The sequence below is a fragment of the Candidatus Marinarcus aquaticus genome, assembly GCF_004116335.1.
GTDB lineage: Bacteria > Campylobacterota > Campylobacteria > Campylobacterales > Arcobacteraceae > Marinarcus > Marinarcus aquaticus.
This window is the reverse complement of sequence record NZ_PDKN01000007.1, coordinates 1-57,671: the sequence shown is the minus strand read 5'-3', so window position 1 is coordinate 57,671 and position 57,671 is coordinate 1. Positions and strand designations below refer to the sequence as shown.

The following is a 57,671-nucleotide window of genomic DNA, read 5'->3' as shown; positions in this document are numbered from 1 at the left end:
TCTTAATTACTGGTTTTGTGATGATGTTTTAGGAGCGTGGTATGAGTTTACAAGATTTAAAAGAGAGAAACGTCGGAACACAAGAGTATATGCTTGTGCAAGAGGATGATTATCCTAAAACAGGATGGGAAGAGTTTAAACAAGTGATGAAACGATCAATCAAAGGGGAACTCTTTGGCGGATTGAAAATCACACTTAAGATCATGAAAGAGGCACTGTTTAACAACAACATGCATACGGTTCAATACCCTACAGAAAAACTGCCTATTTCACCACGATACAGAGCGGTACATAAACTGCTTGCACTCTTAGAGTCAGGAGAAAACCGATGCATTGGGTGTGGATTGTGTGAAAAAATTTGTATTTCTAAATGTATTCGAATGGACACGCGCATTGATGAAAACTCACGAAAAGAGGTCTTAGAGTACTCGATTAACTTGGGACGATGTATCTTCTGTGGATATTGTGCAGAAGTGTGTCCAGAGTTAGCCATTGTTCATGGAGGACGGTATGAGAATGCCAGTGAACAACGAGCACACTTTGGACTCAAAGAGGATTTCTTAACGCCATTGGATGAGTTAAAAAATCAACAAGAATATGATGGATTTGGTGCCATTTCGCCTAACGCAGATGAGCGAATGAAAAAAACACCATTGGCATACTAAAAGGAGAAGCATGTTTGAAATCGTAGCGTTTTATCTGTTTGCATTTTTAACCATAGGAATGCTTGGAATAACCGTATTTACCAATAATGCACTCTATGCATTGAGCTCACTGGCAGCGGGTATGATTTTTATCTCTGCATTCTTTTTTTTATTGGATGCGGATTTTTTAGGAGTTGTACAAATTGTTGTTTATACAGGAGCAGTGATGGCACTGTATGCATTTGGTATGATGTTTTTTGACTCCATGTCAGAAGTGAAAGAGAAAATTGCCAATCCACGATTGAAATTTGTTTTATCAGGAATGATTGCACTGTTGGTGGTGATTATTTTTGTGGCACCACTTATTGGTGCAGATGCACAAAAAGGTCTCTATCCTGTGCATCCTGAGTATGGAAATGTGCAAGATGTTGGGGTGGTTCTGTTTACAAAATACCTCATACCATTTGAAGTTGCAGCAGTGATGTTACTGGTTTCAATGATTGGTGGGATTATTTTAGCAAGTAAAAAAATGGATACAAATTTAAGTGAATTAAGTGAAGAGGAAATTGATGCACTACAAGAAGAGAATACGGCAAAGGGGAGCAAATGACACTCAATGATTATTTAATACTCTCGGCTATTATTTTTGCCATTGGTTTGGTAGGGGTGATTCGAAGGAAAAACCTGTTGATGCTGTTTTTCTCAACAGAAATCATGCTTAATGCAGTGAATATTGGTTTGGTGGCTGTTTCAAAGTTTCACCAAGACTTAACGGGGCAAATGTTTGCATTTTTTATCATTGCCATTGCGGCGAGTGAAGTGGCTGTAGGGTTGGGATTACTTATTTTATGGTACAAACGACGAGGTGATATCAACCTTGATACACTGCAAAGCATGAAGGGGTAAAAATGGAAAAATATTTATATATAGCTCTTTTTGCTCCGCTTGTGGGTTCTTTAGTTGCAGCACTGTTTGCAAACCAAACAAAAACATTGTTCACAGGAGTGTTTGCTTCTGCGATGTTGGGTGCGTCAATGATTGCTTCATTAAACTTGCTTTTCCATATTTTTACCACGGAAACCATTCTTCATGTGCGAATGCTCGATTGGATTGTGATAGGAAACCTTGATATCCCCTTTGGATTTGTGGTGGATCAAGTCAGTGTTACCATGATGGTGGTTGTAACAATTGTTTCAACCATGGTACACATTCACTCTATTGGATACATGGATCACGATAAGAGTTTTAATAGATTTTTTGCATGGCTTTCAGCCTTCGTTTTTTCCATGATGATTCTTGTTATGTCCGATAACTTTGCAGGATTGTTTATTGGATGGGAAGGTGTTGGTCTTTGTTCTTGGGGATTGATTGGTTTTTGGTATCACAAAGCCGATATTGCACGAAGCAAAGATATCTATAATACCCCATACTCAACACTTTCTCCTTATTCATCAGTCTCTCCTTCGTATGCAGCGAATGAAGCTTTTATCATGAACAGAGTCGCTGACCTTGGAATGTTGGTGGGGATTTTCTTTATTTACTGGAACATAGGTTCTCTTCAATATGATGTGGTTTTTGAACAAATTGGAACGCTTTCTCATGGGCTTATTATTGCGATTGCTGTGTTTTTATTCATTGGAGCAATGGGGAAATCAGCACAGTTCCCGTTTAATCAATGGTTGGCCAACGCGATGGAAGGACCTACTCCAGTTTCAGCACTTATACACGCAGCAACGATGGTAACTGCTGGGGTCTATTTGGTCATTCGTGCCAATGAGATTTTCACCGTTGTTCCTGAAGTTGGGTACTTTATTGCGGCATTGGGGGCATTTGTAGCAATTTTTGCAGCTTCACAAGCCTTGGTTGCAACCAATATTAAAAAAATCATTGCCTTCTCTACCCTTTCACAGTTAGGATACATGTTTGTAGCTGCTGGTTTGGGTGCATATTGGGTGGCACTGTTTCACCTTGCAACGCACGCTTTCTTTAAATCAGTACTTTTCTTAGGTGCAGGGAATGTGATGCATGCCATGAACGATGAAATCAACATTAAAAACATGGGTGGATTGCACAAACACATGAAAGCAACCTCGATTATTATGACGATTGCTTCAGTTGCATTGGCAGGTATCTTCCCATTGTCGGGGTTCTTCTCAAAAGATTTAATCCTAGAAGTGGCCTTTGGACACCATGCTTATATCATGTGGGCAGTGCTTTGGATAACGGCTGGATTAACTGCGTTCTATTCATTTAGACTTGTGATGTATGTATTCCACGGAGAAGAGAAATATCATGATAAAGGGTATCACCCACATGAGACTTATCCATTTGTGATTGCAGCAATGACACCATTAGCCGTCTTAGCCATCATTGCAGGGTGGTTTAAAGCGCCGTTTGTAGAGATGGTGACTAAAAAACTGCCGGAGTTAGAGATTCACGTGAGTGATACGACACTTTATACGCTTATTGCTGTTACGACAGTCATGGCATTGGGTGGTATTTTATTTGCGGTGTTTAAATTCAAAAAAGATGGCGGGTATTATGGGGAAGCCATGAAGAACAGATTTTGTTATAAACTGTTGGCCAACCAATACTACATCCCACACTTTTTAGAAAACGTGATTAATAAACCCTATTTAGCAATGAGTAAATTCTCATGGAAAGAGATTGACCTTAAAGTCATCGATACCATGGTTGATGCGATTGCGAAAATGGTACAGAAAACAGGAGAGGCAAGCAGACCAATTCAAACAGGTAACCTGTCTAAAGCATTAACGAACATGGCATTGGGTGCAACGGCACTGATTGTTATTGCCGTTATATTTGGTTTTGCGAAGTAAGGGGAGTAGTTAATGGAACACATTTTATCAATTTTAATATTTTTTCCAGCCGTTGCAGCACTCATAGGATTTATGGTCTCTAAAGAGTCTATTCGTGCTTATGCCATTGCTGTTACTGCCATAGAGTTTATGCTCAGTATGATTTTATGGTATATGTTTGATGCGCAAAATGCAGGAATGCAGTTTATGCAGATGATTGAACTTATTCCATCGTATGGAATCAACTACTTAGTTGCAGTTGACGGAATATCTCTGTTCTTAGTTATTTTAACCACCTTTATGACAATGATTTCACTCATTGGATTAACAGAAAAAAGAGACCTGAAAAATTTAGTGATTTCAGTTCTGTTTTTAGAGATGACAATGGTGGCAGTGTTTTTGTGTTTAGATGCGATTGTTTTCTATTTGTTCTGGGAATTATCACTGGTACCAATGTTATATATCATCGGAGCATGGGGTGGAAAACTTCGAATCTATGCTTCGATTAAGTTCTTCTTATATACTTTCACAGGGTCATTGGTGATGCTTGTGGGGATGTTGTATTTAGGCTTTGTCTACTATCAAACCACAGGAAACTGGAGTTTCAGTATCTTAGATTGGAACATGCTTCTGTTACCATTTGATATGCAGATGTGGCTCTTTGTGGCATTTTTCTTAGGGTTTGCCATCAAAGTGCCAATGGTTCCATTTCATACCTGGTTGCCGTATGCACACGGTCAAGCACCAACCATTGGTTCGGTTATCTTAGCCGCAGTCTTACTTAAAATGGGTACGTACGGATTTGTACGATTTTCACTGCCATTGTTCCCAGATGCAAGTGCTTTCTTCACCATTCCAATTGCGATTTTAGCACTGATTGCTATAGTCTACACTGCAATGGTGGCGTATGCGCAAGAGGACATGAAACAAGTGATTGCATACTCTTCTGTTTCACACATGGGAGTGATTATCTTAGGGATTTTTGCTCTGAATGTGGAAGGAATAGGCGGCGCTATTTTCCTTATGATTTCTCACGGGATTGTATCAGGAGCGCTGTTTATGCTGGTGGGTGTTATATATGACAGACGACACACCAAGATGATAGCTGAGTTTGGTGGTTTGGCTTCTGTGATGCCACGATACGCCACGATTTTTGGAATCATGCTGATGGCTTCAGTGGGATTGCCTTTAACCATAGGCTTTGTAGGGGAATTCTTATCACTACTGGGGTTCTTTAAAGTTTCACCTATCATTACTTTGATTGCAGGATTAACAATTATCTTAGGAGCCGTTTATATGCTTGTATTGTATAAACGAAGTTTCTTTGGACCAATTACCAATGAAGAGAACAAAAAACTCACAGATGCCAAAGGGCGAGAGTTGGTGGCTTTAGTACCATTAGTCGCCTTGGTTATTATTCTAGGGATTTACCCAAAACCAATTTTAGACCCAGTGAATAAGTCGGTCACACAACTGGTGGAAGTGATGAAAATAAAAGCGATTAAACCCGTAACAAAAACGAAACTGATTTCAGCGAACAGCATTGGGGAGGTGAAATAATGATACCGCCAATTGATATAGACTTCGTAAGTCTGAACTTTGTAACGATTGTTCCAATGCTCATTGCTATTGTTGGGGCATTGACTATTTTGTGTATTGATTTGTTTGCTAAAAATTTGGATAAATCCTTTTATATTATTTTAGCTGTTCTGTTTTTAGTGGTGGACTTAGGTTCATTGTATGGATACAACGGAGCCGTTCGTGGTTTCTTTGATTTGATGCTCGTTGATGGAATTTCTGTGTTAGCACAATTCATCATCCTTATTGGTACGGCAATGTTTATGTTGCTCTCATTGAACAAACTTCGATTCCATGAAAACAACTATGCTGAGTATTATGCGTTGTATTTGTTTATGGTGGCAGGGTTTCAATTCATGGTCAGCTCTGATTCATTGATTTTGATTTTCGTAGGGCTTGAAACCGCTTCTATGGCTCTTTATACGATGATTGCAATGCACAACAAAGATCGAGCTTTAGAAGCAGCAATTAAGTACTTCACAATGGGTGCTTTAGCAACGGCATTTTTTGCCTTTGGTGCGATGATTTTCTATGCACTCACAGGCAGCGTGGAGTTGGGTGTGATTTCACAAGTATTGGTGGAGTCAAACTTTGATAACTACCCCGTGGTGCTTTTAGGTGTGGCTTTTATGCTGGGTGCTATTGGGTTTAAACTCTCTCTTGTGCCATTTCACACGTGGGTTGCAGATGTCTATGAAGGCTCAAGTGCTTCACTGGCTGGGTTTATCTCCGTCGTTCCAAAAATTGCAGCGTTTATTGTGGCGTTGAGATTCTTTGAAATATTTATTGCCGCAGATGATAAAGTGGTGGAAGGGATTTTATATGCCATCGTGGTATTAACCATGACCATTCCAAATATCATTGCACTGTTACAAACAGATATCAAAAGAATGTTGGCCTTCTCTTCAATCTCTCATGCAGGGTTTGTGATGGCCGCCATTATTTTAGGTACCACACAATCAACCAATGCTATATTCTTATATTGGTCACTTTTCTTAGTGACGAACTTGGGTGGGTTTGCGATGCTGTGGCTTAATGAAGATAAGTCTAAAAACTTCTGCAGTGATCATCACTTGGCAAAATATGCAGGGATGATTAAAACCTCTCCTATTGCTGCAACGATGATGGGACTTTTTATGCTTTCACTCGCAGGAATACCTCCCTTTGCACTTTTCTGGGGAAAAATGTATTTAATTGGAAGTGCGGTTAGTGCAGGGTTTATTGTCTTAGCCTTGATCATGGTGTTAAACTCTGCCATTGCAGCGTACTACTACTTAAAACCAATTGTGTATATGTTCTTAAAAGAGCCTGTAGAAAACAGCGAAGTGCAGTACTTAAGCAATGCCAGTACCCCTTTGAAAACCATTGTGGGAATTTGTGCGGTTGTAACGATTATCTCGACTATGATGGTTGAACCACTGTTAGAAATTATTTCTTACTACGTGCAAATCTCAGGATACTAACAACCACCTCAGTAGAGGTGGTAAAGGTATCTTAAAATATTATTTCATTTAAAATATAATTTTTTTCGGTACAATACTCGTTATGAAAAATCAAGAATCACTATTCAGTTCGAACATTAAAAAAAGCTATATGGCTTACGTTGTTGGTTTTATACTGATTGCGGGCATGTTTATCGTTATTAATAAACAGTATGAAGTCTCATCAAAACCCAAAGAGGTTAAAAAAGTAAAAGTCAAACCTGTTGAGATAAAAAATTTAACCGTCTCACAAAAAAAACAGCGTTTCTTAGAACAAGTGGTGCCTCCACTTCAAGAGGTCTATGAGGAAGAGTGGCATTTGTTTTATTCTACTCAAGAGTTGATCAAAAAAAATCCAGATGATGAAGAGCTTTTATCCCTTCAAGAACAGTACAATGCTCAAGATAATGACGAGCTTCTAATGGCATTGAAACCGCACCCACGTTCTGTTACACTCGCACAAGCTGCTATGGAGAGTGCATGGGGACAATCGCGCTTTTTTAAAGAGGCCAATAACCTTTTTGGCGTGTGGTCATTTAATAAAGATGAACCACGGATTGCAGCAGGAGAGCAACGTGGGGAGAAAACCATTTGGCTTAAAAAGTATGACACCATCAAAGATGCGATTAAAGATTACTATTTAATGATATCTCGAAGTTGGGCGTTTAAAGAGTTTCGAGAATTAAACTATCAAACAGAGTTCCAAAACCCTTATTTGCTTGTAGAGAAACTGCACCGTTACTCTGAGAAAAAAGAGTTGTATGGAAAAGAGTTGGCTTCGATGATCAATTACAATAAGTTTGTACACTTTGATGAAGTCCATTATGACCGACCTAAAAAGATTAAAAAAGCCGTAGTGGTTAAAAAAGAACAAGAAGCAGATTTAGATAAAAAAGTACATGAACAAGAGAAATTGCAAAATATTCCTGTTGAAGATACCAATGAAGTAAACAAAGAGATATAAACGATACAATCGAGTTATAAAACAGAAGGAAAGAATTTGAAGACAATCAGTGTAGCACACTCACCCGATGCCGATGACATTTTTATGTATTATGCCATTAAATTTGGCTGGGTTACTCCAAAAGATGCGGTATTTCAAAATATTGCAGACGATATTGAAACCCTCAATCAAGCAACACTTAAAGGGGAGTATGACATTTGTGCCATCTCTTTTGCTCTGTATCCTTTTGTAAAAGAGGATTATGCCCTTTTAAAAACAGCTGTGAGTTTTGGAAATGGGTATGGACCTAAATTGATTAAGAAAAAGGGAAGCAAACTCAAACGAAACTTCAAAGTGGCATTAAGTGGAGAGTTTACCACCAACGCACTGTTGTTTAAAATAGCCTATCCTGATGCACGAATTACATACATGAACTTCTTAGAGATTGAAGATGCGGTTTTAAATGGGGATGTTGATGCAGGTGTACTGATTCATGAATCGATTCTGACGTATAATGAAGCATTGGAAGTGGAAAAAGAGATTTGGGATATTTGGCAAGAGCTTGCTGGAACAGAGTTACCACTGCCATTGGGTGGGATGTGTCTGCGACGTTCATTACCACTGCATGCAGCCATTGATTATGAACAAACTTTGATCAAAGCCGTGAAAGTTGCCAACAGCAATAAACATCTGCTTTCAAAAATGCTCATTGATCAAGGGTTGATTCGTGTGGATGCACCTACGCTGGATAAATACCTTGATTTGTATGCCAATGATGACTCGATTGAGTTAAGTGAACTGCAATACGATGCACTTGATAAACTCTATGAGTTGGGATATAAACATGGTTTTTATGAAACTTTGATCAAATCGCGGGATTTTTTAATCCCTACACAGTATGAAGAGTTTCGAGCACAATAGTGGAAAACTTCACTAAAACGATTGACTTCTCTCGATACAGCTCCATACACATTGGACCAACGCAAGAGGTGTTGGTTATCAATGAAATTGGGGATTACAGTCAACACCAAATCATCGGACGAGCCAATAATCTTCTGATTTCCTCAAAACCCCATAACTTTGCAGTTTTAGGTGATGCGTTTGATTATATCAAGCAAGAGAACGACAAACTCTATGTAGGATGCGCCACAAGCAGTGGAAAACTTTTGACTTATACTAAAAAGCATGACATCGCGCATTTAGAGTTTTTAGCCAAATTGCCAGGCAATTTAGGTGGTTTAGTAAAAATGAATGCAGGACTTAAAAGTTTTGAAGTTTTTAACTACATTCATAGTATTAAAACCAAAGAGGGGTATATAAAAAAAGAGGATATTGAGTACTCCTACAGACACACTAAAATAGAGTCCATCGTATATGAAGTGGTCTTTAATATTGAAAAAGGCTTCAGCAAACAACGGCTTGATGAGTTTATTAAAATGAGAGATAATCAACCACATACCCCAAGTGCAGGAAGCTGTTTTAAAAACCCGCAAGGCGATTTCGCTGGACGACTCATTGAAGCTGTGGGTTTAAAAGGGTTTGAAAAAGGGGATATGAGTTTTTCAAATCAACATGCAAACTTTTTAGTCAACAATGGCAAAGGAACTTTTGAAGAGGCTCTGTTTTTAATCCAATTGGCACAACAAAGAGTCAAAGAGCAGTTTGATATTGAACTTGAAACCGAGATTACCATTTTTTAAAATTTAAACATTCATAAGTTGATTGTTTTAAAAGATACCCTTAAGTGCTTTTAATTAAATTATGATAGAATGCAAACTCGAATTTTTTTAGAGGTTAGGTAATTTGAAGAATTTAGTCATCGTAGAGTCACCCGCAAAAGCAAAAACTATTTCAAAATTTTTAGGTAAAGATTTCGTTGTAATGGCGTCCATGGGACACGTTCGTGATCTTCCAAAATCAAAGCTGGGATTTGATCCTGCAGACAATTTTAAACCTCAATACCTTATTTCTACAGATAAACGAAAAGTCATTGCCGACCTTAAAAAACAAATATCTAAAGATACAACCATCTACCTCGCAGCCGATGAGGACAGAGAGGGAGAGGCCATCGCCTGGCACTTGATCCCTGCACTTAAAATTGAAAAAAATCCTCTTAAACGAATTGTGTTTCACGAAATTACAAAAGATGCCATTTTAGATGCGTTGAAACACCCAAGAGAAGTCAACCAAAATCTCGTTGACGCACAACAAGCACGACGTATTTTAGATCGAGCAGTGGGGTATGAACTCTCACCACTTTTATGGAAAAAGGTGAGATACGGTTTGAGTGCTGGACGAGTTCAAAGTGTGGCTGTACGAATCATAGTTGATCGAGAGAATGAAATCAGAGCCTTTGTTCCTGAAGAGTTTTGGAAAATCAAAAGTGATTTTAAAAACCCAGATTTTAAAGCCGAACTTGCAAAAGTGGATGGAAAAACTGTAAAAGTTTCTAATGAACAAGAAGCACGTGCCATTGAAGCCTCAGTTCATCAAGGTTCATTTGTTTTAGATAACATTGAAGAAAAAGAGAGCACACGAAACCCTGCGGCACCCTTTACCACGTCAACTTTACAACAAGAAGCAAGTCGAAAACTTGGGTATTCAGTAAAACAAACCATGATTATTGCGCAACAGCTTTATGAAGGAAATGTGGGGAATATTCCAAATCACACGGGTGGTTTGATTACGTATATGAGAACCGACTCATTGAACCTCTCTACAGTGGCAACCAGTGCTGCTAAAGAGGTGATTGAAACGCAGTATGGAAAAGAGTACAGCTTAAGCAAACCAAGAGTCTATAAAAGCAAAGCCAAAGGGGCACAAGAAGCGCACGAAGCGATTCGTCCCGTTAACATGGCTTTAAAACCATCAGAGATTAAAGCGTATGTGGATAACGCACAATTTCGACTCTATTCACTGATTTGGAAACGAACCATTGCCACACAAATGGCCACAGCAAAGATTGCCAATACTACCTATAAAATTGTTGCAGGAAAAGACAAAGAGTTGGAGTTTCAAGCAAAAGGGCAACGAATTGTATTTGCTGGGTTCATGAAAGCCTATACAGAGGGAAGCGACAATCCTGAAAGTGCATTGGACAGCAGTGAGAAAATCTTGCCAACCATTAAACAAGGTACGACTTTAGAGTTAGAAAACTTAGAGTGTGAGCAAAACTTCACCAAGCCTCCTTCACGATACACAGAAGCCAGTTTGGTTAAAAAGCTCGAATCTGAAGGAATAGGGCGACCATCAACGTATGCACCAACCATTTCAACGATTCAACAACGTGAATATGTAGTAAAAACAGAAGATAAAAAACTCGCACCCACACCCACAGGTGAGATTGTCAACAGCTTTTTAATGGATCATTTCCCTGAAATTGTGGATTTGGGATTTACTGCGAAAGTGGAAGAAGAGTTTGACGACATTGCTGAAGGAAAAATTGCTTGGGAACAAGTGATGCAAGCCTTTTATGGTGGATTTAAAAAGAGTATTGATGAGAAAGAGGAGAGCATTGACAGAAATGATTATGCTCAAATCAGAGAGATTGGGATTGACCCAAAATCAGGAAAACCTGTCAGTGCCAGAGTAGGTCGATTTGGTCCATTTGTACAAATTGGTACCAAAGATGATGAAGAGAAACCAAAATTTGTGGCCATTCCAGACCATCTGAACATGGACACCATTACATTGGATGAAGCGTTGTATCTCTTTACGCTTCCACGAGTGGTGGGACAAAATGAAGAGGGTGAAGATATTGTTGCCAATATTGGACGATTTGGTCCCTATTTACAAATCAAAACAAAATTCTATTCACTTAAAACAGATGACCCGTATACCATTGAGTTACCACGTGCGTTGGAGTTGATTAAAGAGCTCGATGAAGCCAAAGCCAAATCCACCATTAAAGTGTTTGAAAAAGAGAAAATTCAAGTGCTTATTGGACAGTATGGTCCTTACATCAAACAAGGAAGAAAAAACTATAAGATTCCTAAAGGGTTAGAAGCCGAAGAGTTAACTTTAGAGCAGTGTTTAGACATCATTGAAAAAGACCCTAAGAGTAAGGGTGCTAAAAAGACAACTAAAACAACTAAGAAAACAGCGACCACAAAAAAGAGCACCGCAAAAACTACCAAAAAAAGCAGCTCTGCAAAGAAATAATCATGAAAATAGCCGTCATGTCAGATAGCCACTTAAAAAGTGGCTTGATGAGAGAAGCTTTACAGCACCTCAAAGCACAAGGCGCACAATACCTCATACATGCAGGTGATTTATGCACCAAAGAGAATTTAGAAATACTCAAAGAAGCGAACTTGCCCTATGTGAGTGTGTATGGTAACAATGATGCTTCTTTGATAGAGTATGGACATGAGTTTAATATTTATAAAGAGCCTTACTTATTTAAAATAAAGGAAGTCAAATTCAAGTTGATGCACTTGCCTTTTTACATGGCTGGAGATGACCCGGATGTGGTTATTTTTGGTCACACCCATATCTTTGAACACGACTATAAAAACGAGACGCTCTTTTTAAATCCAGGTGAGATTTGTGCACGAGAGAAACCGTTAAGTGAGTGTGTGTTGCTGGAAATTAATGAAAATGAGTATATAATTAATTACTATTATAAAGATATAAATACAACCCATTTTGAAAAAAAAGAGATTTTATATGAGCGAAAATAAGAAAATATATTTTTGTGCCATCTGTAATATTGAGAGCGGTACATGTAATGAAGATTGTAAGTTTTGTACACAAAGTGTACGATACAAAGCGGACATTCAACGATACAAACGAAAAGAGATTGAGCAAATTGTTCAAGAAGCGAAACGTGCTAAAAAGAATAAAGCCGTTGGTTTTTGTTTGGTCACAGCAGGTAAAGGCTTAGATGACAAACGATTGGCGTTTGTGTGTGAAGCGGCACGAGCAGTTAAAAAAGAGAACCTAGGTTTAAAACTGATTGCTTGTAATGGAACAGCAACTTTGGAGCAACTCAAGGAGCTTAAAGCTGCTGGCGTGGATAATTATAACCACAATTTAGAGACTTCACGCAACTTTTATAAAAACATTTGTACCACACATGAGTGGGATGAGCGATACCAAACATTATTAAACGCAAAAGAGGCTGGGTTGAAGCTTGTTTGTGGCGGTATCTTTGGTTTGGGTGAAACACAAGAAGACCGTGTTTCAATGCTTGAAGCCATTGCTTCACTTGACCCCATGACCGTACCTTTGAACTTTTTTCACCCCAATGAGGCACTGCCAATTGTAAAAAACTCTGTATCTAAAGAAGAGGCATTTAAGTTGATTGAATTGGCTAAGCAGATGCTTCCCAATGCACACAAAATTATGATTGCAGGTGGAAGAGAAGTGATGTTTGGGGAAGAGCAGTATGATGTCTTTAAGCATGGTGCTAACTCAATTGTCATTGGAGATTATCTCACAACAGCAGGTAAAACGCCTGAAGATGAAATTCAAGCTGTGATAGATGCAGGGTATGAGATTGCATCTGAGTGCGATAAAAAATAGTTAAAGGAATATCATGGGAAGTGAAATCACACTTATTATCAGTATCTCGCTGATTATTTTTGCTTCTCCTTTAATTTCTCAAAAACTTCGTGTGCCAACGGTGTGTATAGAGATCGTATTGGGGGCAATTTGTGCCTATTTCCTTCTGATTCCAAAGAATCACATCTTTGAACTTGTTGCTGAACTGGGATTCTTATATTTGATGTTTCTTGCAGGCTTAGAGGTGGATTTAAAGAAGCTTATCAACATTTCACCGACCATACTTCGACGAAGTTTGGCCTATGTGGCAATCATGTATTTCTTATCTCTTATAGGGACACTCTATTTTGGTTTAGGAAAAATTTTTATTGTAATTTTACCGCTTATCTCCATTGGTCTTTTAGCAACACTCAAAAAAGAGTATGGAGACCAAGAGTGGGTTAACTTAGGTATCACCGTAGGGCTTATTGGTGAGATTATTTCGATTATTGCTTTAACCACCGTGAGTGCAGGTTTGCAGTTTGGTTTTGGATGGGATTTCTTTAAGACGCTGTTTTTATTCACCTTCTTTATGTTAGGACTTCTTATTGTCTATAAAGTGTTTCATAATCTTGTATGGTGGTATCCAGAGATTAAAACCGTGCTTATGCCAAAAGATGATAACCAAGAGCAAGATATCCGTCTTTCAATGGCGATCTTCTTTTTAATGATTGCTATTATGATTTTCTTGAAACTGGAAGTGGCTTTTGGGGCGTTTATTGCAGGAAGTTTTATTGTGACCTATTTTGAGCATAACAAAGCTTTACCCACAAAGTTAGAGCATTTTGGTTTTGGATGGTTGGTGCCACTGTTTTTTATTTATGTGGGGTCATCGTTTGATATTGACTCTATTTTTCATGATGGGTTGCTTGTTAAAGCATTATTGATAACATTGACCATGTTATTGATTCGATTGATTGCTTCAACGGTATTTTTAAGTAAAGTGGGAAAAGAGAATATGGTGATGTTGGCACTTTCTCACTCCATGCCACTCACACTTTTGATTGCGGTTGCAACCTTAGCGTATCAAAACCAATCAATCACGCAGTTTTATTACTACGCGTTTATCTTGGCTTCGATTCTAGAGGTGTTGTTCTCAATGGTCGTAATACGACTACTTCAACCCCGATTCTTCAAAAACAACCGTAACTAAGTCTTTGTCGTAAGTGACTCTGTAGTCTTTTGGACTTGCAGGCACTTCAAGTACCACTCTGAAGAAGCTCTCTTCTTTGTGGTTTCCAATGATTAGTTTGTTAAAAAATTGAGAGTTTAAATCTTTTCGGATGGTATAAAAAGAGGTATTTGCTCTGAAATCTAAGATGATTTTATTTTCATTGTTTAAATCAAACTTTTGGAACACTTCATATTTAGATTTGATTTGAAGTGTTCGTCCCTCAAACTCCACTTCTACCCCAGGAAGAAGCGAGATCAACGCTTGTTTTGTGAAGGTTTTGTCTCGTTTAGGAACATACACCACTTTATCTGTGTCTACTTTTTTAACCTCTTTTTTAACCTCAGGTTTTGGAGCCTCTTTTTTTACTTCCTCTTTTTTAGCAACCTCTTCTTTAGGTTCAGACATCTGCTCATATTGAGAAGGATCGTCATTCTTTTGAAATTCAGCAGGATAGTCCTCTTCAATCTCCATCATTCGAGCAACCTCTTCTTGATACATGTTCGTTGGTTCAAAAGGATTTTCTCGTGCTGTGAGATTATTTGTACCTACAATAAGTAGTGTTACGATTAAAGAAAAAAGTTTCATTCTTCAGGCTCCAAGTTTTTGAGTTCAAAATACTCTTTTTGCAGTCGTGCATTTTCGAACTGCAATCGAGTAATTTCGTTTTTTAAGTATGCTTTTTTATTCTTTAAAGAATCATAAACTTCGTATGAATTCGTTCCAAAGAGTAAATTCGCGACATGCAAACCAAGAAATATAGTAACTACGACGCTTAGGACGACTGTTACTATAAATTTTTTTCTGCTCATTATTTGTTAAACGGTTGTTTCCCTAAATATTCAGCATAACCAATCTCTGCACCAATCTCTAAAAGACGGTTGTATTTAGCGATTCTATCACTTCGTGCAGTACTTCCTGTTTTGATTTGCCCGCAGTTAAGTGCCACAGCAAAGTCTGCAATAAAAGCATCTTCACTCTCACCACTTCGGTGACTCATCACACAGTTGTAGTTATTTCTTTGTGCCAATCGAATCGTTTGCATTGTTTCACTTACGGATCCAATTTGGTTAGGCTTAATCAAAATGGCGTTTCCAATCCCTTTAGCAATCCCTTCTGCTAAGATATTTGCGTTTGTTACAAACAGGTCATCTCCAACAAGTTGAACATTTTTACCCAGTTTTTCTGTTAAGATTTTCCATCCGTCCCAGTCATCTTCGCTTAATCCATCTTCGATTGAAACGATTGGGTATTTAGAACATAAATCAACATAATACTCAACCATTTGGGCACTTGTTAACTCTCTGTTTTCACTTTTAAGAACGTATTTTCCAGCTTCGTTGATTAACTCACTTGCAGCAACGTCTAAAGCAATGGCAATTTGTTCACCCACTTTGTATCCTGCTGTTTCAATTGCAGTAATGATAACTTGAATTGGCTCTTCGTTTGATTTTAAGTTTGGAGCAAATCCTCCCTCATCACCAACGGCTGTACTTTCACCCATACCATCAATCACTTTTTTTAAGTGTTGGTAGATTTCAGAAACGGCTCGTAAACCTTCATTGAAATCTTCAAATCCAACTGGCATGATCATATATTCTTGGAAATCCACTGAGTTGTTTGCATGCTCACCACCATTGATGATGTTAAACATTGGAACAGGCATAGTCATTGCATTTGCTCCACCTAAGTATCGGTATAATGGAATGTTCAGTGATGCTGCAGCCGCACGTGCAGTTGCCATAGATACACCTAAAACAGCATTTGCTCCAAGGTTTGAGTAGTTGTTTGTTCCATCGATGTCTTTCATGGTTGCATCGATTTCAGCTTGATTGTATGGGCTTAGTCCCAACAGTTCATCAGCGATTTTTGTATTTACATTCTCAACGGCTTGCAAAACACCTTTTCCTAAAAATCGGTCATCACCGTCTCGTAACTCCAAAGCTTCTCGTTTACCTGTACTTGCTCCACTTGGAACAATCGCGCTTTGTTTTGTTCCATCGCTTAATACTACGGTTGCTCTAACGGTTGGGTTACCTCGAGAGTCTAATACTTCATCTGCGTAAATATTGTCAATAAATACCACTGTGTCTCCTATAAAATTTTAATAGTAATTGTGAGTAATTTACTATATTTTTAGCCAATTATACTGAAATTTTTATTCGTAATTGCTTTGATAGAAAAAATATTAAAAATTGAGATTCAAAAAGAGGAAAAAGAGGAGTAAGAAGAGGATTATTCCTCTTCTGTTTCAGGTTCACCTTGAATAATGGCATCATTCATACCCAACGCTTCTAAGATTTTATTTTCAATCTCTAAAGCAATTTCGGGGTTGTCTTTTAAGAATACTTTAGAGTTTTCTCGACCTTGACCTACTTTTTGGTCGTTATAACTAAACCATGCTCCGGCTTTATCAATGATATCCAGTTTAACACCATAATCGATGATTTCACCAGTTTTAGAGATACCCTCTCCAAACATAATGTCAAACTCCGCTTGTTTAAATGGTGGAGCTACTTTGTTTTTAACCACTTTTACTTTTGTTCGGTTCCCAATAGAGTTCTCACCCTGTTTGAGTGTGGCTATTCTTCTGATATCCAGTCGTACAGATGAGTAGAATTTCAATGCATTTCCACCGGTTGTGGTTTCTGGACTTCCATATCCTGTCATACCAATTTTCATACGAATTTGGTTAATAAAGATAACCGTACATTGCATTTTGTTTAAAAGACCGGTGATTTTTCGTAAAGCTTTTGACATAAGTCGTGCTTGAACACCCACTTGTTGGTCATCCATGTCTCCATCAATCTCTACTTTTGGCGTTAAGGCTGCTACTGAGTCCACTACGATTAAATCCACCGCACCACTTCGAATAACGGTCTCTAAAATTTCAAGTGCTTGCTCACCATAATCAGGTTGTGAAACAAGTAAGTTATCAATATCAACCCCTAGGTTTCGTGCATAAATGGTATCCAATGCGTGCTCCGCATCAATAAACGCACATACGCCACCTGCTTTTTGGCACTCAGCAATGGCATGCAGTGTCAGTGTGGTTTTCCCTGAACTCTCAGGTCCATAAATTTCAATAACTCTTCCTTTTGGAAGTCCACCCACACCAAGAGCAACATCTAGTCCCAATGAGCCTGTGCTGATTGACTCAACTGGAACAACCTCTTTGTCTCCCAGTCGGATTAAGGTTCCTTTACCGAACGCCTTGTCGATTTGTTTGATTGCTAATTCTAAAGATTTTTTTTGATTATCATCCATTTTTCAGTCCTAATGCTTTTTTTATGTTCGAATTGTATCAAACTTTTTATGAGTTGTAGAAAATTATTGCAAATTGTAAGATTTATTGCTCTTCTTCAGATTTTTTCTTGATCTCTTCTATGGTTTCAATGGTTTTAATGTGAGAGTTGACCCGCTTTTTCATGGTATGTGTTTTGATGTGTTTGGCTAAGATTTTGGTGTACTTTTTATAATTTCTTGAACCCACTTCAAAGGTAGCTAACTTTTTTTGAATTTTTAGGATATCATCAGGTATTGCGCTGTTTGCCATATTTAAACCTATATTTTAGTTTTCTTTATGTATTATGATAACAAATATTTATTAAAAAAGATACACGATGCATGAGTTGCAAATACAAAATAGAAAAATTGGTTTACAACATCCCCCTTTAGTTATTGCAGAAATAGGTATCAATCACAATGGAAGTTTGAAAACGGCTTTTGAAATGGTTGATGCAGCGCATAAAGCGGGCGCTGAAGTCATCAAACATCAAACTCATGTGGTTGAAGATGAGATGAGTAAAGCAGCTAAAGAGGTCATTCCTGGCAATGCCGATATCTCTATATATGATATTATGGCTTCATGTGCTTTAAGTGAAGATGATGAAATCAAGCTCAAAGAGTATGTTGAATCCAAAGGCATGATATTTTTAAGCACACCCTTTTCAAGGGCAGCAGCCAATAGATTAGAGAAAATGGGTGTGAGTGCGTATAAAATTGGCTCAGGAGAGTGCAATAATTATCCTTTAATTGAACACATTGCTGCGTTTAAAAAGCCAATGATTGTAAGTACGGGAATGAACAATATTGAACAGGTTCGAAAAACCGTTGAAATTCTTGAACGATATGAAGTGCCTTATGCCCTTTTACACACCACCAATCTTTATCCTACGCCTGCTCATTTGGTTCGATTAGGGGCCATGCAAGCTTTGCAAGAAGCTTTTCCCAATGCCATTATTGGACTTTCAGATCATACTGTAAATAACAATGCCTGCTTAGCGGCTACGGCATTGGGTGCTTGCATTTTAGAGAGACACTTTACTGATTTAATGCAACGAAAAGGGCCTGATATTATTAATTCTATGGACCCTATTGCCCTTAAAGAGCTTATTGCAGCTAGCGCAGAGATTGCACAAATGCGAGGCGGAGTAAAAGAGGCTGCCAAAGAGGAGCAAATCACCATCGACTTTGCGTTTGCAACCGTTGTTACCATAAAACCTTTGAAAAAAGGGGAAGTGCTTACCAAAGAGAATATTTGGGTAAAACGGCCAGGAACAGGAGAAATCAAAGCAGAACACTACAATGACCTATTAGGGAAATGCGTCAATAAAGATATTGAGTGTGATGAACACCTCTCTTGGAGTGATATTGATGAATAAAAAAAGAATAGTGTTTCTAACTGGAACACGTGCAGATTTTGGAAAGATGAAGTCGTTGATTAAAATCACCCAAGAATCACCGCTTTTTGATGTGCATATTTTTGTAACGGGCATGCACATGATTGCCCAGTATGGTAAAACCATCATTGAGGTTGAAAAATCGGGCTTTAAAAATATCTACCCTTTTATAAATCATGATGAAATAGTACATATGGACAGAAACCTTGCTACGACCATCAATGGCTTTTCGCACTACATTGCAGAGTTGCAACCCGATTTGATATTGGTGCACGGAGATCGAATTGAGGCGATGGCAGGAGCTATTGTGGGAAGTCTGAACAATATCTTAGTGGCACACATTGAAGGGGGTGAAATATCAGGAACGATTGATGAACTCATACGTCACTCTATTTCAAAACTTTCACATATTCATTTGGTATCAAACCAAGAAGCCAAGAGAAGATTGGTGCAAATGGGTGAAGATGAAGCGGCTGTTTTCACTATTGGTTCTCCTGATTTGGATATCATGAACTCAAAAGAGTTGCCCTCTATAGAGTTTGTAAAAGAGTATTATCAAATCAAGTATGATAACTATGCCATTGTGATGTTGCATCCAGTGACCACAGAACTTAAAGCAATAAAAAAACAGGTGAAAATTTTTGTGGATGCTTTGCTGGAGAGTCAACAAAACTATATTGTGATTTATCCCAATAATGATTTGGGGTCTAATCTCATACTCGATGAGTACGAACGCTTTAATGATAATCCTAATATTCAGATGTACCCTTCGATTCGATTTGAGTATTTTTTAGTGTTACTTAAACATGCCAAGTTTATGATAGGAAACTCCAGTGCGGGTGTGAGAGAAGCGCCTTATTATAAAATACCTGCAATTAACATTGGCAATCGTCAAAATAATCGAGTGCACTCTAAAAGTATCATCAACATTGATTATAACAAAGAGGATATTTTAGAAGCGATTCAAACTGCTTTGCACCAAGAGAAATTTGAACAAGATGTCGATTTTGGGGATGGGAAAAGTGATCAAAACTTCTTAAAGCTTTTAACGGGTGAATCTGTATGGAATATCTCGAATCAAAAGCAGTTTAAGGATCGAGATTGAAAATTTTAGCCATTATTCCTGCTCGGGGTGGTTCAAAAGGGTTACCCAGAAAAAATATTGTAAACCTTGCAGGTAAACCTTTGATTGCTTACAGTATAGAAGCCGCACTGAACTCAAAATACATCACAAAAACAGTGGTCTCTTCTGAAGATGATGAAATTTTAGACGTAGCAGAATTTTTTGGAGCACAAACGCTTACAAGAGATGAAGCATTAGCTCAAGATGATGTGAAAACAGAACCTGTTTTATTGGATGTTCTTGAAAAATTGGATGAATCGTTTGATTATATGATTTTACTGCAAGCGACTTCTCCACTAAGAACCGCACAAGATATCGATGAAGCAATGAATCAAATGTTAGAGCAAAAAGCGGAGGCGCTTATCAGTGTGTATGAACCAAGTCATTCTGCTCTCAAAGCTTTTATGGTGGATGAGAACAGTTGTTTAAAGGGCATTGTCAACGATGAGTACCCTTTTTCTCCAAGACAACTTTTACCCAAAACATACTATCCTAATGGAGCTATTTACATCATCAATACAAAAGAGTTTATGAAAAACAGAAGCTTGTTTATAAAAGAGAAAACAGCCTTTTATTTGATGGATGAACGTATGAGTTTAGATATTGATACACAGAAAGATTTGGAAGTAGTTGAAGGATTATTGAATGAATGAATTTGATGAATTGGTTGAAAATATTTTACATAACTGTATTGAAGATATTGAAAAAAAAATCATTCAGCAAGAGAGTATTGTAGGTCTTTACTATATTACAGAGTACATGAAACAAGGCTTTTCTCTCTCATCAAAAAATAAAATGATGATTGATAAACTTGTTTTTTCATTCAAAACCGATCGAAGTATGGTCAATTATTTATCAACAGATATACGATATTTAATTACACATTTTTTTCTTGCAAGTATTCAAAATATCAAACATGAGAAAAAGCGTTTAGAAGAGTTTTTTTCAATTTATATTATTTTTGAGAATTATGAAAATATCATTGAGAATAAGGAGTTGATTCATTTACTCTTTCCACAAGAGAAACTCAGTGAGTATTTAAAGCATCTTTATAAAGCATTTAAACGAGATAAAAAGTTTATGCAAAGAGATTATATTGAACAAGAAAAAATGATTTTTAAACTTTTTTATATCACGCTGTTTATTTATGAAAGAAGTAAAGAGCCATTTTATGAGTTATTCAACTACTTGTACAAAATATTTGATGAAGCGATTAAACTTAAACTGGATGAATTGGTTTTATATTTATATGTTCCTTTGCAATTCTCTTGTTGTGGAGTCTCTAAAAGTCAAGAAGAGTTCAAAGAGTTTAATGAAAAAGTTGAAAAAAGAGTTGAAGAGTATGTGAAAGCAGAGTTAATACCACGATTTAAATTAGAAGCCGTAGATAAACAAAACGTAAGCAGCAAAAAACCTTTGAAAATTGCATTTGTGCAAGAGAGATTGATGAATTATTCAATACATAATGTATTTTATCAACTTTTACAAGAACTCAAAAAAATCAATGATGTTCAAATAGAAATCACAGTGATAGATTTAAATTTTCCTCAAATGAATGGTTCAAATTATTTTACCATTGAAGAGATGAAACAGTTAAGACTTCCATTAATTGATGCTCAAGAAAAATTTATTGGCGAAATGACACCCTTTTATTCTCCCGTGCAAAAGTGTTTGAAATTAAGAGAGTATATTATTGAACAAAATATTGATGTATTGATTGGATTGCACTCCCAAGTTGAATATAATTTTTTATTTACAACAAGAAGTGCTCCTTTACAAATATATTGGAGTCATGGTGATAGTGAATATGATATCGAAGGAATTGATAAAAAAATCTCTCATTTTTCTCAAAAAACACGCCAAAAAGAGTTTGAGACTTTTTTACTTCCTATAGATATGAATAAGTATAACCCTCCTGTAGATAACAAAACAGTTGAAGAAATAAGACAACAGTATCCTAAAGATGCTTTTATTTTAGGTTATATTGGTCGATTGATAAAAATTGAAAATGACCAATACTTAGAAACCATTGCTACAATTATGAAACAGAATAAAAACACAATATTTTTAGCTTGTGGAAGCGGTGAAGACGACTCTATTAGACAAAAAGTGGATAAACTAGGTATTGGCGAAAGGTTTTATTTTACGGGACACATTGACCCTCATCTTTATGGACATGTAATTGATTTATATCTTGATGCTTTCCCTTTAACTTCAGGAGAATCACTTAATGAGTATATGGCAAAAGAAAGAGTACCCATTATTTTACTTCCAAAAAATCATGAATCACTCTCTTTTTTAACAGAAAACAGAGGGGATAAAAGAATTCATGCAAAAAGTGTAGAAGATTATATAAATTTAGCAAACGTAATGATCAATGATAATCGTTTAAGACAATCTGTAGCAGAAGAGGTTGTTCGACATTTTAATACCGTCTCTTATACATACAGTAAGGGCTCTTTTATCAATACTTTAAATAAAATAATGAAATGGGATATTCAGTGAAGCCTAAAATATTATTTATTGTAGATACGCTTGCTTTTGGTGGAGCACAAAAAGTATTGTTTGAACAAATGAAATATATTAAAAAACAAGGGTATGAAGTAGCTCTTTTTTCGATTAAAAAGAATATGTATCATAATTGGTTTGAAGAGTTTTTAATTTATGGAGCCATTAATGAACAGCAGAGCATTGCTACTAACATTTTTGTAGTTTTAGAAAAATTAAAAGAAGTGGTACCACATTTTGATGTAATCATTGGATTTATAGATTTATTTACCAACTACTTGGCGGTTATGTCGGGTAAAATGCATAATAAAACAACGTTGGTTTCAAGCAGAGTTGTATTGTCTGATCATCTTCAAAAAATCGATTATCCTTCAGTAAATCATGAAATGATTACGTATTTTTATAATCAAGCAGATGGGGTAATTGCATTGTCTAAAAATGTGAAAAAAGATTTAATTGAAAAGTATGCAATTGATACAAAAAAAATTTTTCAAGTATATAATCCTGTGAATTTTAAAAGAGTTGAACAACTCTCTCAAAAAGATTGTAAACATGAAACTTTTTTTAATCGAAGAGTGATATTGTCTATTGGAAGAATGACGGAACAAAAAAATCATTTGTTTGTTTTAGAACTTTTTTCACATATAGCAGATGAATACGAAGATGTAAATTTGTGCATCTTAGGAGATGGTCCATTAAGAGAAAGTTTGCTTAAAAAAATTAACAAATTATCTCTTGAGAATAGAGTTTTATTGCCAGGTAATGTGGAAAATATTTATCCGTATTTAGAAAAATCTGAATTATTTTTATTTCCTTCGTTATATGAAGGGTTAGGGAATTCAATTTTAGAAGCATTATCTGTAGGTGTTCCTATTGTAGCTTCAAATTTAGAGGTCATTAAAGAGTTGATAGAGAATAAAAAAAATGGATTACTGTGTGAATTGGCGCAACCTGAAACTTTTATTCAAGCGATTAAAAAAATACTTGAAGATAAAAGTTATGCTCAAATTTTATCAAATAATGGGAAAATAAGTGTTCAAAGGTTTCAGATTTCAAAAATAGGTGAAGAGTTTTTAAGGGTTATTAATAAGGTATATAATGGATAATAAATTTAAAACATATATGAATCAAAGAGGATGGTTTGTTTTATTTGATGATTTTGAACCACCGTTTTATTGGTTAAATGAATTAAAATATAAATTGATTGGAATTTTTGTTTCTCTTCTTGCTTTTCCTATCGTCTTGCTTTGTTTACTCTATTTATTTTTTGAAACAAAACTCAGATTCTCAAAAAAGTGTCGAATGTTATTTGGTACACATTTTATTATTACGCTGAAACTTTTTGCAAAAGAACTTGAATCTACTCACGATGTAACCTATTTTACATTTAAAGACAATGGGCATGTTGTACCAGATCTTGATGTAAAAACAATTGAAAATATTGCACCTTCATTTATAAGTCGCAGATTTCCTTTATTATTAGGACGATATTTTGCTTTTTTATGGGCAATACGTAATTTTGATATACTGCACCTCTATTTTGATGGAGGTTTTTTAAATAGAACTATATTTTGGCGATTTGAGCCTATTATTTATCAAATATTTAAAAAAAAGCTGATTATGTATTCTTTTGGAGAAGACAGAACCGATTTTATAAGAACTCACAATCTTTTTCATAAAGTTGGTTTAATGGGATTCAATAAAACTTATTTTGCAAATGATTTTATAAAAATTAAGAGAAATTATTGGTGGAGTAAGTATGCGAATTATGTTATTGGAAATACTGATTATCTGATATACCTTCCGAAACTTGATGTGCTGACTTTTAATATGCATATTTTGCCCTATGAACAACTTGTGAATAAAAAAATCAATGAGAAAATTAAAATTGTACATTTTGCAAATCATGGCATAAGAAAAGGGTCTCATATTATAGAAAAAGCACTTAAAACTGTTTGTGAAGAAACCGATCTTATTGAATATGAAATGATTTATAATGTTTCAAGAGACGAAGTACTGGAAAAAATGAATACAAGTCATATTGTAATAGAACAAGTAAGTAATGGTTTTCCTAGTTTTACCACGTTTGAAGCTTTAGCTAAAGGTAACGTTGTTTTGACAATGATTGATGAAAGTTTAATGAGTCTTTATCAATTCTTGATTCCAGAGTATTATGAAGATTTTTTTCAACAACCATACGTTATAAATACCAATATGAATAACTTGAAAGAAGATATTTTAAAAGTAATCAACAATAAACAAACATTAGAAGAGACTTTAAAAGCGACTCATGAATATGCTTATCGTCGTATTAATGATAATATTGAAGCATATCGTGCAATTATTAATAAAGTTATTAATAAGGATTAAAATGTTGACGAAAGATCAAAAAGATAAATTATTAAAAATTGAAAGAAATCTTAAAAATTGGGAATTTCCTCCTCAATTAATTATTGAAACCACATCTGTATGTAATCAAAAGTGTATTCATTGTAACCATCGTATTATGGAAAGACCTAAAGTCCATATGAAAGATGAAGTGTATAAAAAAATCATAGATGAACTCTCAGAAATAGCTCCAAATACAGAAGTTTGGCCTACTTTTTATGGGGAGGCTTTTACTTTAAGAGAGAAGTTATTTGAACGTTTACGTTATGCCAGAGATAAAGGATTAAGTAATTTGGTTCTTAATTCAAATGGTCGACTTTTAGAGAGAGATAATTGGATTGATGAAATATTAACATCAGGATTAAAACGATTTATCCTCTCTTTAGATGGATTTACAAAAGAGACATTTGAAAAAATCAGAGTAGGAGGAGACCGAGATAAGATTTATGCCGCAGTTGAAAAACTTTTACTTCGAAAAGAGGAGTTAAATTTAGAATTTCCTGTCATACAATGTCAATACTCTGTGATGGAAGAGAATGAACATGAAGTTGAAATGTTTCAATCTTATTGGGAAGAAAGAGGGGCTGAAGTCAAAACACGTGCAATGTTCTCTTGGACCAATTCGGGTGAAGTAGTTGCCCAAAATTTAGATTATAGTAATGAGTTTAGAATAGCCTGTCCTTGGGCAAATAATACAATGGCAATTCATCAAGATGGGAATGTGGTCACTTGTGCAGTGGATTATTCAGGGCGATGTGTTGTTGGAAATGTGCAAGAGTTTTCTTTAGTAGAATTATGGGCTCGACATAATGAAATTGTAAGAAAACCACATATTGAAAACAGATGGAATGATATACCTGATATTTGTAAAACTTGTCCAGATTGGCAAGTGGTTGGGGCAACGTATCATAAAAATAAAAATATTGAAGAAAAAAAAGAAGCCAGACCTTTTTGGTGGAAAAATGATAGTTAATCTTTTTGCTCTTACTGGTTATGGGAACAATGCTTTAGAGATATTATTACAAAAGGGCATAAAAATTCAGTGCTTATATACTCGTAAAGAACCAAACCCCTATCCCTATTATGAGTTAGAACAAATTGATGAATTAGCAAAAAGAAATTGTATTGATGTGCAGTATATAGATAAAAATTGTTCTTGGAGTATTAAAAACAGGGCAGATGTTAATCTTATTGTCTCTTATCATAGATTATTTAAAAAAGAGCATTTACAAAGTGCACACTATAATATTAATATTCACCCCTCTTTACTCCCTTCTTATAAGGGGCCTACCCCCACGCGATGGATGCTTTTTAATAAAGAAAAAGAGTGTGGAATTACAGCACATCATATGACAGAAGTAGTTGATGAAGGAGATATTATCTATCAAAAAGCGTATGCTTTAACTTCAAATACTGATGCGGAGTTAAGAAAATTTTTAGCTATAAAAATTGAAGAATGTGTAACATATATTTTAAAAAATTTTTCAAAATGGAATATAATTGATAGTCCCTATTTGGAGTCTTATTATGGACCATTTGATACAAAAAAAGGAAAGTAAATGAATCAAAAACAAGTGTGTGATATTTGTGGGAATAAAAGTTTTAAATTAATTTTAGATAATCAATTACCATCAGTATGCTCTGGCGGAGAGATTGTTCAAAACAGCATTCCTTTAAGAAGAGAAGAGTGTCAACATTGTGGATTTATAAAAACCATAACATCTCCTTTAGATATGTTAGGCGACAATTATTATAAATCTACTTATTCCGCAAAATTAAAAGATTCAAATTATGATTTTGTTAATTTTGCTTTTAATAAGAATTTTGTAGAGGTTTTAAATGATTTTGTTTTGGCACATGACTTTAAAACAACCGGTACTCTTCTGGATATAGGGTGCGGTAAAGGAAAATTTGAAAAAGCGTTCTTAGAAAAATATCCAAATTGGAAAGCCATTGGTGTTGACCCCAGTGAAAAATCTATAGAAATAGCTCAACAAAGTGCACCTTCCGCACAATTTATTCTTGATAAATATAATTATGATCTTTTTAAAACAGAAAAATATGATCTAATTGCAATGCATACAATTCTAAATCGAGTTTCTCCTGCAATTTTAATTCAAGATGCAGGAAAACTGTTAAATATAGGAGGTGTTTTAAGTGTACAAATAGCTATTTTTGAACAAACACCTTTTCAGTTCTACTTTGCAGATCATCCATACCTTTATGATTATGAGCATCTGTGTTTCATTGCAGCAAAAAATGGCCTATTCCCAATTAAAATGGATAATAATGGAAATTTAACTCGCGTTTTATTTGAAAAAAGAGATCAGTCAAGTGAGTTTACGATTGATACCCAAAGAATATTTCTGAAAAATAGAACCATTATTACACAATGGAAACAGATAATTTCTGAATTGTCTGAATGCAGTGATGCTGGAATGACATTAGCCATTTATGGTGCTGGTACAACTGCTGCCATGTTAATTTCACAAAGCGGGTATGATCTTAAACTTTTAAAAATAATCTTTGATGATAATGCATATAAAATAGGAGAAACTTTTTTAGATTCAAAAATTGAAAGTTTTGATATTGCTAAGGCAAAAACAGTTGACAGAGTTTTATTATGTGCAGGTCCTGATGGTATTTTAAGAATGAAAGAAAAAGTTAATTTAGATTCCGTTATTGGGTATGGCATATGAATGTAGCCATTTTACAGCCATCTTATATTCCTTGGATTGGTTATTTTGAACAAATAGCAAATGTAGAAAAGTTTGTATTTTATGATGATGTTCAATATACAAAAAATGATTGGAGAAATAGAAACAGAATCAAAACGCCACAAGGAGCTTTATGGTTGACCATCCCTGTCTCATACAAATATAAAGAGCTTATCAATGAGGTAACTGCGATACCAGGTTGGCAAAAAAAACATTTGAAAACCATTATTAACTATTATCATAAGGCTAAATATTTTGATGAGATATTTCCACTTTTTGAAAAAGTAATACTCAATGAGAAAAAATTTCTTTCTGAAATTTGTATAGATATAATTAAAACCATCTCTTCTTATTTAGAGTTCAAAACAAAGTTTTATCGTTCTTCTGAAATGAATATTAGTGGAGATAAGAATGAGCGTTTAATTAATATTTGTCAAGAATTAAATGCGCAGTTGTATTATAGTGGACAATCAGCAAATAGTTATATTAATGTAAAAAAATTTCAAGAAAAGGGGATAGAGGTTAAATTTCAGAATTTTAATTGCGTACCATATGAGCAGTTTTATGGTGAGTTTATTCCATATCTATCTGTTCTTGATTTATTATTTCATTGCGGGAAAGAGAGTCGTAATATAATACAAAAGGGCGTGTATGGAATCTGAGTTTATAATACCTGACTCTATAAAAAGTGAAATTGAAAAAGGATTAAAGTCATTTAGAAAAAAATATAGCATTAATAGTAAACTTAATAATGTTGAAAATATTTTAAATGGGATTAAATATGTTTTTGAGACTCATCGATTTAAAAAATTCAACCCTTCTGTATATAAAGAAATTAAATATTTGGAGATAGGTGTAGGATTGGGAGGAAATTTAATTAATTCTCTCAAAGCAGGCTATGATATAAATGGTATTGAACCTTCATGTGATGATGAAATCAAAGGCAGATATCAAGCATGTTTGAATCTTATGATAGCCAATGGAATAAAAGATCCTGAAGATAAGTTGATTGATTCAGTTGTTGAAAATTTGCCTTTCTCAGATGAAAGTTATGATTTTGTTTTTAGTATTGCAGTTTTAGAACATGTAAAGAGTGTAAGAGAAGCATTGAAAGAGTCTTATCGCGTATTAAAAAGAGGTGGGGTTATGTATATGAATATACCAAATTATGACTCGTTTTATGAAGGGCATTACGATATTTTATGGCTTCCTTATCTGCTTCGAAATAAAAAGATGGCAAGATTGTATTTAAAACTTAGAGGTCGTGATCCTTCCTATTTAAAAGAGTTAAATTTCACTCGACCTGACATGATAATGAAAATTGCTAAAAATGAGATGCCTAATGGTACATATGATTGTTATCCCCATATCACAGGATTTTTATCTGTTTTTGGTTTGATTTACTTTGCTTTTAAAACAAAAACATCAAATGAATTTCATGTAACACAAAAGTTATCAAGACAACCTTTACTCTATAAAGCAAGCTATTTTATTTCTATGGTGGTTGTCAAAACATTCATGTTTTGTGGGTTTGCAAAAACTTTTAATTTTATATATTTTAAGGAGGAATAATATGTCTCAAGTCTATTTAATAACGGGTGGTGCAGGATTTATAGGTTCAAATTTTGTTGATTACATTTATAATAAATATCCCGATTCAAAAATAATTGTTTTGGATTTATTAACCTATGCAGGGAATATTGAGTATTTACCCGAAAAACAAAATTGTGATCGTTTTGAATTTTGGTATGGAGATATCAAAAATACAAGTTTAGTTGAGTCTTTAGTCTCTCAATCTGATTATGTAATCCATTTTGCTGCAGAGACGCATGTGACTCGTTCCATCTCAGATAATAAAAATTTCTTTGAGACCGATGTGCTTGGTACACAAGTTATATCCAATGCCGTTTTAAAATATATGACAAAAGTTAAAAAATTTATTCATGTATCAACCTCTGAAGTTTATGGAAATGCACAAGAAGCCACAATGGATGAAAATCATCCATTGAATCCAACCTCTCCATACGCTGCGGCTAAAGCAGGTGCAGACAGATTGGTGTATTCATATTTTATAACCTATAACATTCCTGCAGTGATTGTCCGGCCTTTTAATAATTATGGACCAAGACAACATTTGGAAAAGTTAATTCCTCGATTTATTTCAAATATATTAATTGCAGATCCCCTTTGCATTCATGGCAATGGTGAGGCAAGCAGGGATTGGGTCTATGTTGAAGATACTTGTCGAGCCATAGATATGATTTTAACGGCTCCTTTAGAAGATGTTCAAGGGGAGGTTTTCAATATTGCCACGGGAAAAAGTTACTCTATTTTAGAAATTGCAGATGAGTTATTAACAATAATGAAACCTGAAAAATTAAATAAAAAATTTGATACAGATAGACCAGGACAAGTTCATCGGCATACTGGTGATTATAAAAAAATCAGAGAGTTACTTGGATGGGAACCTGAAATTGATTTTGAACAGGGATTAATTAAAACTGTGTCGTGGTTTAAAGAAAATCAGACTTTATGGGAAAAACAGATGTGGTTAAAGGATATACCTATTACGCTTCCAAATGGTCAAAAAATAGTACATTGAGGGTTACATGGATAAAGAAGAATTGTCAGAGTCTTTATTTGAATATTTAAAACAAGATCTCTCTTTTGGAAAAAAATTAAGAGGAGATAAATTTAACTTAGAAGCAACAATAAATACTGTTTTTTTGGCAAATAAATCTATGCCCTCAACCGTTCTTTCTAGATTATTATCAAAAATCTCTGAGTCTCCAAAATCATTAAAGTATTTAGAAGTTGGAAGTGGTTTAGGAATATCTTTAGTAGAAGGACTACGAGAAGGGTTTAATATAAAAGGTTTAGAACCGGGTAAAAATTGTGGATTTGAAGGCAGATTTAACTTTACTCTTAAATTATTGTCTCACTTTGGAATTAATCCAAATGAGATTATTTTTGATGGTTTTGCTGAAAATATGAGTATGTTTGTTGATGAAGAGTTTGACGTTGTCTATTCCAATCAAGTACTTGAGCATGTAAAAAATGTACAACAAGTATTAAAAGAGTCGCAAAGAGTTCTTAGAAAAGGTGGAATGATTTTTATGTCGGTTCCTCATTATAACTATTATTATGAAGGCCATTATCAGCTCTTTTGGTTACCCTATATATTTCTTAATAAAAAAATTGCCAAACAATATCTTGCTTTAAGAGGAAAAGATAAAAGTTTTGTTGATGAACTTAATTTTATTACATATGGGAATTTATACAATACCGCTAAACAAATTTTTAAGAAAAAGCATTTTTATATCATGCCACATTTTAAAAACAAGTATATTAGTTTTTTTTCAGTATTATACTATTATCAGCAGTTGAATTTTGAGAATATACCTAATAAAGTAGCATTAAATATATTTGTACAAAATAGACTTGGTAAAACTTTGAGCAAACCATTGATCTCTTTTTTTGTAAGGGTATTTATTATGTTAGGCTTTGCTGAGTCCTTAAATTTAATCTATTATAAGAAGTAAATATGAAAGTGGATTTTTTTAAACATAATATTGATGAAACAGACATTGATAGAGTCAATGCTGTTTTAAGATCAGTTTTTTTAACCAATGCTAATGTTACATCTGATTTTGAAAAGCGTTTTTCACACTATATGAAGAGTAAAGAATGTGTTGCTGTAAATTCTTGTACCGCAGCATTACATTTATCTTTATTGGCATGGGGGATAAAAGAAGGAGATGAGGTTATTACAACATCCATGAGTTTTATTGCAACTGCAAATGCTATTTTACACTCAGGAGCAAAACCTGTTTTTGTAGATGTTGAACCCGAAACATATTTAATAGATTGCAGTAAAATTGAAGACGCCATTACCCCAAACACAAAAGCAATTCTTCCTGTGCATTTGTATGGACAGATGTGCGATATGAAAGAGATAAACAAAATTGCAAAGAGACACAACCTCATAGTTATTGAAGATGCTGCACATTGTATTGAAGGAGAAAGAGATGGGATTAAAGTAGGAGAACTTTCCCATGCAGCATGTTTCTCTTTTTATGCCACTAAAAATATCACTTCAGGTGAAGGTGGAGCGATCATTTGTCAAGATGAAAGCAAAGCAGAGTATTTAAGAAAATTAAGATTGCATGGCATGAGTAAAGATGCATCAAGTCGTTATTATGGAAAGTTTTCTTATTGGGATATGGAAATATTAGGATGGAAGTATAATATCAGTGATATACAATCGGCTCTTTTAATTGGACAATTAGAAAGAATTGAGGATTTATTAAGTAAAAGAAAAAAAATTGTTGATATCTATGAAGAAAAACTTAAAAAAAATCTTGAAATTAAAAGAGTGAAGTATCTTAATACCGTTAAACAAAGTTATCATCTATATGTGATTCATGTTAAAAATAGAGATGAGGTGATTCATAAGTTAAATCAGAAAGGAATTAGTGTTGCTGTTAATTACAATCCCATACATTTAACCTCTTTTTATAGAACACAATTCAACTATGAAAGAGGGACTTTTCTCGTTACAGAAAATTGGGGAGAAGGTTGTATCTCTTTACCTCTTTATCCAACATTAGAGCATGAAAAAGTCAATTATGTAGCAGACTGTTTAATTGATATAGTAAAGGAAAAGAAGTGAAAGAAACTGCTTTAAAATATTTAGTTTGTCCTGAGTGTGAAAGCGAATTTACATTAACAGTGATTACTTCAAAAAATGAACGCATTAAAGAGGGAGTATTACATTGTAAAAAATGCAGTAAAGAGTTTGAAATAAAAGATTTCATTCCTCGTTTTGTAAAGAGTGAAGAATATGTAGAATCTTTTGGTAATGAATGGCATCTTTTTAAAAGAGTCAAGAATGATCGAGAAGAGATGTCAAAAAATGAAATGCAACAATATTTGTCATTAAAAGAAGAAGATATAAAAGAAAAAGAGGTATTAGAAATTGGTTGTGGAGCAGGTCCTTATTTAGAAATCAGCGCTTCATCTTTTAAAGCTAAACATATAGTGGGTGTTGATTTAAGTCGAGCAGTTGATGCTGCTTATGAAAATATAGGCCACTTAGAAAACGTAACAATCATACAAGCAGATTTGTTTTATTTGCCTTTTAAAAAAGAGAGATTTGATGTTGTGTATTCATTAGGCGTGCTTCATCATACCCCAGATACCCAAAAAGCTTTTGCTTCAATCAGTAAATTTGTAAAATCCAGTGGTTTATGCAGTATATGGTTATATGGTGCATATTGGTTACGAAAAAGTGCAAATCAAGATCGTATAAGAAAATACATTACTTCAAAGATGTCCATGAAAGTTTTGTACCGTTTTTCTAAAGTGGCCTCTTGGTTATATTATCTTTATAAGATACCTTTCTTGGGTAATGCATTCAGGGAAACATTTCCAATTGCAATGGATAAAGACAAAGAGGTAAGAGCTTTAAATACATACGATATGTACAGTCCTTCGTATATCAATCGTCACTATATTGATGATGTGTATACGTGGTTTATTGACAACGGTTTTAAAAAGATAGAACCTTGTCGATACCTCTTAGGAATGAAAGGAATAAAGAGGTAAATGCAGATGATGGAACGATTGTGTCATTATTTTTCTTATAAACTTATTCCAATTTTAACAGGAAGTATACATCAACCAGATGTATATGTGACCGATGGATTTTTTTTAAATTGGCGTCAAATGAAAAAATCGATTTTAAAAGCGAGTCATTATGTAAAGGGAAAATGTTTGGATATAGGCGCAGGACAAGCACCATATAAAAAATATTTAGAAGAAAAATGCACAGAGTATATTATAAGTGATTCAAGTTTAACCCATAAAGAGATGTTTAAAGCATCAGATGTTCAATTTGTTAATGCAGAAGCAACTTCTTTGCCTTTTGCTTCTGAAACAATGGATACCGTCATATTAACTCAAGTATTGGAGCATGTTTTTGATTATCAAGATGTTATAATAGAGGCCAAAAGAGTTCTCAAAAAAGAGGGCATATTACTTCTTTCTGTTCCTTTTATATATCAAGCACATGCACAACCTTATGATTTTTTTCGGTTTAGTGAATTTGGGTTAAAAACTTTATTAGAAAAGAATGGATTTGAAGTTATAGAGTTTCATTATCAAGGATATTTAGGAACAACATTAATATCAATTATAAATGGCTATATTTGGGATAGAACGAGTAAATTTAGGTGTTTTCGTAATATTGTCTGTTTGCCAATCATTTTACCTATTTTTGTATTCAATAATATCATTGGACTATTTTTAGATACCTTCAAAGCTCAATCTTTTTCTCCTAATTTTTTTGTTATTTGCAGGAATAGAGATTGAAATCTATTCTTTTTATAACTCATAATCTTACTTTAGGTGGAGTACAAAAAAATATAGCATTATTAGCCAATTATTTTGTGCAAAAATGTAGAGTGTCTATTCTTTTATTTGAAACAAAAGAAGTGATGTATACTTTGGATAAAAATATAGAACTTTTTTATCTGCCGCAAATATATTTTTCTAAAAAAGAACTGTCAGCAGAACAAACTGGAGAAAAACTTTTTAAATTTAGAGTTAAAGGAATAAAAACTTTTTTTAAAAGTACATTATTTGATAAGATTATCTCTTTTGAAGATTATAATAATATTTGCACATTAACTGCTTTACAAGAGAATTCAAATGTGATTGTTTCTTCACGTGTGAGTATTGGAAATATGTATAAAAATCAAATGATACATTTGATGCCTTACAGTTTTTATGTGTCCAATATTAAAAAATTATATAAGAACATAAAAGTAATATCTGTGAGTCAAGGTGTTGCAGAAGAGTTAAAAGAATATAATATTATCTCAAAAGTGATTCCCAATGGAATAGATATAGATAAAATCAAAGAGCTTTCACTGGTCGAGTGTGATATTAAAGAACCTTTTTTGTTGCATGTCGGAAGGTTTGACACTCGACAAAAAGGACAAAAAGAGGCGTTGTATGCGTATAGTCTTATTGCCTCAAAAATGAAAACCAAATTAGTTTTTATTGGAGATGGGAAAGATAAACTACATATTCAGCAAGAGGCAGAGCGTTTGAAATTAGAGCAAAGAGTGATTTTTAAAGGTTATGAACAAAATCCTTATTGTTATATGGCCAATTGTGAAGCATTTCTTTTTCCTTCAGTGTATGAAGGACTACCCAATACTTTCTTAGAAGCATTAAGTTTAAACTGTAAAATAATCTCTTTTAAGTTTATACCATCGTGGAGAGAGTTTGCTGGTTATGAAAATGTAGAATTTATTGATAACGATATTGAAGTATTGGCTCAAAAAATAGTGGATGTATTGAATCAACCAAATAAGAAAGTTAAAGAGTTAAATCAACGTTGTATAAATGAGTTTTCTCTTTCTCAAACGTTCAGAAAATGGGAAAATATTATTTTAAATTGAAGGTGAATAAAACATGTGTGGAATACTTTTAGAAGTAGGAAAGAGCAGTGAAAAAAACTTTAGAAAAGCTCTAGATACATTACATCACAGAGGTCCAGATGCAACCGATGTATGGATAAATAACAGTGTAAAAATGGGGCACAAAAGACTGGCAATTATTGATCTTGAAGAGCGCTCTAATCAACCAATGAAATTTGAAGAGTATACAATTGTATTTAATGGAGAAATTTATAACTTTAAAGATCTAAAGAAAAAATTCTCTTTTAACTGTCAAACGAAAAGTGATACAGAGGTGTTGCTTCACTTGTATAAAAAGTTTGGACATAAAATGTTGGATCATCTTAACGGAATGTTTGCTTTTTGTATATACGACTCTAACAAAGAAGAGTTTTTTATAGCAAGAGATCGTTTTGGGAAAAAACCCCTTTACTACTCTTCACTTAAAGGATTTATGGTATCAAGTGAAATCAAAGCCATTCTTGCATTGTTACAAACCACACCTTCTCTTAATAAAATTGCAATGCAACAATTTTTTTCTTTTCAATCATCCCTCCCTCCATATACCTTTTTTGAAGGTATTTACAAATTAGAAGCTGGAACATATGGAATTTATAAAAACAATAATCTGACCATTAAAAGATATTATAAAGCAGGAGAAAAAGAACTTCTGAATATCAGTGAAAAAGAAGCACTATTAAATATTGAAGAGTTATTATTTGATTCAGTGCAGAAGCGGCTTGTTGGAGATGAAGAAGTGGCTTCATTATTATCAGGAGGTATAGACTCTTCATTGGTAAGTGCGATTTATGCAAAAGTTTCAGGAAAAAAAATCAATACCTTTTCAATTGGTTATGATGAATATTTACATTATGATGAACTGAATGAGGCTAAAGAAGCATCACAACATATTGGTTCTATCCATCATGAATTGAGAATAGGTAGAAAAGATTATATTAATATCATGGAAACTGTTTTAACACATTTTGATGAACCAATGGGAGACTCCGCATCATTTCCTACGTATTTAATCAGTAAAATGATTCATGAGAAAGGCATTAAAACGTCATTAAGTGGAGAAGGGAGTGATGAGATATTTTTAGGGTATGATAATTATTTTCATATGGCACAATTTTATTCTATGAATAATGAGCTATCAAGCAACAGTAAATCTCTTCTGAAAAACTATTTAGACAATAACCAAAATCTTTCTAGAAGTTGGGAATATTTAAATCGAGTGTGTAACAATGAACAAATCTTTTATAGTGGAGGGGAGACTTTTACAAAAATGCAATTGGATAAATTACAAACTGAAAGTTGCTTTGATGTAAGAGAAAAACATCCATATGAAAATGATCCTTATTTATGGATGTCAAAAGTTGATCTTAAAATCTGGATTGCTGAAGTATTAATGAGTAAAATTGATCGAATGTCCATGGCAAACTCTTTAGAATTAAGAGCTCCTTTTTTAGATTATAGGTTAGTGGATTATATGTTGTCTTTACCTGGGCACCTTCGGGCAGGAGATACCAATAAATATCTTTTAAAGAAAATTGCTTCAAAATATATACCTACTTCTATTGTAAATAGAAGAAAAAAAGGCTTTAGCTCTCCTTTTATTGAATGGTTATACGCAGAATATGATAAAGAAATCTTAACATTAATGTTAAAAGTAGCCAATGAGAGTGGGTTATTTCATAGTGAATTTATAAAATATTTATATTTAGAAGGGAAAGAAGGACGATTTAAACAGCACATTTGGTCTTTATATTTATTTTGCAGATGGTATCAAAAAGTCTTTATGTGAGTGAGTTAGATGAAGTCATTGCTTACCCCATGGGTGAAGAGGATTATAAAAAAATAAATGATATAGTAAATAAATGATACAGTACATAAGGGGAGGGGAAATGAAGAGATTGTTTTTTTGTATTAATTTTGAAGAATTAAAAGATATAGAGTATGAAAATTCAATGTTTAATTCAGCAGTAGGATTTTCTATTCAATTATTAGAAACAATTAATAATAGTGATATTCAGATTACTTTTCACTCTTTTAATAAAGATATTTTAGCAGTAGTTAAAACCGTTGCTGATTCTAAAATTGAGTTTATAACAGATGAGGAGGTAATTCCTTTATTAAATAAGATTGATATTTTTATTGTTAATGATAAAAATATTGCTCAAACCAGTGAGCAGTATTTAACAATTTTGTATCACCCTTGTTATCAAAACCATGAAGAGAAGAACCTGCATATTGTTAATAGTTTATTTGATTTAAATAGGGTTTTGAATGCAGCCTGAGATAGACATATATAAGCGTCAAGTAGAAAAATGGAAACAACTTTTTTATTCTAAAGTAGAAAAAAATAAAAAATGTGTGGTAATGTTTTCTATGTTTGCAACTTACACATCACTTTTTGGAAATTTACATGAAAAGTTCAAAGAACTCGGTTGGTGTGTGATTAACCTTAAGTCTCCTCATTGTAAAGATGCAATGCTTGATAAAAAAGCAATTACTTTAGAAATTCCATTTTTTCAAAATGAATATTTTTTAGATTCTTTAAACTTAAAGGGCATAGATTTAATTATTTCCACTAATATTACAAGTAAGAATTTGATCTCTCAAAATGCTGTAGGTCTCTATTTGTCTCATGATGCATTTACAGGTGTTGTCCCAGAGAGTGGATATAAATATCTTTTTTTTGCAACGCAGAGTGCAATTTCATCTATGGTCAATGAAAAAAACAATTATGATTGTACGAATCGATGTTTTATTAAAGGGGGGTATTTAAAACTGGATGCAACGATTAAATCGTATGAATCTGTTAAAAACAATTATAAAGAAACAAAGAGTATTTTAATTGCACCCACTGTAAAGTCTCCTCAAACTGCAACTGAAGAGAGTTTGGCCTATAACGTTGGCTTTGATCAACATTTGATTGAGTTTTTATTGGAACAAACTTCTTATAGTATTATTTATCGAGCGCACCCTACAAGCTTAACTCACCCCTCTTATGATGTTTTAAAAACAAAATTTCAAGACAATCAAAGAGTTGAGTTTTCAAATAAATCTCTTTTAGAAGATTATGCCCGATCGTTATGTATGATAACTGACATTTCAACTACAGCATTTACTTACTCATTAACCACATTGAAGCCATCAATATTTTTTGCGCCAGGAGTCAAAGTATTTGATCCCCAAAGAAGACCTGTTGAGAAGTTAGGGTTTCATGCTAAAAAAACAAGTGATATTTTAAAAGTAATTGATACAATCAAAACAAACCAAGAAGCATATGCCAATAAAATTGAAAAATATAAAAAAGAAGCTATTTTTAATATAGGATGCAGTGAAGAGTACCTTTTAGAAAATCTAGAGTATATTTTAACGCATAAGAAGCATCCAAATTGGGTTTACACATGATGCAACAAAAAGGAAAACTCATTTGGGTAACCGGTCTAAGTGGAAGTGGAAAAACAACTATTGGAAAAGCAGTATATGAGAAATTAAAGAAAAAGTATGACAATACAGTTTTTTTAGATGGAGACATTTTTCGCGAAGTGTTAGGGAATGATTTGGGACATACTCCAAAAGATAGATTGGAAAATGCAAAAAGAATTCATAAAATGTGTAAATTCTTAATCTCTCAAGATATCAATGTCGTGTGTGCCACGATGTCTTTATATAAAGAGATACATGACCTTAATAGAAAAGAGATTGAAGAATATTTTGAGATTTTTATTGAGTGTACGATTGAAGAGTTGATAAAAAGAGATCAAAAAGGGTTATATTCAAAAGCTTTAAAAGGTCAAAGGGATGATGTTGTAGGTGTAAATTTACCGTATGACAGACCTCATAATTGTGAATTAATCATTGAAAACAGTGAAAACAATCACCTTAATGAAAAAGTAGAACAAATTTTAAATTTAATTGGAGAGAAGTGATGAAGCAAGGAGATTTTACAAAATTAGCCAAGCAGTATATTAATCGACCAGCATACAGTCAATTACTTTTAGAAAACTTGTTAAAGATAATGGAGTATAAGACAAAAAATGAAACTTTTCAAATCGTTGAGGTTGGAGCAGGAACAGGTAAGTTAACAAAAATGTTACTTGAAATGGGGTTATCTGTAATAGCAGTTGAACCTAATGATGCCATGCGAGAAGAAGGGATTAAATATACAAATAAATTTGAAAATGTGCAGTGGTTAAAAGGAAGTGGTGAAGAGACAGGAATAAAAGATAATATTGCTGATTGGGTTATTATGGCTTCTTCTTTTCATTGGACTGATCCACAAAAATCATTACCAGAGTTTGCACGTATTCTTAAAAGTGAAGGGTATTTTACAGCAATGTGGAATCCTAGAAATATTAAAATATCTGAGTTCCATACAAATATTGAAGAAAATATTAAAAAAATTGTTCCAGAATTAAAACGAGTCTCATCTGGAATTCAAAGTACACAAGAGTGGGAGTACGTATTAGTTTCTACAGGAGATTTTAAGAACTGTTTTTTTATGGAAACCGATCATATGGAATTGATGAGTAAAGAGAGATATATGGGTGCATGGCATTCAGTAAATGATATACAAGTTCAAGCAGGTGTTCAAAGGTGGAATGAAATCATTGCCATGATTGAAAAAGAAATAAAAGATTTAGAGATCATTGAAGTACCTTATAAAATCAGAGCATGGACTGCAAAAAAAGTATGAAACTATCATCGTTATCAAAAGCAAAAACATTAGAATATTTATCGAACAAAATTCTATCAGCTAAAATATTGCCTTTGAGTAGGTTTTATGTAAAGGATTATTTAAAGAACAAGCAAAGCATTTTAAATAAATGCTTAGAGTCTTTTGATGCTGAAATCATCGTTCGTTCTTCATCTTCAAATGAAGATAATGGTATCACATCTCATGCAGGTGGTTTTGAAAGTATACAAAATGTACAACTTAGGAAAAATGAGTTAGAAAAAGCTATTGACATGGTTATACAATCATATGGTGATGTTGTGAAGAATAAAGATGAAGTGTTTGTTCAACCCATGCTTAAAAATGTATCTATGAGTGGAGTAATTTTTACTGCAGACATAGATACATTGGCTCCTTATTATATTATTAATTATGATGAGAGCGGAAGTACAAATAGTGTGACAGGTGGTGAAGGTGAGAATTTAAAAACAAGAATTGTCTTTAAAAATTCAAAACAAGACAAAAATCACAAAATAAATCAACTTATTAAAGCTTCAAAAGAGTGTGAAGAAGTTTTTGAGAATCAATTTTTAGATATTGAGTTTGCTATAGTAGATGAAGTAATTTATATTTTACAAGTAAGAACGATTGTTACAAATAATAAGCTTGATTTAAGTGAGATAGCTTTAGAAAAGAGTTTAGAAAAACTATATAAAAAAATAAAGAAATTAAATGCACAACATCCAAAGTTACTAGGAAGTCGAAGTATATTTGGTGTTATGCCTGATTGGAATCCTGCTGAGATTATAGGTATAAAGCCCAAAAGGTTAGCCCTCTCATTATATAAAGAGATAGTTACAGATGAAATATGGGCATATCAAAGAGATAATTATGGTTATAGGAACTTGAGATCTTTTCCTTTATTGGTCTCTTTTTTAGGAGTACCTTTCATAGATGTAAGGGTCTCTTTTAACTCTTTTATTCCAGAAAACTTGCATAACAGTATAGCAGCTAAATTAGTTGAATTTTATCTTGAAGAACTCTCTAAAAATTCAAATAATCATGATAAAGTTGAATTTAAAATTGTATTTTCTTGTTATTATCTTGGAATTGATAAGAAATTAAAAAAACTACAACAACACGGTTTCAGTGATAATGAAATAAAAAGAATTGAGTTTGAACTTTTAGAGCTTACTAATAATATTATAGATATAAAAAATGGTTTGTATAAAAAAGATTTAAATAAAATTGAACTTTTAAAAGAGAAGTATAAGGATATAGTAGAATCAAATTTACCTATAATAGAGAAGATATATTGGCTTATTGAGGATTGTAAACGATATGGAACACTCCCATTTGCTGGAGTTGCAAGAGCAGCGTTTATTGCTGTACAATTCTTAAACTCATTTGTAGAAGAGAAGATTATAACATCTCAAGAACAATATCAATTTTTAAACAGTATCGAAACCATATCAAAAAAAATATCTGAAGATAAAAAATATTTATCGAAAAAAAAGTTTTTAGAGGATTATGGGCACTTAAGGCCAGGTACATATGATATCTGTTCAAAAAGATATGATGAAGCATATGATGAATACTTTTCAGGTTTTGGATGTGAAAGTAAGCAAGAAGCTTTTGAATTTTCAAAAGCTCAAAAAGAAAAAATAGAGCAACTTATCATTGAAAATGGACTTAAATGTAATTATGATGGATTAATAACATTTATTAAAGAATCGATTCAGGGTCGAGAGTATGCAAAGTTTATATTTACAAAACATTTGAGTAAAATATTGATCTATATAGAAGAGTTTGGCTGTAAAGTAAATGTGAGCAGAGATGACCTTGCATATTTAGATATTCAAAAATTTAAAAATCTTTATGCAACATTAGATCATCGTGATGTTAAAGATATTCTTAAAAAAGATATTGAGAAAAATAAAGAGTTTTATAAATATACACAAGCTATTAAGCTGCCTAGTTTAATTACTCATGAAGATGATATCTATAGTTTTTCTGTAGGAGTTGAAGAAGCAAATTTTGTAACACTCGAAAGGGTTACTTCAAATATAGCTGACATAGAGAACATTAATGAGATTAATGTAGAAGGAAAAATAGTTTGTATAAAGTCTGCTGATCCAGGGTATGATTATCTTTTTTCTAAAAATATCTCAGGTTTGATTACGTGTTATGGTGGGGCGAACTCTCATATGGCAATAAGGTGTGCAGAATTGAAAATTCCTGCTGTAATTGGCTGTGGTGAAAATATGTTTTTAAAGTATAAAAAAGCAAATATGATAACCATCGATGCTGCAAATAAACAAGTTAAGATTATATCATGAAAAAAATAGCAATAACTCAACGATTAATAGACCATACAGGAGATGATGAAGTTCGAGAAGCTTTGGATATTAACTATTGTAAATTTATGTATGAATGTGGTTTTTTACCAATAGCACTACCGTATGAAGTGAACTTTAAAAGCTATTTTAAGGAGTTAAATATTGAGGGTGTGTTATTAACTGGAGGTAATGATCTTAACGTATGTAATCCCAATGAACTCTCTAATAAAAGAGATGAATTTGAAAAACAGCTTATTAGTTATTGTATTGAACATAGTATTCCTGTGTTCGGGATATGTCGTGGGCTTCAAATTATTGCTCACTATTTTAATAGTAGTTTTATGGACGTCGAAAACCAAATTGGTACCCAACATCAATTATCTGTTAATCCAAAATCACAGTATTATGGAGATTTAATAAAGCTAGATAATGTCAATTCTTATCATAACTATGGTATAAAAGAGTTAGTATCGTCTTTATTATGTAGTGCATCTACTAAAGATGGCATAATCAAAGCTATTGAACATCGGCAGTATAAAATATTTGCTCAGATGTGGCATCCTGAACGAGAAAAGCCATTTAATCAAATACAACTCAATGTAATAAAAAATTTTTTTGGATAAAAATATGAAAGTAATAATTTTAGCGGCAGGTCAAGGAACTCGTTTACGACCTCTTACCAATAATCAACCAAAGTGTATGGTTGCATATAATTCTGTACCGATAATAAGAACAATTTTAAATTGTATCAAAGAGTGTGGCATAGATAAAACATCGATTGTAACAGGGTATAAATCCAATGTTCTGAAAGAGTACCTTAACAAAGAGCAAATCACTTATTTTGAAAATATCAAGTATGATTCAACCAATATGACCTATTCCCTTTTTTGTGCAAAAGAGTGGATGAATGATGATCTTATAATTTCTTATTCAGATATTATCTATGATAAACAAGTATTAAAAAAATTGATGGATGCACCTTCTGATATCAGTGTTGTTGTTGATAAAAGTTGGAAACAATTGTGGCTCCAGCGAATGGATAACCCTCTTCTTGATGCTGAAACTTTAAAAGTTGAAGATAATAAAATTATTGAACTGGGTAAAAAGCCAAGAGATTATAGTGAGATTGATGGTCAATATATTGGTTTAATTAAAATTTCAAAGAAAGTTTTGCCCAAGATAATTCACTTTTATGATGAAGTTTTACGAAAAAAATTATCACAAAATGAGTTTGATAATATGTATATGACAACTTTTATACAAGAAATTATTGATAACTTACATGAAGTTAATCCTGTTTGGATTGATGGGAAGTGGCTTGAAGTAGATTGCGTAAGCGATTTAGAGATTAAAATGATAAATAAGGTTTAATAATGATTTGGTTTGATTTAGTAACTCCAAAATCTGTTTTATTTTTTATTCCTATGATTAAAGAGATTGAAAAAAGAGGAAGAAAAGTTTTAATCACCGCAAGAGAAGGAAAAGATTACTCTGAAGTCGTGGAACTGTTAAGACTTTATAATATGGAATTTATAAATAGAGGAGAGTTTGGTGGAGCTTGCTTAAAAGATAAACTGCATGCATCAATTGAGAGGCAAAAAGCTTTGATGGAGTTTGTAACTCTTTATGATATTGACAGACTTGTGTGTTTATGTTCCGTTGATGCCAATCGTGTGGCTTTTGGTTTGGGTATACCTGTTGTTAATTTCTATGATATTCCTTTATCTGATTACAATACCAACTTTAAAAAAGCACTTCCTCAAGCAAGATTAACACTGCCTTTATCAAGTAAAGTTTTTAAACCTTTTGTAGTACCTGATGAAATTTTTTTAAGATTTTCATTGGATGAAGAACAAATCTTTGATTATGATTTCATTGACCCTGTCATATGGCTGAAACATTTTGAGCCAGATTTTGAATATGTTAAAAAGGTTCTGAAATCCTATAATCTTGATTTATCAAAAAAGATGATTATTATCAGAGAAGAGGAGTATAAATCCTCTTACGTAGATAAAAAATACCCTATTTTATATGAAGCATTAGAAGAGATTTATAATACAACAAATGCCAATATTATTATTATTCCAAGGTATGAAAGTGCATATTTAAAAGAGGAGTTCCCTTTTGCAACGGTATTAGAAGAAAAAATAGTCATTCAACACCTTTTAGCGTATGCAGACTTATTTATTGGTGGTGGAGGAACTTTAAATACCGAAGCATGTTTTTTTAATACACCAACAATCTCTACAAGAAGTTTTATATGTCATTATGATAAATTTCAAATTGACAATGGATTAATGGTATGGGTTAATTCAAAAGAGGATTTGTTAAAGAGTGTGTATGCATTGTTAAATAGTCAAAAGCAACAACATAATAATTGTTTAAATACAATGCAATTACATTTAAATAAGTTAGTTGATGAGATTTTAAGTTAAAATAAAACAGCTTATTTCTTCTCTAGAATAGTTTGTGCAAACAGAAAATCCAACTCATCATCAATATCAACTGAACTTTGTTTATCCATGATAAAAGCAAAAATATTCTCTTTTAAAAACAGAGAGTTCTCTTTGAGTAATGCGCTTGTTTTACAGATATAAATTGCTCCATTGAGTTGGTAGTATGTTGGGAGGTCTTGGCTTCTTTTTGTTTTTAACTCATCGCTTAAAAAATGGCTCATACTGTTGTCTTTTGGCAGCGTATTGCACCAAAGTGGAGAGTGCGCAGTGGGACTTACACTGATAATAGCATCCGCATTTTTTTCATGTAAAAGTTCAATGGCTTGGTCTATGTGTTGTGAAGTTCGAAGTGGACTGGTGGGTTGTAAAAGAACGATATACTCATAGTTAGCATGATATTGTAATACATGTTTAATCACATCAACTGTTGAAGAGCTGTCTTGGGCAAACTCACTCGGACGTTGTAAAGCTTCTACTTCTAATTGACTTGCAAGAGTAAGTATGGCTTCATCGTCACTTGAAACCACAATATGGCTAAGATACTGACTTTGTTTTGCTGCTTCAATACTCCACGTAATCAAAGGTTTCCCACACAAAGATAAACGATTTTTATTAGGTAAACGTTTACTTCCAGCTCGTGCAGGGATAATGGCTAGAAATGAGTTTGATTTATTCATCAAAGACCTTAAAGTACTCATTTTGAGCCTCTTCAAAATCACTCATTCGACCAATATCGAGCCAATATTCATGCAGAGGAAAAGAGATGGCTTTATGCTCTTTTGAAATGAGCTGTTCAAACAAAGTTGGCATGTCATAAAAACTGTTTTTAGGAATATAGTGCAACACCTCTGGAGATAAGACATAGATACCCGCATTGACAAAAAAAGTCTCAATAGGCTTTTCTTTAATTGAAGTGATACTGCTGTTTTGTGTTTGTATCACCCCATAAGGGATTTGATAATCATACTCTCTTACACACATTGTTGCAGTGGCATGTTCATGTATATGAAAATCTAAAAGATGTGTGAAGTTGACATTGGTCAGCAAATCGGCATTCATCACAAAAAAAGGCTCTTTGGGTTGAAATGGAAGTAGACTCAGTGCACCAGCCGTTCCTAATCGTTGGCTCTCTTCAATATAATCAATGCAGACACCAAATTTAGAACCATCACCAAAATACTCTTTGATCATCTCTGCTTTATAGTTCACACTGATGGTGATATTCACAAACCCATATTTGGAAAAGTTTTCAATGATGGTCTCTAAAATAGGTTTATTTCCCACTTTTAAAAGTGGTTTAGGCATTTTTTGAGTTAAAGGATGCAGTCTTGTACCTAATCCTCCTGCCATGAGAACAACTCGGTTTTTTCTCGTGGTTATTTTTAAAAGTGTGGCTAAATCTTCAATATCCACCAAATGCCCTTGGTCGTTTACAATGGGGATTTGATAGAGTTTTTTATGGATGGCTTTTTGTATGATGGCCTCTTTAGATTCGTTTATATTGGCCAACGTAGGGTTTTTAAAATAGATGCTCTCAATAGCTGAGTCCAAGTTCAATCCATTTAAAAGACCACGCCTAATATCTCCATCTGTGATGGTTCCAATGACTTTTTTATTTTTATCAATGACAATGGCAATTTTCATGGCACCACTGTCTATAATAGAAAGTGCCTCTTTAATCGTTGAAAGAGGTGAAACGGTAATGTCTTGAATCTCTTTCATTGAATCTCCTTAAGCAACATAAAACTCTCCGCATATTGGCATCCTGCAGTAGCACCACGTAAGGTTGCTAAAGCTTGAATATTTTCAATGCTTCTTGGAAAGGGGTGTGCTTGGATTTCACTTTTATACAGATTCATAATCTCAATTTTTTGCTGCATATAGTGTGTGATATCAACAAAGACATTAGGTGTAAAAGGGGAAGATGATACAGGAAAGAACTCTGTTTCACTTAAAATTTCCATCATATAAATTTTTTGAATAAATGGGTAACGAAATGTTTTGGTGCAACTGTAAGCTGCCTCAAAAAGTTTTCTGTGATCACTGTGAACATCATGGCAAAAAGGCAGATATAAAATATTGGGTTTAACCGTGTTTATAATCTTGGAAATCGATGATATAAGTTCGCTCATGGTGTACTCATCTGCTTGAGCTGTTTTAAGTTTGAGATGGTGCACAGATGTAAATTTATAAAGTGAAGCAACCTCTTTAAGCTCTTGTTCTCGCGTTGTAAAATAGGGGTGTGATTCATCCATGGTGGTGCAAATAAGCCAGTTTATCTCATCACCTTGGGCTTGATGTTTTAACAGTGTCCCTCCACAACCTAAAGTTTCATCATCAGGATGAGGGGCAATGACTAAAACTTTATTGCTCATAGATACTCTCCTATTTTTGGCAGAGTCGTGAATTCATGTTCAAGAATTTTGACCGCACCATCATTGGTTTTAACTATTATACAATTGTTTTCTACTGATAACACTTTACCTGGTTCAAGGCGTGGTTCTTTATAATCTAAGATTTCCACTTTCCAAACAGGAATATCAGTATTGTTATAGACAAGGTGAGCCCCAACATAAGGCTTAGAAAGGGCTCTTACAAGGTTATAGATACTTAGACTGTTCATCCTAAAATCAATTTTCCCATCGTTTTTTCCTCTTTTTCGCCAATAGTTTGCTTTGCTATGGTCTTGTGCTGTTTTTACATAGCTGTTTTGTTCCAGTTGGGGTAGAAACTCTTCAATCTGAGAAAGGGCTGTAAGCGTTATTTTTTTATACAAAGAGTATGCATCATCGTGGTCACTGATGTCAAACTCTTTTTGAGAGAGAATATCTCCACTATCAGCACCTTCATCCATAAAAAAGAAGGTGGTTGCAGATTGTTTTAGACCAAGAGCCAAACTCCAAATAATTGGGTGGCGTCCTCTGTTTAAAGGCAGTTTTGTAGGATGAAATCCTAATACGCCTAAAGCAGGGAGTTCTAACAGCTCTTTTTTAATCAGGTTTGACCAACCAAAACAAAAAACAATGTCGGGCTGGAGTGATTTAATCCATGCAATACTTTGAGGTGTATTAACATCTTCTGTGCAGTGACAAGGGATATGGTGCTTCTGACACAAGGGTTGTAAGTTGGCAAAGTCACTGTTAAAAGAAGAAGATTCTTTGGTACAAACACCAACGATATTGGCATTTAAATCTATCAGTTTTTCCAATGTTTGAAGTGAAAAATCAACGGTACCTATAAAAACTATTTTCATATTACACCTCTAAATCATAAAAGGACTTTTTTAAAATATTTTCTAATGAGACACTCTCTAAAACATTTACAATTTTCTGACTGCTGTTACCATTGTCATAAGGGTTTGTAACGCTTGGCAGTTGTTTTATAAAGGCATCGCTGTACAATTTATGTAAAGCAGATAAAATACTTTTTGTTTCAGGAAGACAATCAATAACAGAGTCTGCTTTTATTCGCCCTTTTTGACGGTCACCAATATTGATCGTACCTATTTGAAAGCTGGGAGCTTCAAGTAAACCACTTGAGCTGTTTCCCACAACTCCATCCACAAACTGTAAAGCGCTTAAGTATCTTAGTTGTCCCAGTGATTCAAAGGCGATAGAGTGTTGATAGTTCTTGTTTACATAGGCATCAATCATGGTATTGATAATGCGTCCATTGGTATCACTGTTGGCTTTGGTAAAGATGATATTGGTATGGTTAAGTGTATCAAGAGTATTCAGCAAAGCTTGAAACTGCTCTTGTGCTGTAGCATTTTCTAAAGTAACAGGATGAAAGGTCACCAGAAGATTTTTGTCATTCAATTTAAAATTAATGGATTCTTCAAACGCCTCTTTGTCAAGCAGTTGAAGCTTTTTAATACTCTCAATACCCAAAGCACCTACATTAAAAACATGGTCGGGTTGTTCTCCTAATTGAATGACGCGTTTTTGGTAGGTTTGGGTTGATGTAAAGTGAAGGTGACTCATCTTAGTAATACTGTGGCGAATCGCTTCATCAATGAGTCCTTCTGTTAACTCTCCTCCATGAATATGTGCAATCGGAATACGTGAAATCATCGCAGCATTTGCGGCTGTGAATATCTCATAACGATCACCTAAGAGAACAATCATGTCGGGCTTAAGTTCTTCATAGGCTTGTGCAAAACCCACTTGTGCAATTCCCATAGAGCGATTAATCTCCACTGCAGAATCACCTAGAAGTGGCATCTCTATTTTTTTATCAATATGAAACTCCTCTTCAATGACTTGATACGTCAAGCCAAATTCAGAAGAGAGATGCATACCCGTAACAAGTAGTTGCAGTTGTAAAGTTGAACTTTTTTCAATCTCTTTGAGCAACCAGTAGAGTAAACCGTACTCTGCACGTGTACCGGTGATGACACATATTTTTCTTTTTTGAGTCATATGTGCTCTTTTTTGATATAGACAGGAATCTTGTGACTGATATTGAGTTTTTTAAACTCTACATCTTTATCTTTAAAGAATTCATCTACTGCTTGAGTCTCACCAGGGAAGGTACCATAATCATCAAAAATAACAATTCCCCCTTTAACAATTCTTGGCCATAAGGTTTCAAGCGCTACTTTTGCAGGTTCATATACATCTGTATCAATATGTAAAAGAGCAATTTTAGTGTGAGGGTTGTGATTAAAGTATTCAGGTAAAGTGTGTACGATATCTCCTTTAACCAATTCGAAATTCTCAAACTGTTTAAAGCTGCAAATATGTTCTAACTCCTCTTTAGAAATAGAGTGTTCACCTGATTCTTCTGTAAATTTTTTAACATAGGGTTTGTCTTTTTCAAAAGAGGTTTCAGGAAATTGCGAAAAACTGTCAAAACCAATGACTTTACGAGATTTTTGATTTTCAAGCAGGTTTCTAAAACTCAACCATCGAAGAAAAGAGGCTCCTTTGAATACACCCGTTTCTACTACATCCCCCGGTAATTCATGAATCATTTTATACAACTCATAGTGAGATAGCAGTTTTCCTACACGTGAAATATCACTGGTGAGGTAAAATCCATTTTCATAATCAAAACTTTGTTCAGTTTCGTATTCAAAAAGTTTCATGCGTTTTCCTTTAGTCTATGAGTTCATCTTCTTGGTAGTCACGTTGAGCAATTTGTCCTAACACAACCTCCCAATTCATTGGGTTGATTCCTGTTCCGGGTCGTTTAATTGTGAGGTTTTCAGCTGTAAAAATCTCTCCTTTTTTTATGGCTTGTTTTGCCACAATTGATTTACGAACCACGCTCATGTTTTTTATTTCACTGGGTGAGGGTTGTTTCACTCCATTGCCCAAAGCTTGTTCAATATTTCGAATGGTCTGAACCATCGCTTTTAACTCCTCTGGTTCTAGACTTGCTTTATGGTCAGGCCCTTCCATGTCTTTATCCAAAGTAAAATGTTTTTCAATACAACATGCGCCTAATGCAACGGCTGCAATATCCACTTCAATGCCTAAGGTATGGTCACTGTACCCATATTTTATATCAAAGGTTTTACCAATGGTTTGCATCGCTTTTAAATTCACATCACACATGGGTGTAGGGTATTGCGTATTGGCATGCAGTACGGTGATGTTCTCTTTTTGTGTGCCTGCTTGAATTAACACACCTAAGGCCAATTGAATCTCATCCATATTGGACATCCCTGTTGAGAGAATAACTTTTTTATTCAGACTTCCAATGTGTTGTAAATAAGGAAGATTGGTGATTTCTCCACTGGGAATTTTAAAAATATCCAGACCTAACTCGTTTAGAAGTTCAATGCTGTCATGGTCAAAGGGGGTGGATAAAAAAAGAATCTTTTTCTCTTTACAATAGTCAAGCAACGTATGGTGAGCCTCTATGTCCAACTCCAGCTTTTTAATCATCTCAAACTGAGACTCTTTTGCGTTGGTGGTCTCTTTTTGGTAATCGGCTTTTTGAGTATCTTTACACACCAAATTTTCCGTTTTAAATGTCTGAAATTTTACGGCATCGGCTTTTGCTTCAACAGCAGCATCAATGAGCTTTTTAGCCAATTCAAGAGAGCCATTGTGGTTCACACCCGCTTCAGCAATGATAAAAACCTTCATCGTATCACACTGCCTGCTTTTACGAATTGATTAATGGTTACTCCCTCTTTAGTCGTGGCATTACTTCCTACAAAGGTGTGTGCTTCAATTTTGACATTTCCATTAATGATACACCCCGTAGAGATATGACAGTGGTCTTCAACTATGGCATCATGTTCAATTAAGGCTTTGGTGTTGATAATACAATTTTTACCAATGTTGACGTTGGCATTGATTAAGGCTTGGTGCATCACCACTGTTCCCTCTTCAATGTTTGCATGTTGTGAAACATACGACAAAGGGGAGATGATGATGGGCAGATGAAATCCAATCTTTTTGAGTTTATTAAATAAGTCAACTCTTATTTGGTTGCTTTGAATGTGACCTATTGTAATGAGCGCATTTGGGCATTGTAAAAAGAGTGTTTCCAAGTCCTCATCACAGCCAATAACCTCATAACCCAACACAGTTTTCCCTACACTCTCTTTAACGTCTACAATACCAATAATAGTGTATTTGTCTTCTTGTTCAATCACATCAATGACACTGTGGCAATGTCCACCACCACCAATTAAAATAATAGGCTCTTTTTTCATACTCTCACCGAACTGGGGATATTTACAACTCTTTGTTCAAGATATTGTGCATTGGTCAAATCATCTTTTTGACAATGTCTAAACATCTCTAACTCATTTAACAACCTCCAAATAGGTCGCGTCATCACTTGGTTTGTATTGCTGAACTCTAAAAATGCATCTCTTTGCTCTTTGGTTTCAAATTGTATGGCTTGCAACCAGTAGTTGGATTGTGCATGAGTAGGTTCTTTTATAAACTCTATCTTAGCATAAGCAGCAAAAAAATTGTCATAAATACGTGAGAGTTCACGTTTAGATTTTAAAAATGCTTCCAGTTGTTCAAGTTGTGCAACTAAAAGTGCCGCATTGATATTGGGAAGGCGATAGTTATACCCTATTTCATCATGGACATATTCATAGGCGTGAGCTATCTTTGCTGTGGTTGTAAGATGTTTTGCTTTTTGTGCTAAAACTTCATCATTGGTTACAATGACACCTCCACCACCTGAAGTAATAATTTTATTGCCATTAAAACTAAAAGCACCTAATGTACCAAAAGTACCAGTGTGTTGCTTTTTATAATAGCTGCCTAAAGATTCTGCGGCATCTTCTATGAGCGTGATATGCCACGCGTCACAGAGTTGCTTGATGGTGTCAATTTCACATGGGTGACCAAAGGTGTGCATGGGAACGCACGCTTTGATTCTTTTGTTCGTTGTTTTATTAATACATTGCTCATTGATGCATTCACAATGGGTGTGAAGAAATTTTTCCAAAGCCTGAGCAGACAAACCTAAAGTATTTTTGTCCACATCAAGAAAAATAGGTTGCGCTTGAGTATACGCAATGGCATTACACGTGGCAATAAAAGAGAGGGGTTGTGTGATGACTTCATCCTCTTTTGTTACACCTGCAACAAGCAGTGCAATATGAAGAGCGGCAGTACCATTAACTGTGGCAATGGCATATTTACTGCCAACTTTTTGTGCAAACTCTTTTTCAAAGGTATCTACATATTTCCCAACGCTAGAGACATAAGTTGAATCAATGCATTCATTTAAGTAGTTTTTTTCATTACCTAAAAATCGTGGCTCATGCAGAGGTATAAACTCTTTTGTATGAAATGTTTGTTGAATAAAGCTGACTATATCTTTCATATTACATCTTTCCATCAAGGTACTTCCCTGTCTCTTTGTGTTCAAAGTCAGGAATGAGTTTCAAAAACTCTTTAAGTATATCCTCTTTGGACCATGAAAGTTCACTTTTAAGATGTTTTATTATCTGTGTGAAATGGTTCAAGTTTTCTTCATCATACAAGGCATCATTTTTTATAACGCCCAAACTCTTAAAACGATGCATATCTAACTGTTCATTTTCAGTAAAAAACTCTTCAAAGTCTTTTTCACCTGTGGTATCACTTGTTGTAAATAAACAAGGCCATTTCCCTTCAGCAGGGAGTTTTTTCGATAACTCTCTGGCTTGATTTTCATCGTTACAAATAAAGGCGTCATAGCCTAAGTTCTTTAAGTATCTCGTTGTAATTTCAGCAAAAGTAATCAGATGCAAGTGTTCACTTAATTTAGGGAAAAAGATATCTCGATTCTCTCCAAAAATGCATGACATCAAACAAAGTTCACCAGACTCTTGAGGGGTTACAAAATAGCGTTTGATATCATTGGGTGCCACAAGTGGCTGCTCTTTTTGAATTCTTTGATTAAACCCATGCAATAAACTTCCATCACTGAATGCCACATTGGCAAAACGTGCCATAGAAACATCAATTTGTTTGGATTTTCTCATTACAAACATCTCCATGATACGTTTACTTGCACCCATCATATTCACAGGATTGGCTGCTTTATCCGTACTGACACAAAAGTATTTTTTAGTCCCTTTATCAATGGCTTGTTGCATGGTTTTGTCGGTATTGAAAATATTGGTATCAATCATGCGCATAAGGGTATATGGGTCTTTCTCACTTCGTACATGTTTGAGTGCAGAAAGATTCAGAACATAGTCATACTTCCCATCTTGTTTAATAAATGCATCATATTCGCTACTTCCAATATCCAAAGCATATGTAGCAAACTCACCTTTGATATATCCCATACTGCTTCGTATGTCTCGTACGAGTTCGACAAGATTGTTTTCAGAGATATCAACCACATGCAGTTTTTTAGGATGACGTTTAAAAATCTCTTTCGTTACAGCTTGACCAATACTGCCAGCCCCACCTAAAACTAAAAATGAAGCGTCTTGAACATGTTGTGCTAATTGTTCATGCAATTGTTTTAAGTCTTCAGTGAATAAAGCTTCTGTTCTTCCTAAAAGATGCAGTGTATTGTTCATCCATGGCTCCTATTTATGTCTGTCTGAAACCTCGAAAAGAGGCATCTTTATTTTTATACAAGTTATCAAGTTGTTGGGTGGTTTTTTCAACTAATCGTTTTTGATAGTTTTGCAACAATATCGAGTTGGCTTCGTGTAAAGCATCATAAAACTCTTCGTCACTGAGTTTTGTAAAGTTACAGGTCATTAAATCTGAGTTGGTGTGTTTGTTCTCATAAAAATCTGCAACATCTTTAAGAAGCCCCTCTTTAATGGCATGATAATATAAAGGAGACCCCGGGTACGGAGTGACTGGACGTATGGTTCTAAGTTGCGCACCATCATCATACTTTAAAAGGAAGTCTACCCCTTGCATTAAGGTCTCTTTGGTTTCATCAATGTTCCCAAAGATAATATTAAACCCAGGGCTAATTCCTTCATCCAGAGTTGCTTGAATTCCTGATTCTATCTGTTTGGTTGTAAGTACTTTGTCCATATTTTTTAATATGGTATCATCAAATGCTTCAATCCCATAGTTGATAAAAACACAGCCTGCTTCTTTCATCAGTTTTAGAACTTTCGGCTTGGCATAGTTAAGCCGACCATTACAATCCCATTTAATTTTAATACCAGATTTAATGATATCTTCACACAAACTCATGGTTCGACCAATAGAAGACATGAGCAGTTCATCTGAAAATGCAATATAAGTAATGCCATAGTTTTTTTGAAGATATTTAATCTCCTCAATAATGGCTTCATTGCTTCGTGCTCGAAAACCCTTATCCATACGATAGCAAAAATTACAGGTAAAAGTACATCCTCTGCCACTAAGAACAGGCATAATAAAATCAGTGGAAGTACAGTTTGGCATACGAAGCAGTCTATAGTGCTCAATATTAAAAAGATGATATGCTGGCATAGGTATGCTGTCTACATCTTCAATTAAAGGGCGATCTGCATTCACATACATTTTTCCATCTTCTTCATAGGCAATGCCAAGAACACTACTGAAAGATTTTTTTTGTTTATAGTGTTCAAGTAGATCTATGATGGTGTTTTCACCCTCACCACGTATAATCACATCAGCACCTGTTTTTTCTAGAAAGTAGTGGGGTGCAGGACTTGGACCAAATCCTCCAATAATATAAAGAGGTCTTTGTGTTGATTGGTTAATGGCATCTGAAATCTTTAAAGCTTTTTTATACTCATAATAGCCACCAATAAAGCTTAAACCTACAACATCATAATATTCGTTGTTAAGTTTCTCAGTAAGGTGAGATTCTGGATAGTGATGAATGTCTTGTTCATAGATTTCGACTTCATAGTTGTGTTTAAGAAGTGTTCCTGCAATATATGCCATGCCCTGAGGAAACCACTGAACGAGTGATTCATTGTCATAAGTAATCAGAAGAACTTTCATCTCTATCTCTCTTTTATATCTGAATAGATGCTGTCTATTTTTTGAAACAGAGTCTCTATTTGTTTTTGTCTGATAGGCTCTACTACACTTTTGTCTTCAAAAAAATTGTAGTAAGGGTTTGTTAAATTAAAGTATTTATTCACAATGCTCATCACTATAGAGTATTCAAATTTTCTTTTAAGTTGTAGAAAGTTTTTATAAATATTTGTATCTGTTTTAAGTGATATCAGTTTTTTAAGCACTTTTTTCTCTTTTTGAATCGCTTTGATGTCTTTTTCATTCATCTGGTGTTTACTGTGAGACTCTAAAAATATTTTCAACTCTTTATGTAGGCTCTGCTTATCAAAAGAGTCTTCTGAAAATACTATATCATTTGGATGCCGTGGAGTGGTATTATAAAAATAGGCACCATCCGATAAGTTATAGATACGAGTATCGCTGTTTAAATGTGCTAAGCGCTCTTTGAGGTGCTCTATCATCTCAAAATACTCTGTAAATGTAGGCACTTCATCTTCAAAATTCCCTTTAACATAGTGAATGTCTTTTTCAAAATCTACAGATGGCGAATCTTTTGTTTGTGTTAAATCCACACTGCTTGAAGAGGGGTGAGTATTGACATAAGTTGCTCCTGTTTTACTGATAGCTGCATCAATTCCTAATAAATAAAGCTCATTGCTTCCTAACTTAAGCAGCACATCTATACCTACATCTCCAACGGTAATACCTGAAAAAAATCCATTTTCGAAAAAGAGTTCTAAGGTATTTTGCATAAAAAATATGGGATTGTTTTTCAATCGGGCATATACAGCTGCATCAATTTTTATGGATGAAAGAATAATACTCTTTTCAAATATCTGGTTTGTCTCAGGAAATTGCGTGATGACTTCATGTTTGCCTTCAATTAATATAACAATATCAGGATTTATGTTATGAAGTTCAAGTTGTTTAAGTGTGGCAGAGGCTGCAACGATGATAAACGTATCTTTATGCTCTTGTAACCATTGAATGTTTTCACCTAAAGAGGGACCAGCTCCCAATAAAATTACGGGTTTGTCGTTGAAAAATGAGTAATTGGTTGAAAGATTTAAAATGGGTTTATGCTCTTTTAAAAAGTATTCGTATCCTCGTTTTAAACTGATGAGGTATTCACTAAACGGGTATCTCATTTCACTGAATTGTGTAAGCTGTAAAGAGAGCGTTTCAAGATAGTGTTCATATGTTTTGTGGGAAAGTTCATAGTGAATAAGATGGTTGAACTCTTGTTTGTCTTGTAAAAACTTTTGTATCGTTGTATTAAACTCCAATGAGCTTTGAGCGATGCAAAAGTGTAGTGAAGCATCTTTGGCTAATTCTGTGTAGTCGGTCATAAACATTGAGAGTCTGAATATCTCAATATCAGGTTCGATGATTAAATATGATTTGGCTTGAAATTGTGCATGAAAATCATTCAGATGAACACCCAATAACGTTCCAATAAATACAAACTTTTGGATGGCATGGTTGATGTTGTTTTCATTTATGTGTTCGATATATTCATTGAGGTATTCATAGGCATTGATTTCATTTTCATAATGACGCTCTTTTTTTATTGCATCTAATTTAATCATGGCAAAGGCATTTGAAAAACTAAAAGCATTGAGTCGCTGTTTTGCTTCTACAAAGGGATCCATACTGTAATAAGTTTGCTTGTTATTTACATTGATAAGTTGAAAAGAGTCATTAATAAACTCAATAGAGTGGTTTTCAATATGTAAATTTTCAAACTCAATAATTTGTTGATATAAATGGGGATAAGTTGTTTTAAAGAAGTTGAAATTTTTAATAAATATTTGTTGCAAAGTTTGTTGCAGTTGTTCAAATTCTTGTTGTTTATTCATGTAATAGTATAGTCATAAATCCATTAAATAAAGATTATAAAATCCCTGTGAAAAGGGGAATAAAAGCCCAAGGTGGATAACCCTTGGGCTTCATAAAAGAAAATAAAGTGCTTGAACTAGATTACTTTGTTATTCGAAGTAATCTAAGAACGTTTTCACAGAAACGTATATCGCAGTAGCGATGCTACTGCTTTAACGACTTATTGTAAAAGTCTCAATACGTTTTGTTGCGCAGCGTTAGATTGTGCAATTGCATAAGCACCCGCTTGCGAGATAATGTTTTGTTTGTTGAAGTTAGCAGATTCTTCCGCGTAATCAACGTCTCGAATAATTGCTTCAGCCGCTTTTACATTTGTTGCTTGAGTCATTAAGTTTCGTACTGCTGACTCTACTTGGTTTTGTACAGAACCCACTGCACTTCGGTATTTATTCAGGTCTGTAATGGCCGTATCAACTGTTGTTTGTGCTGTTGCAGCTGAACCTGCACCAATAGTAGTAATACTGGTATATGCATTTAAACTTAAACCCGTTGTATTTGCATTAATGGTACTTGTACTAATTGCATTATTGGTTGAATCTTCACCCACTTGGAATGTCATTGCAGTAGCTGCAGCATTACCAGCTGCATTTGAAATCAATTGCGTACCATTATAATTGGTTGATTTAGCAATATTATCAAGTTGTGTTAATAATTTAGCAATATCCGCAGCAATAGCATTTCTACCCGCACTAGACGTAGTAGCCGTATTGGCTTGGATTAATTTGGCTTTAACGGTATCAAGAATGTTTGATTGTTCCGCCATTGATTTATCTGCAATTTGTAATAAAGCAATCGCAGAGTTACC

The 57,671-nt window shown here is 34.1% G+C and carries 58 protein-coding genes (1 of these 58 running past the window's edge); 40 read left to right on the top strand and 18 right to left on the bottom strand.

Annotation, left to right across the window (positions count from 1 at the left end; translation table 11 throughout):
- From nuoH to CRV04_RS09890, 14 genes are all read left to right on the top strand, one after another.
- Window positions 1–32, top strand: partial view of an NADH-quinone oxidoreductase subunit NuoH gene (nuoH, locus tag CRV04_RS09955; protein ID WP_128996702.1) — the 3' end only. Its footprint begins 961 nt before the window's first position; 32 of the gene's 993 nt are visible here — the last part of the coding sequence; its start codon lies off the left edge, out of view; the stop codon is at window positions 30–32.
- A gap of 9 nt (window positions 33–41) precedes the next feature.
- Window positions 42–665: an NADH-quinone oxidoreductase subunit NuoI gene (nuoI, locus tag CRV04_RS09950; protein WP_128996701.1), complete on the top strand. Its 624-nt coding sequence runs from the start codon at window positions 42–44 to the stop codon at window positions 663–665.
- A gap of 10 nt (window positions 666–675) precedes the next feature.
- Window positions 676–1,254 carry an NADH-quinone oxidoreductase subunit J gene (locus tag CRV04_RS09945; protein ID WP_128996700.1) on the top strand — a complete coding sequence of 193 codons (579 nt, stop codon included), beginning with the start codon at window positions 676–678 and terminating at the stop codon, window positions 1,252–1,254.
- Window positions 1,251–1,550 carry an NADH-quinone oxidoreductase subunit NuoK gene (gene nuoK / locus CRV04_RS09940; RefSeq protein WP_128996699.1) on the top strand — a complete coding sequence of 100 codons (300 nt, stop codon included), beginning with the start codon at window positions 1,251–1,253 and terminating at the stop codon, window positions 1,548–1,550. Before CRV04_RS09945 ends, nuoK begins: the two co-directional genes overlap by 4 nt.
- A gap of 2 nt (window positions 1,551–1,552) precedes the next feature.
- On the top strand, window positions 1,553–3,484 hold the full coding sequence (gene nuoL / locus CRV04_RS09935; protein ID WP_128996698.1) for an NADH-quinone oxidoreductase subunit L: 1,932 nt from the start codon (window positions 1,553–1,555) through the stop codon (window positions 3,482–3,484).
- 12 nt (window positions 3,485–3,496) lie between these two features.
- Window positions 3,497–5,023, top strand: a complete 1,527-nt coding sequence (locus CRV04_RS09930) for an NADH-quinone oxidoreductase subunit M (protein WP_128996697.1) — start codon at window positions 3,497–3,499, stop codon at window positions 5,021–5,023.
- Window positions 5,023–6,504, top strand: a complete 1,482-nt coding sequence (gene nuoN / locus CRV04_RS09925; RefSeq protein ID WP_128996696.1) for an NADH-quinone oxidoreductase subunit NuoN — start codon at window positions 5,023–5,025, stop codon at window positions 6,502–6,504. The genes CRV04_RS09930 and nuoN overlap by 1 nt, the downstream gene beginning before the upstream one ends.
- An 82-nt stretch (window positions 6,505–6,586) precedes the next feature.
- Window positions 6,587–7,486 carry a glucosaminidase domain-containing protein gene (locus CRV04_RS09920; protein WP_128996695.1) on the top strand — a complete coding sequence of 300 codons (900 nt, stop codon included), beginning with the start codon at window positions 6,587–6,589 and terminating at the stop codon, window positions 7,484–7,486.
- Between the two features lie 36 nt (window positions 7,487–7,522).
- Window positions 7,523–8,386, top strand: coding sequence for a menaquinone biosynthesis family protein (locus tag CRV04_RS09915; protein WP_128996694.1), 864 nt, complete (start codon window positions 7,523–7,525; stop codon window positions 8,384–8,386).
- Window positions 8,386–9,165, top strand: coding sequence for a UDP-N-acetylmuramate dehydrogenase (locus CRV04_RS09910; RefSeq protein WP_128996693.1), 780 nt, complete (start codon window positions 8,386–8,388; stop codon window positions 9,163–9,165). The genes CRV04_RS09915 and CRV04_RS09910 overlap by 1 nt, the downstream gene beginning before the upstream one ends.
- Before the next feature lie 103 nt (window positions 9,166–9,268).
- Window positions 9,269–11,626, top strand: coding sequence for a type I DNA topoisomerase (gene topA / locus CRV04_RS09905; RefSeq protein ID WP_128996692.1), 2,358 nt, complete (start codon window positions 9,269–9,271; stop codon window positions 11,624–11,626).
- A 2-nt stretch (window positions 11,627–11,628) separates the two neighbouring features.
- Window positions 11,629–12,147, top strand: coding sequence for a metallophosphoesterase family protein (locus CRV04_RS09900; protein ID WP_128996691.1), 519 nt, complete (start codon window positions 11,629–11,631; stop codon window positions 12,145–12,147).
- The gene (locus CRV04_RS09895) at window positions 12,134–12,991 is read left to right on the top strand and encodes a biotin synthase (protein WP_128996690.1); all 858 of its coding nucleotides are present in this window, start codon (window positions 12,134–12,136) and stop codon (window positions 12,989–12,991) included. Before CRV04_RS09900 ends, CRV04_RS09895 begins: the two co-directional genes overlap by 14 nt.
- 13 nt (window positions 12,992–13,004) lie before the next feature.
- Window positions 13,005–14,162 (top strand): cation:proton antiporter, encoded by a 1,158-nt coding sequence (locus tag CRV04_RS09890; protein WP_128996689.1) that lies wholly within the window; start codon window positions 13,005–13,007, stop codon window positions 14,160–14,162.
- Here CRV04_RS09890 and CRV04_RS09885 read toward each other — a convergent pair.
- The 5 genes from CRV04_RS09885 to CRV04_RS09865 all read right to left on the bottom strand — a co-directional run bounded on the left by CRV04_RS09885 (window position 14,124) and on the right by CRV04_RS09865 (window position 17,736).
- Entirely contained in the window at window positions 14,124–14,768 is a 645-nt protein-coding gene (locus CRV04_RS09885; protein WP_128996688.1) for an AMIN domain-containing protein, read from the bottom strand. The genes CRV04_RS09890 and CRV04_RS09885 overlap by 39 nt on opposite strands.
- The gene (locus CRV04_RS09880) at window positions 14,765–14,929 is read right to left on the bottom strand and encodes a septum formation initiator (protein ID WP_228126530.1); all 165 of its coding nucleotides are present in this window, start codon (window positions 14,927–14,929) and stop codon (window positions 14,765–14,767) included. Before CRV04_RS09880 ends, CRV04_RS09885 begins: the two co-directional genes overlap by 4 nt.
- A 62-nt stretch (window positions 14,930–14,991) precedes the next feature.
- Window positions 14,992–16,266, bottom strand: a complete 1,275-nt coding sequence (gene eno / locus CRV04_RS09875) for a phosphopyruvate hydratase (protein WP_128996686.1) — start codon at window positions 16,264–16,266, stop codon at window positions 14,992–14,994.
- 149 nt (window positions 16,267–16,415) lie between these two features.
- Window positions 16,416–17,447, bottom strand: coding sequence for a recombinase RecA (gene recA, locus CRV04_RS09870; RefSeq protein WP_128996685.1), 1,032 nt, complete (start codon window positions 17,445–17,447; stop codon window positions 16,416–16,418).
- 82 nt (window positions 17,448–17,529) lie between these two features.
- Window positions 17,530–17,736: a hypothetical protein gene (locus CRV04_RS09865; protein WP_128996684.1), complete on the bottom strand. Its 207-nt coding sequence runs from the start codon at window positions 17,734–17,736 to the stop codon at window positions 17,530–17,532.
- 67 nt (window positions 17,737–17,803) lie between these two features.
- Here CRV04_RS09865 and CRV04_RS09860 point away from each other — a divergent pair, with 67 nt between their 5' ends.
- From CRV04_RS09860 to CRV04_RS09735, 26 genes are all read left to right on the top strand, one after another.
- Window positions 17,804–18,844 carry an N-acetylneuraminate synthase family protein gene (locus CRV04_RS09860; RefSeq protein WP_128996683.1) on the top strand — a complete coding sequence of 347 codons (1,041 nt, stop codon included), beginning with the start codon at window positions 17,804–17,806 and terminating at the stop codon, window positions 18,842–18,844.
- Window positions 18,837–19,967, top strand: a complete 1,131-nt coding sequence (neuC, locus tag CRV04_RS09855) for a UDP-N-acetylglucosamine 2-epimerase (protein WP_128996682.1) — start codon at window positions 18,837–18,839, stop codon at window positions 19,965–19,967. Before CRV04_RS09860 ends, neuC (CRV04_RS09855) begins: the two co-directional genes overlap by 8 nt.
- On the top strand, window positions 19,964–20,638 hold the full coding sequence (locus tag CRV04_RS09850) for an acylneuraminate cytidylyltransferase family protein (RefSeq protein ID WP_128996681.1): 675 nt from the start codon (window positions 19,964–19,966) through the stop codon (window positions 20,636–20,638). The genes neuC (CRV04_RS09855) and CRV04_RS09850 overlap by 4 nt, the downstream gene beginning before the upstream one ends.
- Entirely contained in the window at window positions 20,631–22,490 is a 1,860-nt protein-coding gene (locus tag CRV04_RS09845) for a glycosyltransferase family protein (RefSeq protein WP_128996680.1), read from the top strand. The genes CRV04_RS09850 and CRV04_RS09845 overlap by 8 nt, the downstream gene beginning before the upstream one ends.
- Complete coding sequence (locus CRV04_RS09840; protein WP_128996679.1) at window positions 22,475–23,599, top strand: glycosyltransferase; 1,125 nt, start codon at window positions 22,475–22,477, stop codon at window positions 23,597–23,599. The genes CRV04_RS09845 and CRV04_RS09840 overlap by 16 nt, the downstream gene beginning before the upstream one ends.
- The gene (locus tag CRV04_RS09835) at window positions 23,592–24,863 is read left to right on the top strand and encodes a glycosyltransferase (RefSeq protein WP_128996678.1); all 1,272 of its coding nucleotides are present in this window, start codon (window positions 23,592–23,594) and stop codon (window positions 24,861–24,863) included. Before CRV04_RS09840 ends, CRV04_RS09835 begins: the two co-directional genes overlap by 8 nt.
- Window position 24,864: 1 nt before the next feature.
- Window positions 24,865–25,854, top strand: a complete 990-nt coding sequence (locus CRV04_RS09830; protein WP_164969144.1) for a radical SAM/SPASM domain-containing protein — start codon at window positions 24,865–24,867, stop codon at window positions 25,852–25,854.
- A complete protein-coding gene (locus tag CRV04_RS09825; protein ID WP_164969143.1) occupies window positions 25,844–26,440 on the top strand; it encodes a formyltransferase family protein in 597 nt (198 codons plus the stop codon). Before CRV04_RS09830 ends, CRV04_RS09825 begins: the two co-directional genes overlap by 11 nt.
- Window positions 26,441–27,580: a class I SAM-dependent methyltransferase gene (locus tag CRV04_RS09820; RefSeq protein WP_128996675.1), complete on the top strand. Its 1,140-nt coding sequence runs from the start codon at window positions 26,441–26,443 to the stop codon at window positions 27,578–27,580.
- On the top strand, window positions 27,577–28,260 hold the full coding sequence (locus tag CRV04_RS09815; protein ID WP_128996674.1) for a WbqC family protein: 684 nt from the start codon (window positions 27,577–27,579) through the stop codon (window positions 28,258–28,260). Before CRV04_RS09820 ends, CRV04_RS09815 begins: the two co-directional genes overlap by 4 nt.
- Window positions 28,250–29,170: a class I SAM-dependent methyltransferase gene (locus CRV04_RS09810; RefSeq protein WP_128996673.1), complete on the top strand. Its 921-nt coding sequence runs from the start codon at window positions 28,250–28,252 to the stop codon at window positions 29,168–29,170. The genes CRV04_RS09815 and CRV04_RS09810 overlap by 11 nt, the downstream gene beginning before the upstream one ends.
- Before the next feature lies 1 nt (window position 29,171).
- A complete protein-coding gene (locus CRV04_RS09805) occupies window positions 29,172–30,200 on the top strand; it encodes a dTDP-glucose 4,6-dehydratase (protein WP_128996672.1) in 1,029 nt (342 codons plus the stop codon).
- A 7-nt stretch (window positions 30,201–30,207) separates the two neighbouring features.
- Window positions 30,208–31,140, top strand: coding sequence for a class I SAM-dependent methyltransferase (locus CRV04_RS09800; RefSeq protein WP_128996671.1), 933 nt, complete (start codon window positions 30,208–30,210; stop codon window positions 31,138–31,140).
- Window positions 31,141–31,142: 2 nt separating this feature from the next.
- A complete protein-coding gene (locus CRV04_RS09795) occupies window positions 31,143–32,270 on the top strand; it encodes a DegT/DnrJ/EryC1/StrS family aminotransferase (RefSeq protein ID WP_128996670.1) in 1,128 nt (375 codons plus the stop codon).
- Entirely contained in the window at window positions 32,267–33,205 is a 939-nt protein-coding gene (locus CRV04_RS09790; protein WP_128996669.1) for a methyltransferase domain-containing protein, read from the top strand. The genes CRV04_RS09795 and CRV04_RS09790 overlap by 4 nt, the downstream gene beginning before the upstream one ends.
- A 6-nt stretch (window positions 33,206–33,211) precedes the next feature.
- Complete coding sequence (locus CRV04_RS09785; protein ID WP_228126529.1) at window positions 33,212–33,970, top strand: class I SAM-dependent methyltransferase; 759 nt, start codon at window positions 33,212–33,214, stop codon at window positions 33,968–33,970.
- A 92-nt stretch (window positions 33,971–34,062) separates the two neighbouring features.
- Window positions 34,063–35,067 (top strand): glycosyltransferase, encoded by a 1,005-nt coding sequence (locus CRV04_RS09780; protein WP_128996667.1) that lies wholly within the window; start codon window positions 34,063–34,065, stop codon window positions 35,065–35,067.
- 13 nt (window positions 35,068–35,080) lie between these two features.
- Window positions 35,081–36,871 carry an asparagine synthase (glutamine-hydrolyzing) gene (asnB, locus tag CRV04_RS09775; RefSeq protein ID WP_128996666.1) on the top strand — a complete coding sequence of 597 codons (1,791 nt, stop codon included), beginning with the start codon at window positions 35,081–35,083 and terminating at the stop codon, window positions 36,869–36,871.
- 100 nt (window positions 36,872–36,971) lie between these two features.
- Window positions 36,972–37,364, top strand: coding sequence for a hypothetical protein (locus CRV04_RS09770; protein ID WP_128996665.1), 393 nt, complete (start codon window positions 36,972–36,974; stop codon window positions 37,362–37,364).
- Complete coding sequence (locus CRV04_RS09765) at window positions 37,354–38,484, top strand: hypothetical protein (protein WP_128996664.1); 1,131 nt, start codon at window positions 37,354–37,356, stop codon at window positions 38,482–38,484. The genes CRV04_RS09770 and CRV04_RS09765 overlap by 11 nt, the downstream gene beginning before the upstream one ends.
- A complete protein-coding gene (cysC, locus tag CRV04_RS09760) occupies window positions 38,484–39,005 on the top strand; it encodes an adenylyl-sulfate kinase (protein WP_128996760.1) in 522 nt (173 codons plus the stop codon). The genes CRV04_RS09765 and cysC overlap by 1 nt, the downstream gene beginning before the upstream one ends.
- Window positions 39,005–39,772 (top strand): class I SAM-dependent methyltransferase, encoded by a 768-nt coding sequence (locus tag CRV04_RS09755; protein WP_128996663.1) that lies wholly within the window; start codon window positions 39,005–39,007, stop codon window positions 39,770–39,772. Before cysC ends, CRV04_RS09755 begins: the two co-directional genes overlap by 1 nt.
- Window positions 39,769–42,090 carry a PEP-utilizing enzyme gene (locus CRV04_RS09750; RefSeq protein ID WP_128996662.1) on the top strand — a complete coding sequence of 774 codons (2,322 nt, stop codon included), beginning with the start codon at window positions 39,769–39,771 and terminating at the stop codon, window positions 42,088–42,090. Before CRV04_RS09755 ends, CRV04_RS09750 begins: the two co-directional genes overlap by 4 nt.
- Window positions 42,087–42,713: a gamma-glutamyl-gamma-aminobutyrate hydrolase family protein gene (locus tag CRV04_RS09745; protein ID WP_128996661.1), complete on the top strand. Its 627-nt coding sequence runs from the start codon at window positions 42,087–42,089 to the stop codon at window positions 42,711–42,713. Before CRV04_RS09750 ends, CRV04_RS09745 begins: the two co-directional genes overlap by 4 nt.
- 4 nt (window positions 42,714–42,717) lie before the next feature.
- Window positions 42,718–43,461, top strand: coding sequence for a phosphocholine cytidylyltransferase family protein (locus tag CRV04_RS09740; protein WP_128996660.1), 744 nt, complete (start codon window positions 42,718–42,720; stop codon window positions 43,459–43,461).
- A gap of 2 nt (window positions 43,462–43,463) precedes the next feature.
- The gene (locus CRV04_RS09735) at window positions 43,464–44,525 is read left to right on the top strand and encodes a DUF354 domain-containing protein (protein ID WP_128996659.1); all 1,062 of its coding nucleotides are present in this window, start codon (window positions 43,464–43,466) and stop codon (window positions 44,523–44,525) included.
- A gap of 11 nt (window positions 44,526–44,536) precedes the next feature.
- On the opposite strand, the gene CRV04_RS09730 is transcribed toward CRV04_RS09735, so the two are convergent.
- From CRV04_RS09730 to CRV04_RS09670, 13 genes are all read right to left on the bottom strand, one after another.
- On the bottom strand, window positions 44,537–45,223 hold the full coding sequence (locus CRV04_RS09730) for an acylneuraminate cytidylyltransferase family protein (protein ID WP_128996658.1): 687 nt from the start codon (window positions 45,221–45,223) through the stop codon (window positions 44,537–44,539).
- Window positions 45,216–46,268 carry a nucleotidyltransferase family protein gene (locus tag CRV04_RS09725; protein ID WP_128996657.1) on the bottom strand — a complete coding sequence of 351 codons (1,053 nt, stop codon included), beginning with the start codon at window positions 46,266–46,268 and terminating at the stop codon, window positions 45,216–45,218. Before CRV04_RS09725 ends, CRV04_RS09730 begins: the two co-directional genes overlap by 8 nt.
- The gene (locus CRV04_RS09720; RefSeq protein WP_128996656.1) at window positions 46,265–46,921 is read right to left on the bottom strand and encodes a PIG-L deacetylase family protein; all 657 of its coding nucleotides are present in this window, start codon (window positions 46,919–46,921) and stop codon (window positions 46,265–46,267) included. Before CRV04_RS09720 ends, CRV04_RS09725 begins: the two co-directional genes overlap by 4 nt.
- Entirely contained in the window at window positions 46,918–47,799 is an 882-nt protein-coding gene (locus CRV04_RS09715; protein WP_128996655.1) for a formyltransferase family protein, read from the bottom strand. The genes CRV04_RS09720 and CRV04_RS09715 overlap by 4 nt, the downstream gene beginning before the upstream one ends.
- 1 nt (window position 47,800) lies before the next feature.
- Window positions 47,801–48,967, bottom strand: coding sequence for a UDP-N-acetylglucosamine 2-epimerase (gene neuC, locus CRV04_RS09710; RefSeq protein WP_128996654.1), 1,167 nt, complete (start codon window positions 48,965–48,967; stop codon window positions 47,801–47,803).
- The gene (locus CRV04_RS09705; protein ID WP_128996653.1) at window positions 48,964–49,635 is read right to left on the bottom strand and encodes a TylF/MycF/NovP-related O-methyltransferase; all 672 of its coding nucleotides are present in this window, start codon (window positions 49,633–49,635) and stop codon (window positions 48,964–48,966) included. The genes neuC (CRV04_RS09710) and CRV04_RS09705 overlap by 4 nt, the downstream gene beginning before the upstream one ends.
- A 10-nt stretch (window positions 49,636–49,645) precedes the next feature.
- A complete protein-coding gene (gene neuB, locus CRV04_RS09700; protein ID WP_128996652.1) occupies window positions 49,646–50,644 on the bottom strand; it encodes an N-acetylneuraminate synthase in 999 nt (332 codons plus the stop codon).
- Entirely contained in the window at window positions 50,641–51,219 is a 579-nt protein-coding gene (locus tag CRV04_RS09695) for a NeuD/PglB/VioB family sugar acetyltransferase (RefSeq protein ID WP_128996651.1), read from the bottom strand. The genes neuB and CRV04_RS09695 overlap by 4 nt, the downstream gene beginning before the upstream one ends.
- A complete protein-coding gene (locus tag CRV04_RS09690; protein ID WP_128996650.1) occupies window positions 51,216–52,355 on the bottom strand; it encodes a LegC family aminotransferase in 1,140 nt (379 codons plus the stop codon). Before CRV04_RS09690 ends, CRV04_RS09695 begins: the two co-directional genes overlap by 4 nt.
- 1 nt (window position 52,356) lies before the next feature.
- Window positions 52,357–53,547 carry a UDP-N-acetylglucosamine 4,6-dehydratase gene (locus tag CRV04_RS09685; protein ID WP_128996649.1) on the bottom strand — a complete coding sequence of 397 codons (1,191 nt, stop codon included), beginning with the start codon at window positions 53,545–53,547 and terminating at the stop codon, window positions 52,357–52,359.
- Window positions 53,548–53,560: 13 nt separating this feature from the next.
- The gene (locus CRV04_RS09680) at window positions 53,561–54,949 is read right to left on the bottom strand and encodes a B12-binding domain-containing radical SAM protein (RefSeq protein ID WP_128996648.1); all 1,389 of its coding nucleotides are present in this window, start codon (window positions 54,947–54,949) and stop codon (window positions 53,561–53,563) included.
- 2 nt (window positions 54,950–54,951) lie between these two features.
- Complete coding sequence (locus CRV04_RS09675; protein WP_128996647.1) at window positions 54,952–56,826, bottom strand: motility associated factor glycosyltransferase family protein; 1,875 nt, start codon at window positions 56,824–56,826, stop codon at window positions 54,952–54,954.
- A gap of 200 nt (window positions 56,827–57,026) precedes the next feature.
- Window positions 57,027–57,671 (bottom strand): flagellin (locus tag CRV04_RS09670; protein ID WP_128996646.1); only part of this gene is annotated, 645 nt, incomplete at its 5' end.

What these genes read in the sequence shown, in the direction of transcription:
- CRV04_RS09680 (WP_128996648.1), bottom strand. Translation starts at nt 54,949, where the DNA reads ATGAAAGTTCTTCTGATTACTTATGACAATGAATCACTCGTTCAGTGG.
- nuoK (WP_128996699.1), top strand. Translation starts at nt 1,251, where the DNA reads ATGACACTCAATGATTATTTAATACTCTCGGCTATTATTTTTGCCATT.
- CRV04_RS09840 (WP_128996679.1), top strand. Translation starts at nt 22,475, where the DNA reads ATGGGATATTCAGTGAAGCCTAAAATATTATTTATTGTAGATACGCTT.
- nuoI (WP_128996701.1), top strand. Translation starts at nt 42, where the DNA reads ATGAGTTTACAAGATTTAAAAGAGAGAAACGTCGGAACACAAGAGTAT.
- CRV04_RS09735 (WP_128996659.1), top strand. Translation starts at nt 43,464, where the DNA reads ATGATTTGGTTTGATTTAGTAACTCCAAAATCTGTTTTATTTTTTATT.
- CRV04_RS09695 (WP_128996651.1), bottom strand. Translation starts at nt 51,219, where the DNA reads ATGAAAAAAGAGCCTATTATTTTAATTGGTGGTGGTGGACATTGCCAC.
- CRV04_RS09755 (WP_128996663.1), top strand. Translation starts at nt 39,005, where the DNA reads ATGAAGCAAGGAGATTTTACAAAATTAGCCAAGCAGTATATTAATCGA.
- neuC (WP_128996654.1), bottom strand. Translation starts at nt 48,967, where the DNA reads ATGACTCAAAAAAGAAAAATATGTGTCATCACCGGTACACGTGCAGAG.
- CRV04_RS09720 (WP_128996656.1), bottom strand. Translation starts at nt 46,921, where the DNA reads ATGAGCAATAAAGTTTTAGTCATTGCCCCTCATCCTGATGATGAAACT.
- nuoL (WP_128996698.1), top strand. Translation starts at nt 1,553, where the DNA reads ATGGAAAAATATTTATATATAGCTCTTTTTGCTCCGCTTGTGGGTTCT.
- CRV04_RS09675 (WP_128996647.1), bottom strand. Translation starts at nt 56,826, where the DNA reads ATGAATAAACAACAAGAATTTGAACAACTGCAACAAACTTTGCAACAA.
- CRV04_RS09740 (WP_128996660.1), top strand. Translation starts at nt 42,718, where the DNA reads ATGAAAGTAATAATTTTAGCGGCAGGTCAAGGAACTCGTTTACGACCT.
- CRV04_RS09730 (WP_128996658.1), bottom strand. Translation starts at nt 45,223, where the DNA reads ATGAATAAATCAAACTCATTTCTAGCCATTATCCCTGCACGAGCTGGA.
- neuC (WP_128996682.1), top strand. Translation starts at nt 18,837, where the DNA reads ATGAATAAAAAAAGAATAGTGTTTCTAACTGGAACACGTGCAGATTTT.
- CRV04_RS09890 (WP_128996689.1), top strand. Translation starts at nt 13,005, where the DNA reads ATGGGAAGTGAAATCACACTTATTATCAGTATCTCGCTGATTATTTTT.
- asnB (WP_128996666.1), top strand. Translation starts at nt 35,081, where the DNA reads ATGTGTGGAATACTTTTAGAAGTAGGAAAGAGCAGTGAAAAAAACTTT.
- CRV04_RS09930 (WP_128996697.1), top strand. Translation starts at nt 3,497, where the DNA reads ATGGAACACATTTTATCAATTTTAATATTTTTTCCAGCCGTTGCAGCA.
- neuB (WP_128996652.1), bottom strand. Translation starts at nt 50,644, where the DNA reads ATGAAGGTTTTTATCATTGCTGAAGCGGGTGTGAACCACAATGGCTCT.
- CRV04_RS09810 (WP_128996673.1), top strand. Translation starts at nt 28,250, where the DNA reads ATGGAATCTGAGTTTATAATACCTGACTCTATAAAAAGTGAAATTGAA.
- CRV04_RS09835 (WP_128996678.1), top strand. Translation starts at nt 23,592, where the DNA reads ATGGATAATAAATTTAAAACATATATGAATCAAAGAGGATGGTTTGTT.
- CRV04_RS09800 (WP_128996671.1), top strand. Translation starts at nt 30,208, where the DNA reads ATGGATAAAGAAGAATTGTCAGAGTCTTTATTTGAATATTTAAAACAA.
- CRV04_RS09795 (WP_128996670.1), top strand. Translation starts at nt 31,143, where the DNA reads ATGAAAGTGGATTTTTTTAAACATAATATTGATGAAACAGACATTGAT.
- CRV04_RS09725 (WP_128996657.1), bottom strand. Translation starts at nt 46,268, where the DNA reads ATGAAAGAGATTCAAGACATTACCGTTTCACCTCTTTCAACGATTAAA.
- CRV04_RS09885 (WP_128996688.1), bottom strand. Translation starts at nt 14,768, where the DNA reads ATGAAACTTTTTTCTTTAATCGTAACACTACTTATTGTAGGTACAAAT.
- cysC (WP_128996760.1), top strand. Translation starts at nt 38,484, where the DNA reads ATGCAACAAAAAGGAAAACTCATTTGGGTAACCGGTCTAAGTGGAAGT.
- CRV04_RS09815 (WP_128996674.1), top strand. Translation starts at nt 27,577, where the DNA reads ATGAATGTAGCCATTTTACAGCCATCTTATATTCCTTGGATTGGTTAT.
- CRV04_RS09900 (WP_128996691.1), top strand. Translation starts at nt 11,629, where the DNA reads ATGAAAATAGCCGTCATGTCAGATAGCCACTTAAAAAGTGGCTTGATG.
- CRV04_RS09865 (WP_128996684.1), bottom strand. Translation starts at nt 17,736, where the DNA reads ATGGCAAACAGCGCAATACCTGATGATATCCTAAAAATTCAAAAAAAG.
- CRV04_RS09805 (WP_128996672.1), top strand. Translation starts at nt 29,172, where the DNA reads ATGTCTCAAGTCTATTTAATAACGGGTGGTGCAGGATTTATAGGTTCA.
- CRV04_RS09820 (WP_128996675.1), top strand. Translation starts at nt 26,441, where the DNA reads ATGAATCAAAAACAAGTGTGTGATATTTGTGGGAATAAAAGTTTTAAA.
- CRV04_RS09750 (WP_128996662.1), top strand. Translation starts at nt 39,769, where the DNA reads ATGAAACTATCATCGTTATCAAAAGCAAAAACATTAGAATATTTATCG.
- CRV04_RS09825 (WP_164969143.1), top strand. Translation starts at nt 25,844, where the DNA reads ATGATAGTTAATCTTTTTGCTCTTACTGGTTATGGGAACAATGCTTTA.
- CRV04_RS09690 (WP_128996650.1), bottom strand. Translation starts at nt 52,355, where the DNA reads ATGAAAGATATAGTCAGCTTTATTCAACAAACATTTCATACAAAAGAG.
- CRV04_RS09845 (WP_128996680.1), top strand. Translation starts at nt 20,631, where the DNA reads ATGAATGAATTTGATGAATTGGTTGAAAATATTTTACATAACTGTATT.
- CRV04_RS09945 (WP_128996700.1), top strand. Translation starts at nt 676, where the DNA reads ATGTTTGAAATCGTAGCGTTTTATCTGTTTGCATTTTTAACCATAGGA.
- CRV04_RS09830 (WP_164969144.1), top strand. Translation starts at nt 24,865, where the DNA reads ATGTTGACGAAAGATCAAAAAGATAAATTATTAAAAATTGAAAGAAAT.
- nuoN (WP_128996696.1), top strand. Translation starts at nt 5,023, where the DNA reads ATGATACCGCCAATTGATATAGACTTCGTAAGTCTGAACTTTGTAACG.
- recA (WP_128996685.1), bottom strand. Translation starts at nt 17,447, where the DNA reads ATGGATGATAATCAAAAAAAATCTTTAGAATTAGCAATCAAACAAATC.
- CRV04_RS09770 (WP_128996665.1), top strand. Translation starts at nt 36,972, where the DNA reads ATGAAGAGATTGTTTTTTTGTATTAATTTTGAAGAATTAAAAGATATA.
- CRV04_RS09715 (WP_128996655.1), bottom strand. Translation starts at nt 47,799, where the DNA reads ATGAAAATAGTTTTTATAGGTACCGTTGATTTTTCACTTCAAACATTG.
- CRV04_RS09785 (WP_228126529.1), top strand. Translation starts at nt 33,212, where the DNA reads ATGATGGAACGATTGTGTCATTATTTTTCTTATAAACTTATTCCAATT.
- CRV04_RS09895 (WP_128996690.1), top strand. Translation starts at nt 12,134, where the DNA reads ATGAGCGAAAATAAGAAAATATATTTTTGTGCCATCTGTAATATTGAG.
- CRV04_RS09860 (WP_128996683.1), top strand. Translation starts at nt 17,804, where the DNA reads ATGCATGAGTTGCAAATACAAAATAGAAAAATTGGTTTACAACATCCC.
- CRV04_RS09745 (WP_128996661.1), top strand. Translation starts at nt 42,087, where the DNA reads ATGAAAAAAATAGCAATAACTCAACGATTAATAGACCATACAGGAGAT.
- CRV04_RS09765 (WP_128996664.1), top strand. Translation starts at nt 37,354, where the DNA reads ATGCAGCCTGAGATAGACATATATAAGCGTCAAGTAGAAAAATGGAAA.
- CRV04_RS09685 (WP_128996649.1), bottom strand. Translation starts at nt 53,547, where the DNA reads ATGAACAATACACTGCATCTTTTAGGAAGAACAGAAGCTTTATTCACT.
- CRV04_RS09705 (WP_128996653.1), bottom strand. Translation starts at nt 49,635, where the DNA reads ATGAAACTTTTTGAATACGAAACTGAACAAAGTTTTGATTATGAAAAT.
- CRV04_RS09920 (WP_128996695.1), top strand. Translation starts at nt 6,587, where the DNA reads ATGAAAAATCAAGAATCACTATTCAGTTCGAACATTAAAAAAAGCTAT.